Below are 57671 nucleotides of genomic sequence, written 5' to 3' on the forward strand. Positions count from 1 at the left end.
AATTGTAAATGAAGTTCCTGGAATTATTGAGTCAATTTTAATAGATCCATTTAAAACATCAACATTTGAGGTACTTGCATTATTTGAAGAATCAACCGTATAAGCTTTAAGTCCAGTAATTTTAGAGATTTCATCTGCTAAAGATTTATAAGTTGCAACCCTACTAGATAATGCATTATATTCTTCATCAGTTGTAGTACCAGAAGTTGTAATACCAGCAGCATCCATTTCTGCTTTAAATGCAGTAGTTGCAGTTGTACTTACATAATTTTGAGTAACTTTACTTCCATTTATATATGCATAAATTTGATCATTTTCATTAGATAGTGAACTTACGCCAGTATTTGGATAATCAATTATATTACTTTGAGAACTTGATACACTACTGGTTTGATTAGGATTTGCAGCATAACTCTCTAGTGCACTCGTATAATTTCTAATTAATTCTTCAATATCAGAAAGCTTTGCCGATTGATTTTTTATTCCTGAACCGCTTAGTTCTGTGGAATCATTTTTTACACTAGCTGTATAATCAGACATTTTTGCAGCATAAGTTTCAATCTTATTTGAAAATTGAATCACTTGATTTCCAGCTATTTCACTAAAAGCATCTGTAAATGAATTAAGATTTGAATTTGTAGAAGTAACATTTAATGCGCTACTAACAGCCCATCCTTGAACTTCATTTCCTGAAGAATCTTGTAAGGTACCATTTGTACCCATTCTAAAATTTCCAGCTCTTGTATAGTAATTTTCCGATGTTCCTGAAAAATTTTTATTTGCAACAACAAAAAAACCATCACCATCTAATGCAACATCATAAGAAGAACCTGTAAGATTTAAACTCCCTTGTGTATACTGTTTCTCTGCACTTGTTACAGAGGCACCTTTTCCAATACTATCTTGATACATTAAATCTGCAAATGAAACCCTTGAAGCTTTATATCCAACTGTATTAACATTCGCGATATTATTTGATTCATTGTCCAATGCAGTTTGTTGAGCAGCAAGCCCAGCTATACCTGTCCATAATGCACTAATCATTTTAAATCCTTTATGATTAAATAGTGTTTTTCACTATATTAATCATAAAGTTTTAATGTAAATATGTGGTATCACCCAAATAAATACTTCTAATATTTAACAAACCATTAGTAACAGTTAGTAAATTTTGGTAATATTGCCATATGCAATTGTTTTTGCTTCACTTGAATATGCAGTTGCTGAATCTTGTGAATAAGATAAGGCTAATTTATTTTGACTAACAGATGAACCCCCACCACTAACTGAAACAACCATTTGATAATTTCCATTACTATTTTGTGCCATAGAAGCTGCCATTCCTGTAGTTTTAGAAATTTCTGTTGCTAAATCAGCATAGGTTTTATCATAAGTTGAAAAGTTATAAGTTTTTCCATCACTATTTGTAAGAGTAAGAGAACTATCTTCATTTGTAGAATCAACAATAGCAGAATCACTTGAAACTTCATTAAATGAATATACATCATAATAATTACTTATTTCATAAGCAGTTAAAGATATATTCCCATCCTTCATAGCAACCGATGAAACCTTATATTGCTTAGCATTTCCCTCATCATCTGTATCACCATTTTCAACGATATTTCCAATAATTGCTGCAGAATTAGATAATGCTGATTGCTCATAACTTGATTGTAAAGATGCCATAGCATCAACTGTAGCAGTATTTGCCTCAAGTGTCGATAATTGTAATTGAGTATTAAGCATAGAATCAGAATCAACAGTATTTGTTGGATCTTGATACTTTAATTCTGTTAACATTAAAGTTATAAAATCGTCACTTCCTAATGAATCATTACTAACAGCTGTAGTATATGAATTCCCATAAGCATCTGTTGAAGTGCTAGTTGTTACTGAACTTGTTGTTGACATAAGATACTCCTAATTGTATAGAATAATAAATTCTAACAGTTTGGGGTAAATATAGGGTATTAGAAGGTAAATAAATTGTAAATGTTAATTTAACTTAATTACAAAATTATGATAGTTATTTATATATTGGTATTCTAATTTATAGTTATGAATTTTAATAATATTATTTGAGATGTATAATCCAAGACCTAAACCAGAAGTTGAGTCTTCATATTCATGATTAAAAGGTTTATAGTATTCTTCTATATCTTTTTCTAATTTTTCCCCTTTATTAACTATTTTTATATAATCTTTTTCAATAAAAATTTGTGGATGTCCATTTGTATTATAAGTAATTGCATTATCAATTAAATTTTTTAATGCAATTGAGAACAATTCAAAATCAACATTTAAAACTAAATCATAATTATCTTCAATATCTATTTTATTATTATCAAGCAATAAAATATCAAAAGCTTGTTCTAATAAATCTATTACATGATATTTGTTTTTATCTAAAGAAATTTTTCCAGAAGTTAATTCTTCTATTTTTGCAAATTCACTTAATAAATACTCTAATCTTTGAAAAACTCTAATTAATATATGTTTTCTCTCACAATCATCATACATATCAGTAATTAATTTACCTTTAGTAATAGGAGTTTTTAATTCATGCATAATATTTCGTAAAAATAAATTTCTTGATTCTCTTAATTGCCTTAATTGTTTTACAGCATTTGCAAATTCATTTGAAACTTGTGAAATTTCGTCTTTTCCATCTGTTTTCATTGATATTGAGAAATTACCAGTTGATAACTTAATCATATTTTCTTTTAAAATAAGAAGTGGTTTTAACTTTTTCTGCAAAAATATTAAAAACCAAATCAATAGAACATCAATAATAACTAAGATAACTAACCAAAAACTTTTGAATTTATTTTCATCAAAATTATCAATTATAATAATGTTTTCTGGTCTAAAATCTGGGAAAGGACGAGGAGGAGGTCTATTTTCAAATCTAAATATATCAATAGGAGGTTTTTTTGTAAAAAAAGGCCACTCATGCATAGGCTTAAAATGTATATATTTTTTATTTTTATAATAAAAAATTTCTATTGGTTCATCTTCTTTATTAACTCTTTCACTACTTAATTCGATTAATGTACCTAATTTAACATCAGATATTTGAAGGTTAAGTGAAGATAACTTATCATTAATTTTTTCATTAGATAACTCTTCTATTCTTGACTCTTCAATGATTTTTATCGAAGAAAAATATTTTTTCATTTGTAATACATTATTTGAATTATATTCAAGAACAAACTGAATACCTATTATTAAATTTATAATAGTTAATATAATTAAAAAAAATAAATTTATCTGAAAAAAAATAGAATGTTTTTTATTGATTAACCAATTTATAACCAACTCCTCGAATAGATAAAATATGTTTTGGTTTTTTTGTATTTTCTTCAATTTTACTTCGAACTCGACCTATTAAAACATCTATACTTTTATATGAGCTTTCATATTTTATAGACTCAACATTTGTAAGTAACTCTTGTCTTGAAACAACTAAACCATTTTTTTGTATTAAATATTGTAGAATATAATATTCTGCATTGGTTAATTCTAATAATTCATCATCTTTATATATTTCCATTCTAGATTCATCAAATCTAAAAATATCTTTTTTATTTAATTCGACATTATTTTCAATTATTTGATGATTACATCTTTTTAAAATTGATTTAATTCTTAAGATTAATTCTTGAGTATCGTATGGTTTTGCCATAAAATCATCAGCACCAAAAGAAAAACAGGCTATTTTATCACCTAAGTAAGATCTTGCAGATGAGATAATAATGGGAGTATCATGTCTTTGTCTAATCATTTTACAAACCTCAATACCATCAATATTTGGTAATGATAAATCTAAGATTATCAAATCGTATCTTTTTATATTTAAAGCAGAGATTCCAAGTTCTGGTGTCTCAAAATTAGTTATTTTTATATTATATTGGTTCAAATAGTTTGTTAGAATCGATGCTAACTCACTATCATCTTCTATCATTAAAATATCAATCAAAGTTACTCCTTATTTACATTTCAAATTATATTATGTTAATGTAAATAAAAAGTAACATTCATTTAAAGAAGGATTTCTCTATTGCCTTTGGCATTAACTTCAGATAAAACACCAGTTTGTTCTAGCTGCTCTACAATAGTTGCAGCTCTGTTATAACCAATTCTTAATCTTCTTTGAATATATGAAATAGAAGTTTTTTTCTCAGTTATTACAACCTCTTTTGCATCTTCATATAATTCATCAAGTTCAATATTATCAGAGTTGTTTGAGCTACTACTTCCACTGCTTGAACTAGAGGCTCTATCTTTAATGAAATTCATATCATAAGAAACTTCCCTTTGGTCTTTTAAGAATTCTACTACTTTTTCAATTTCAGTTTCTGTTGACCAAGGGGCATGAATTCTTACAAGTCCAGACATTCCAGGAGGTGTAAATAACATATCTCCTCGACCTAAAAGTGACTCAGCGCCCATTGAATCTAAGATAATTTTAGAATCTATTTTTTGCCCTACTTTATAAGATAACCTACTTGGTAAATTAGCTTTAATAAGTCCCGTTACAACGTCAACGGATGGTCTTTGAGTTGCTACAATTAAGTGAATACCAGAAGCTCTTGCCATTTGTGCAAGTCGTGCTATTGAATACTCAACATCTTTTCCACTTGTCATCATTAAGTCAGCTAACTCATCAATAACTACAACTATATAAGGCATAGTATCATAACCCTCTTTTTGGGCTTTTTCATTGTAGTTTTCAATGTTTTTAGTTTTTGTTTTTGACATTAATGTATAACGTCGCTCCATTTCTGAAACCATGTTTGCTAAAGCATTTATAGCATCCGCTGCTTTTGTAATAACTGGAGTTAAAAGATGTGGAATATCATTGTACATTGAAAACTCAAGCATTTTTGGGTCAATCATCACAAGTCTTAAATTATCTGGAGAGTTTTTATAAAGCAATGACAAAATCATTGAATTAATTCCCACAGATTTTCCACTTCCTGTAGTTCCTGCTATTAATAAGTGAGGAAGTTTTTTTAAATCTGTAATAAATGGTTTACCAACTATATCTTTTCCTAAAATCATTGTTAAAGGAGATTTTGAGTTTTGGAAAATTTCACTATCAAGCATCTCTTTTAAATAAATAGTTTGTGTATCTTCATTTGGTACTTCAATTCCCACAACATCTTTTCCAGGAATTGGAGCTTGAATCCTAATAGTTTGAGCTTTTAAAGCCATTGCTAAATCATCTTGAAGACCTAAAATCTTTGATACTTTTACATTTGGAGCTGGCTTAAACTCAAAAGTTGTAACAACAGGACCTGTATAAGTTCGTACAACATCACCATCAATTTTGAACATTGCTAATTTATCAAGTAAATCTGCAATTTTCTGATCAATAAAAGCTTCTGATACTTTTGATTTATTATCTTTTGGTGAATCTTGAAAAAACGAAGTTGGTGGCAATTTGAAATTTTTTGGTTTTTCAGTTTTACCTAATTCAATTTGATCTAATAATTTTTTATTTTCTTCAAGTTCTTCAACAATTATATTATGTGTTTCAAAACTTGCTTCTTCAACTTTTTCAATCGTTTTTTCAACAATTTCTTCTTTAAATAATGAATTTTGAAAGAATTCTTCTTCTTTTATCTCTTCCATTTTTTCTAAAATAATTGGGATATTTTTCTTTGAATTATTTTCAACAATCTTCATTTCTGAGATATTTCTATCTAATTTCTTTTCAATATTATTATAAACTGCTTGATTAATATCTTCAGCTCTTTTTTCTCTTTTTTTATTTTCTATTTTTTTAATATCTAAACTATTTTTTAGTTTTATTTTATTTCTAAGCCTATGTAAATCTTTCATTTCAAATTCAGAATTTTCAAATAAAACTATAACAGAAATTATAAAACCAACTAAAACGAAGAAATATAGTCCAGCAAGTCCAATAATTGGGCTTAAACTATCAACTAAAATATTTCCTATTTCTCCTCTATGATAAGGATTTTCTACAATTAATGCTTGAAAAATCAAAGATACAAAAAGTAATAAAAATATAACTAAAATATTTAAAACTAAATCCTTTTGCTCTATATTTTTAAAATTTACTATATATAAAATGTAGATAAATAAAAATAAACTTACATAAGATAAATACCCAAAATATCTATGTGAATAATCTGAAAAAACATATCCAACATTTCCAACAACATCTTGACCACTTACAAAAGTGGAAAATTGGAAATAAATAATGATAAATAAAAAAATTAGTGATATGATTTTCTTTGCTATAATAAAGCCTTTATTTTAATAAATTTGATATTTTTCCTTGTAATTTAAGCCATTGTCTATGCTCAAATAAAGGAAAACCTGCCCATGATTTTTTAGGTTCTGTAATACTTTTCGTAACTCCACCACGAGCTGCAATTGTTGTAAATGCTGCAATTTCTAAATGTCCAGCTGCTGCACTTTGTCCCCCCATTACAACATAAGCATTTAAAACAGTTGAACCAGATAATCCAACTTGTGCAACTAGAATTGAACCTCTTCCAATTTTACAATTGTGTCCAATATGAACTAAATTATCAATTCTAACACCATTTTCAATAATTGTAGAATTAAATACAGCTCTATCTATTGTTGTGTTTGCACCAATTTCAACATCATTTCCTATTGTTACATTACCATTTTGATATATTTTGATATATTTTCCATCTTTAGTATTAGCAAATCCAAAACCATCACTTCCAATTACTGTTCCTGCATGAATAATACAATCATTTCCAATTGTACAATCTCTATAAACTGTAACATTAGGATAAATAATAGTGTTATTACCTATTTTTACATTATCCCCGATATATGCTCCAGCCATAATAGTGCAATCACTTCCGATAACCGAATCTTTTCCAATATAAACATTTGGCATAACTTTTGTTCCGCCACCAACTAATGGTTTTTCACCATCTATTTCTACAACATTTGGAGCAAAAAGTTTACTTATTTTTGCTAAATTCAAATACGGTTCATCACAAACTAAAGCAATAGCACCAGAGGGAACTTCACTTGCATTCTCCCGTGTAACTAAAACAGCTGCAGCTTTTGTATTTTTTAAATCGCTGATATATTTTTTATTTTCTAAAAAGGTAAGTTGATTTTCATTTGAATCTAGTAAAGTGTTTAAACCTGTAATCTCTTTTTCATCTTGGCAATCTATGCCAATAAATTCTGCAATCTCTTGAAGAGTCATTTTTTATCCTTATATTTAAGAATAAGATAAGAGTTTAAACTCTTATCTTTCCATCGCTACTATTCCACTTCTTACAACTTCAAGTGGATTAAATTTTTGCATAACTTTTATAAAATTCATAATTCTAGCACTTGAATCAGTTGCTGAAACAATGATTGAATCATCAGTTACATTTTGAATACTTCCATGATATGCTCGTGCAATTACATCAATATCTGAAAGATTATTGTCAATTGAGAATTTCATTAAAACTGTATCTTTTTCAATAACATTTTTATGTTCATTTACTCTTAATACTGGAATTAATTTATTTAATTGTTTAACAATTTGATCTATCACTCTTTTATCACCAGTTGTTACAATTGTCATTCTTGAGTATTGACTATCTGTAATTGGTGCTACTGTTAAAGAATCAATATTATAACCTCGTGCTGAAAATAATCCAACAATTCTTGATAAAACATTATGTTCATTTAAGACAATAACTGAAATTACTTGTCTTGTTGTTTCTGAATCGTAATAATGGTTAAAATTGTTCATTATTTTCCTCCTTCAATTAATGTCATTTCATTTAATGCATGGCCGTTTGGAACCATTGGTAATACCTCTTCATTTCTAGCAACTACAACTTCTATCATTGCAGGTCTTTTTTTCTCAAGAGCATCTTTTAAAGCTATATCAAACTCTTCTTTTGTTGTAACTCTATAACCTACTCCTCCAAAAGCTTCAATAAGCATTTTAAAGTTTGGTTGAGCTGATAAATCAGTTTCAGAAAGTCTATTTCCATAAAACATTGTTTGCCATTGTCTTACCATTCCTAAATAATTATTATTTAAAATAATATTAATAACTGGTAATTCATACTCAACACAAGTCATAAGCTCTTGAATATTCATCAAGATTGATCCATCACCTGTGAAGTTAATTGCAACTTTATCAGTTCCTTTTAAAGCTCGTGCAACTCCCATAGCAGCTGGTAATCCAAATCCCATAGTTCCTAATCCACCAGATGTAATCCATTGTCTTGGATATGAAAATGGATAAAATTGTGCTGTCCACATTTGATGTTGTCCAACATCAGTAGAAACAACAGCTCTTGCTCCTAAAAGATGCCCTACTCTTTGAATTGGCCATTGAGGTTTAATAACTTCATTTGAATCAATAAATCTTAGAGGTTCTTTTTCTCTATAATCTCTTAATAATTCAACCCAATTTGTATAATCATTAAATTCATTTTCATCAATTGCTTCAATCATAGCTTTAACTGTGATTTTTAAATCTCCAACAATTGGAAAATCAGGAACAACTAATTTTGCAATTGATGTTGGGTCAATATCAACATGAATAACTTTTGCTTTTGATGCAAATTCATCAAGTCTTCCAGTTACCCTATCATCAAATCTAGCACCTAAAGAGATTAATAAATCTGTTTCATGGGCTGCCATATTTGCTGCAAACTCTCCATGCATTCCTAACATTCCAAAGAATAATGGATTTTCATCACCCATTACACCTCTTGCCATTAATGTTTCAACAGCTGGAATATTTAATTTTTTTGCTAATTCTCTAATTTCAAATGCACAATTTGATAAAACTGCTCCACCACCAACATATAATAGTGGTTTTTTTGCATTTGAAATAGCTTCCATCGCTCTTTTTAACTGTTTTTTATTGTAATTAACAGTTGGTTTGTATGTTGGTAAATTTATCTCACTTGGATAAATAAATTCACCCATTTCTGCTGTAATATCTTTTGGGATATCAACATGCACGGGTCCTGGTCTTCCAGTACTTGCTATATGAAACGCCTCTTTAATAATTCTTGGTAAATCTTCAAGTCTATTAACTAAATAATTATGTTTTGTACAAGGTCTTGAAATTCCAACGGCATCAATTTCTTGAAAACCATCTGAACCAATAATTGTAGTTGGAACTTGTCCTGAAATCACAACCAATGGAATAGAATCCATATAAGCATCTGCTAATCCTGTTACTGCATTTGTAAATCCAGGACCTGAAGTTACTATTGAAACTCCAACTCTTCCTGTTGCTCTTGCATAACCTTCTGCTGCAATTATTGAAGCTTGTTCGTGTCTATTTAGAATGTGTTGAAAATAATTTTGTTTATATATTTCATCATAGACGTTCATAATAGCGCCTCCAGGGTATCCAAATACTACTTCAACCCCTTCTTGATGTAATGATTCTACAACCATTTTTGCGCCAGTCATTCTCATGATAATTCTCCGTTTTTCTAAAAATAAGTATTTATTTTACAAAAACTATAATTAAAATACGGTTTGATGGTTGAATTAATTTTACAATATAATTCTATATTATCTATTTATCCATCTCTTGTGGAATATTAAAGTAATATCCTTGAGAGTAATCAACCTCAAGTAATTTTATCATTTCATAAATTTCTTTACTACTTACATGCTCAGCAATCACTTTAATTCCTGCTTCTTTTGCAAATTCAACAATATTTTTTACTAATAAAAATGATATTTTATCTTCTAAAATTTTACTTATTAAAGAACCATCAACTTTTATGTAATCAATTTTTATTTGTGATAAATATACAAAATTTGAATATCCACTTCCAAAATTATCAATAAATAGTTTATAGCCTAGTTTTTTCAGCATAATTAAATTCTCTTTTGCATTTTCAGAAGTTAATAAATCTTTGCTTTCAACGATTTCTAGACCTAATCTATTTGAAATATTATCTTCCAAAGCAAAATTCTTTAAGATTTGAAGAACTGAATTATCAGTAAGATCTTTTGAGTTTATATTTAAATTTATTTTAATATCTTTATTTTCTTGTAACTTTTTATAACAGATTTTTAAAACAGATTTTGTAATATTTCTTAAAATAAATGTACCTTTGATTACAGGTAAAATTTTTTCTGGAAGAATTACATTCCCATTTTTATCTATAATTCTTAGTAGTGCTTCATAATGTGAAACTTCTTGAGTTTTTGTATCTACAATTTTTTGATAATAACAAATAACTTGATTTTTATCTATTGCATCTTTAATCTCATTTATTGAAATGCTTAAATCATTATTTTTATTTTCTCTTTCATCATAAATTTCAATATTATTTCTACCTTTACTTTTAGCATTGTACAAAGCTAAATCGGCTAGTTTAAAGGCATCTGTAAAATTTCTTGATTTATTTGGTACTAAATTTACTCCAATTGATACAGTTATATTCATAAATTCTTGATTGTTAATTTGGAATTTCTTTTCTTGAATATTTTTAAAAATTCTCTCAATTACATTTAATGCACTTAAATTATCATTTCGATTGATTTTTGCCAAGATTACAAACTCTTCTCCTCCGTATCTAATAACAATATCCTCTTTTAAACGAATGGTTGAAGTTATAGATTGAGCGATTTGAGTTAATATTTTATCTCCTGTATCATGTCCATAAGTATCATTTACTACTTTGAAATAATCAATATCTAAAGTTGCCAAAATATATTCATCTAAATTTATAAAACTTTCTGATTCTTGTAGATAATTTCTATTATAAACTCCCGTTAATTTATCAGTATAAGCTGTTTTTTTAACTGCTGTATATTTAAATGTTTGAACAATTAAAAGAATAAGAAAAATAACTATAATTAAAATAATTATAATAATTGCATATTTCATTAACTTAAGAATTTGATTTATGTCTTCAATTTTTTTAATTGAAAAATCAACAGCTAAAATAAGTTCAACCTTATTGTTTTTTACAATAGGAACTAAATAGGTAATTAATATTTGATGAGAATATCCATGGTCGATTGTAAGAGGTTTTTTTGTTTCAAAAATTTCAAGCCATTTTGGATTATCTATGTCAAACTTTTGATTTAGAAAAGCTTTTTCACTATCTTTTGCTCCATCTGCTAAAAATCTAAATACTCCTCTGTAATCTTTATAAATTAAATAGGCATATTTTATATTTGAAGTTAATAATAGACTTAAATTCTTTTCAATTTGTGCTCGTAAATTTACATTTGTCTCTATCTCTTTTACATAACTGCTAGAAATTGTTTCTAAGGCTTTATCTATAAATAAAGCATTGTTATTTGCTATAGACATAACATCAAAAGTAGATATATCAATCATTTTATGAGTTATGTTTTTTTCTAATTTAATTGTTCCATAAAGTAATAATAAAAAAATACAAGATACAAAAGAAGCCAAAAATATTAAATATATTGGATTTTTGATAAATAAAATTTTCTTCATTAAAAATCCTCCACAAATTTATCATAATCTTTTGATAATTTTATTTTTTCTTTTTCTAATCTAGCTTTTATAAAAGTGATATTAGGTCTACTTTTGTTCCAAAAAAATGCGCCAATATATCTATTATCGTTTAATAATTTTTCATAGTTATTTGTAAAAAATATCTTGTTTTCATAATTTTTACAATAAAAATTTAAATTAACTTCTCTTTTTACAAAAATAAAATTTGCATCAACACAGTTATTTGTTAAAGTAAAATTCTTAGAATATACACCTTTTTCCATATCTGAAATTTCTGGAATAAAAAGTTTAATATCATTTTTGATTGAAGCATTGGCAATATTTAATATGATTTGAGATTCAAGTTCTAGCTCTTTATCATATTTATTAAGTAAAAAAGTGTATTGTTCAGCATTTAAAAATGAAATAAGTGTTATTAAAAATATTATAAATTTCATTAAAACATCCACTTCATTGAAAGTGAAAATACTCTTTCATAATCATCAAGTACAAAATTATTTCCTGAATCTGTAAATATAGATTGTGTTGAACTATCCAAAAGATTCTCACCTTTTAAACTAATTTTTAAATTTTTATTTATATTATATGAAGTTCCCAATGAAATATTATAAGATGCATCCACATTTAAATCTGCATAAGTATAAGCATTTCGATATATTAAAGAAGTGAAATATTCAAATTTATCATACTCTCCCATATACTTAATATTTGCACCCTTATCTGAATTACTTACATTCTCACTTATCTTTGTTGCAAAATAATTTAACGATAATTTGTCAATATCTGAAAGCTGATAGTCATAACTGTAAATAAAACCTTCTGTTTTAATAGTACGGTCACTAATATTCATAAATCCATATTTAGGATGATAATAAAGGAAATCATCTATTTGTACATTATGATGAGTTATTCTAAATTTTTGTTTTTCAGTTGTATAAACGCCCTCAATTGTGAAGTATTTATATTCTTGTACATCTAAATTTCTATTTGTAAAAGCATAATCAATATTATAAAAAGCTGGTGGAAGATAGGTTTTTGTGTAAAAAGTTTTTAAGCCAAAATTTTCATAAGGAGTATAAATAGCACCTACTCGATAAAGAGATTCTGTAATATCATCTAAAAATCCAGTTCTTTTATATTTATCAACTTTTGCATTACCAATTAAAATTAAATTATCAAAAAGTTTGTAATCATCCTCAAGCATGAAAGAAATTATTTGTTCTTCATCAAAATCGGCATATTGATTTAAATTATCCACTTGATTAGAAAATTTGACTATTTTTACATTTTGTTTATCAAATCTTTTCTTTGACGCACTAAGTCCTGTTATAAAATTGTTCTTTCCATATTCATAAGACTTTGTAATATCAGCTTTTAATTTTGTTAATTTTAAATCCGAATCTAGTTCTTTAGAATTACTAAAATATAATAAATCCATTCCTTCTTGATTTACTTCTTCATTTTTCATGTTATTTACATCTAAAGAAAGATTTAATTTGAGCGAATTGTCATTAAGAAAATATTTTCGAACATCTACATAAAAATCTTTTCTGATAATCTCTCCATCATCGGGAACTGAATCATAAGCCAATCCAGTATAATTGTCTTTTGTCAAATCATTATATGCCATATTTATATCTGTTGTTTCATTATTTAAATTTAGAAATAGATATTTTCTTGTTGCGTCATTATTTAATTTATTTTCTTTGTATTTAGTACTTTCATTGTTTTTTTCACTACTAAAAAATACTAAATGTGACCATCCATTTTCATATGCTTTTGAATTTGTTAGACTTTGAGCAGAACTACCTTTTGATGTTCCTTTTAAATTTAGCTCTGTTCCATTTTCTTTCATACCTTTTTTTGTATAAAGTCTTATAAAATAGATTCCGGTCTCAGTTCCATTAGAAAATGAGCTTTCACCATAATATATCTCTATATGATCAATAAAATCTAAAGGCAAATCTCCCCAAGAGGTAGAGGCACTTTGAGTATAAATTGAACTAACTTCATGGTCGTTAATAAAAATTCTTAAAAATCCACTAACTGCTGCTTTTGTAGCAGAAGGAGACACAGTTAAAACTCCAAATCTATTTTTGTTAAAATTTATAAGTGGTAATTCTTTTAAAACATCATTTAACTTATTATATTGCATAAGTTGTATATCTTTTTGAGAATAGATAAAAACATGCCCAAGTTTTTCATCTATTGTTTGTAATGATTTTTCGCTAGTAGTGTTATATTGTTGTAATAAATTATCTATGTCATTAGAAAATAGTAAGCTATGAAATATAAAAAATAATAAAAAATAAATTTTCATAATGCCCTAGTTTTAAGTTTTTTGCGTATTGTAATTAAATTTTGGTTAATTTATAATTACAATAATGATTATCTTAGTCTAAATCAGTTTATATTCAATAGGAATTTGAATCTCTATATTTTTATTTGTTTTTGGGAAGTTTTTTGAAGCTTCTTGAATTGCTTCAATTGTTGCATTCTGTAAGAATTTATGACCTTCAATAATTTCAATACTTTCAACAGTACCATTTTCTAAAATTTTAAACCTAGCAATTACAACACCTTCAATAGAAAGTTTTTTTGCTTTCAAAGGATATTTAACATTTTCATTAATTAGTTTTCTAATAAGAGCTAGATGTTTATCTAAATACTCTTTTTTTTCATCAACAGATTTTGGTAAAATTTCTTTTTCTGTAGAGATAGATTTTTCTACAGTTTTATCTGAAATTTCTTTTTCTAATTTTTCATTAACTTCAATCTTTTTTTCAACAATCTCTTTTTTTATATTTTTTTTCTCAACAACTTTTTTTTCAATCTTTTTTTTGACAATAGGAGTTGGTGTTTCAACAACTTTTTCTACTAATTCTTTTACCACTTCTTTTTGTTCTTTGAGTTCTGGTTCTTCTTTTATTTCTTCTTTTTGTTCACTCTTTATCTCCTGTTTTACTTCTACATGATTTAAAGATATTGTTTTTATTTCATCTACTTTTTCTATGATGATTTTATCGTTTGAAAACGTATAAAAAATTCCTATTGCAAAAAAAACATAAAAACATAAAGCTATAAAAAAAGAGTTAAAATATCTTTTCATTTTTTTGTCACAATTGAGATATTTGAGTATTCGTAGCTTTTTAACATATCTAAGATAGATACAAAAGTCTCAAATTTTGCATTTTTATCACTATTTATATGAATTGGTGTATCTTTTGGGAATTGTAAAATATGTTCTTTTATATTGTCTAAACCCTCTATAAAGTTATTACAATAAAAAGTTCCATCCTCTTTAATTACTATAATTATCTCTTTATCTACTTTTAAATTATTTGCATTTGTTGCAGTTGGCAGGGATATTGGAATTATCCCTTTTGATATAAAAGTTGAAGTCATTAAAACAATAGTTAAAAGTACAAGTAATACGTCAATAAAAGGTATTACATTTATAGAATCATACTTCTTCAGTTTCATATTTACTCTCTAACACTTCTGCATAACGACCTAAAATATTATAAAAAATCTGAGAAGCAATAGCAACCACAAGTCCAGCAGCAGTTGCTTTTAAAGCAAGTGCCAATGAACTCATAATTTTTGCAGCTTCTATATCACCATTTCCCATAGTCATAAAAGTAAGCATAATTGCCAACACAGTTCCAAGCAATCCAATATATGGAGAATTTGAAGCAATTGTTCCAATAATTGTAAGATGTTTTGTCAAAGCAATATCTAGAGCTTTTTTATTTTTATAACTTGATACATCCATGTTTTTATAAAAAATTACCCTTTCAATAAAAAACCAAAAAGAGATAAAACTCATAAATATAAGCAAGGCAATAACACCATAATCAACTAGATTTTTTAAAACTTCTATATTCATTGTAAAATCCTTTTTCTTAAATTACTTCTTAAATACCATCTAACAACACCTGTAATTAAAAGTACAAGTAAAAGTATTGAAGCTATATCATTTATCCAAATCCACCAAGAAGCAAAAAAACTTCCATCATGCAAAGAGTATAAAAGATTATGTAAAGTTACATTGTCAAAAACTGGCAATTTTATATCATGACTATGAGATGAGAAATATTGGATTTTTCCATCTTTAAAAAATATATCTTTGAACATATGTGGAGTATCTTCTAAAACTTTAAAACTGTTATTGTCTAAAACTCTATTTGATGAACCCATTCCACTAACATATAAAACATCGCCTTTTCTAATAAGTTTATAGGCAAACCCTTCTGAAACAAATTCAAAATTAATTAAATCACTACTTTTGAAAATTCCAAATCTATTTCCAATATAAAAATCTTTTCCATCAAAATCCGCTCCAAAAATATCACTTTTTAGAGTTTTATAAACTGGTGGTAAAATCTTGTTTGGAATTGTAATTTCATTCATAAATTTATTTAAATCTTTGCCATGATCAAGAAAAATACCACTTATTACTAAAAGTATTATAGGAATTATTGCAATTATTGAAAAAATGTTTGAATGAAGTTTTACAAAATACTTTATACTATTTTTGTAGGTTTTACTACTTTTTATATTTTTAATAAGCCACCATAAAATAAAACCACTAAAACCCAAAATTATTAAAACAATTGCAGCATAATCATTTATTAATAATGAAATATGCCCATCAAAAAGACCTCTTCCATAGTGTATATCTCGTACTAATCTTGAAAGAGTTATATCATTAGTTAGTAACTTTTCAGGAATTGCAACTTCTTTATCAAATAATATTAGATTAGTATTTAAATCCACAAAAATTACATTTGTTTTATCTTCTACTACTAATAATCTATCTTTGTATATATTTAAAGATTTTATAATCTTTCCATTTAATAGATATTTATTCCAATTTAAACTTTTAAATCCTTTTTTATAAATACCATTTGCTGTTGCTACATATAAAAAATCATCGCTATTTTTTATAGAATAAACAACTTCATCAAGGGTTTGAATAAAATTCTCTCCTGCATCAAAACTCTCATAAATTCCCCTAGCTCCACCTGCAATTATATGTTTTTCATCATTCGGATTTATCAAATAGGCATAAAAACTTCCATTATTTAGTTTATATACACTTGAGGGAACATCTTTTAAAGTAGTAGTATGTAAGAACTTCCAATTATAATGATCTAAAAAAAATCCGGTAATTGAAAGTATTAAAATAACCACTCCAGCTATTAAGCCAGAGATTTTATGTATTTTTCTATTTGTCATGATTTTTACTAAAACTTATAATTTAGACCAGCATAATAAGCTCTTGGATTACCAGGAGTATAACTATCTGACCAACTACTTGATGCACTTGTAGCGTATTTTTTATCTGTAATATTTGTAACTTTTCCAAAAATAGAAAGACTTTTTGAAAGATTATAAGTCCCTTTTACATTTCCAACTTCGTAACCTGAATATTTTTTTGTATTTTCATTATTCATATAATAATCACCAACATATTGGATTTCACCCATTAATGTTAGTTTTTTCATAAAATATGGATTGTAAAATAGTCTAAAATTTCCCGTATGATTTGGGGCTTCAGCCATTTCATTATCTTTATAATTATCATCATCAACAAAGTTATGTTTACTATAACTATATGCAATTTTTGAAGAAATATCTTCTGTTAGATTTGAGAATAAAGTTAATTCCATACCTTTATGTTCTGATTTCCCACCATTTAAATAATAAGTATTTCCATCAGCATCTTTATTTGTTGTAATCGTATCTTCTATATTCATAAAATATAGACTTGATTCAACATAAGCTTTTTCAAACTCTTTTTTAAATCCTACTTCATAAGTATTTGTTGTTTCTGGATCTAATTTTGCTTCTGAATATCCAGCTTTCATAGAATATAATTTTGTTGCAGATGGAATTGTAAAACCATTTGCATATCTTGTATATAAAGTTGTTGTTTCATCTAATTTATAAGTAAATGAAGCTTTTGGACTAAAGTGAGTAAAGCTATCTTCTTTATCATTTGGTCTGTAATAAACTCCAGAAGCATCAGTTCCAGTTGAGAGATTATTTTTATAATCAAATTTATTATAATCAAACCTTGCACCTAAATCAAAATCTAGTTTGTCTGTCATTTCCCATTTATTATTTACATAAGGAGCAATTGCTGTATATGTTACATCATAATCATAAATTGAACCTTTTGGATATGTTTTTCCACTAGCTGTTGTTGCAAAATCTTGATTATAAACTAAAGATGAATCTGTATATTCTGTATCAAAACCAAAAATAACTTCTCCATAATTTGTATCTAAAGTATTTCTTTGAAGTAAACCAAGAGTATATATTTTAGTATCGTTTGATGGAAGATTTTTTTCCCATGTAGCTACATATTTATTTTCATTAAATCTAATATATGGAGTTAAAACTATTTCTAGATTGTCATTAGTATAATTTGCCCAATCAACACTAAGTCTTGCAAAATCGAACTCTCTTCTTATATCTGTATTGTTTAAAGCTGTATAAAAAGAAGCTTTATCACTAGCTTTTTTTGAAGCATCTGTAATATAAGAATAATCACTAAAACTATCGGCTTGTTCGGCATCTGTTTTTGTATAGTTAAATATAGTTTTTAAGATATTTTCATCATTATATTTATAGTCATATCTTAGATTTGCTTCAACTCTATCATAAGAAGTGTGTTCTCTATATCCATCTTCTGTTGAATAACTAACATTTGCTCTATATGCTGATTTTTCATCTATAGTATCACTCATTTCTGCTTTTGCAGAATAAAAACCAAAACTTCCTGCTGTTGTTTTTACTTCTCTCTCAAGCTGTTTAGAAGGCTTTTCCAATGAGTTTACATTAATAGTTGCCGCAACTGCATCAGAACCATATAAGGCACTTCCTGCACCTTTTAAAACTTCAACATTATCTGCATTTTCAAAACTTGTATATGCTAAACCATTGTGATTAAAAAAACCTGAAGATTGAACAGCAATTCCATCTTGCATAAATAAATAATATCCATTTGTACCATTTGGCATACGAATAGCAGTTGTGTGTCCAATTCCTGAACTTGTTTGTTCAATTCGAACACCTGAAAGTGAGTTTAACAACTCTTTTTGAGTAGTAGCTTGGTCTAAATCAATTTCATTCTTATCTTTTTTTGAAATACTATTTGCGATGACAAGATTTTGTTCTTCTTGTTTAGTTTGGGTTACACTTATTTGATTTAATTCTATTATTGAATCATTTGCTAAAAGATAAGTGCAAACACTTAATGATAAGATAAGTTTTTTGCTCATTGTTTTTAATTTCCTAAAATAATTTTTAGAATAGTAAAACAATTGTGTTAATTATCTATTAATTATTTATTTTCCTATCTTTTGATTCATATTAAATCTTGCTATTTTTGCCTTGGATATTTTAAAAGATTTGCATATTTAATATAAAATTATTTTATTTTTAAGATATTTCACATTTTTCTTATTTTAATAAGTCATCATTATAATAATAGTCTAAAAATATTGAAAAATAGGTATATTATAATATTGTATTACTTATTATTAATATTAGCAATACAAATATTTTTTACTATCTTTAAGATTACTAAAGATATTATTCTAGTGAAAAAACATCAGTTCAGGAGAAAAAATGTTCCATAATATGACTATTTCTAAAAAATTATATTCAGGTTTTTTTATCATGATAGCAATAATTATCATTATAACATCAATTGGAATTATGAAAGTAAATTATATAGATACAACTTTACAAGATATTGTAGAAGTTAACTCAGTAAAACAAAGATATGCGATAAATTTCAGAGGAAGTGTTCACGACAGAGCCATAGCAATTAGAGATTTAGTATTATCATCGAATAAAGATGATGATTTATTTAAAAAATCATACGAAAATATAAAAAAATTAGAAGATTATTATGCCAAATCAGCAGAACCTTTAAAAGCAATATTCAAAGAAAGTTTAAATGTAGATGATAAAGAGAAAGAAATTTTAGCAAGAATCAATAACACAGAAGCAAAAACGCTTCCAATGATAACTAAAATCATTGAATTAAAAAGTAATAATCAAGATGAAGAAGCAAAAGATTTATTACTTACACAAGCAAAAGAGAGTCTAAGAACTTGGCTAAATGATATAAATGAATTTATAGATTATGAAGAAAATAAAAATCAAATCGCAACACCAAAAGCCAGAGAAGTTGCAAGTAGTTTTTCATATATTATGATTTCAGTTTTAATTGTATCTTTAATTATTGGAGTTTTAATAGCTTTTTTAATATCAAATCAAATTATATCATCAGTAACAAAAGTTCAAATTGGATTACAAAACTTTTTTGATTTTTTAAATAAAAAAACTAAAAACTCAGCAATGATTGATTTAAATAGTAAAGATGAATTTGGTGATATGGCACAAACAATTAATTCAAATATACACTCTATTGAAATTGGAATAAAACAAGATGAAGAGTTTGTAAATGATATTGCAAGATTTGCAAAGCAGATAGGTTCAGGTAATCTTGTTGCAAAAATAAGTAAAGATACTCAAACAAAATCTTTACTTGAATTAAAAGAGATTTTAACAAATATGCAAAATGAGTTAGAACAATCTATTGCTAAAAATATTCCTACACTTTTAAGTGTTTTAGAGAGTTTCAAAAAACATGATTTTACAGCAAAATTTCCAGATGCACACTCAAAGGTTGCAGTTGCAATAAACCAATTAGGAAATGTAATTTCTACATTATTGAATCAATCATTAAGTGTAGGAAAAACCCTAGAAAGTTCATCTGCATCTTTAATAGAAAATGTAAATGAATTAAATCTTAGTGCAAATGAAGCAGCAGCATCACTAGAAGAAACAGCTGCTGCACTTGAACAAATAACAGGAACAGTAAAAAGTAACTCTAATAATGTAGCTAAAATGTCTGGTTTTGCAAATGAAGTTAATAGTTCTGCAAAAGAAGGTCAAGAATTAGCAAAAAGTACAAGTGCGGCAATGACTGAAATTTCACAACAAGTAAATACAATAAATGACGCCATAAGTATAATTGATCAAATTGCATTCCAAACAAATATTTTAAGTCTAAATGCTGCTGTAGAAGCAGCAACAGCAGGAGAAGCTGGAAAAGGATTTGCTGTAGTTGCAGCAGAAGTAAGAAACTTAGCAAATAGAAGTGCAGAAGCAGCTAGAGAGATAAAAAACATAGTAGAACAGGCAACTTCAAAAGCAACATATGGAAAAACAATAAGTGATAAAATGAGTAAAGGTTATGAAGAGCTAATAATAAATATAGACAAAACAACTGATATTATTCAAGATATTGCAAAAGCTTCAAAAGAGCAAGAAATAGGTATTTATCAAATTAATGATGCAATAAATTTATTGGATAAACAAACGCAAAAAAATGCAAATATAGCATCACAAACAAGAGATATTGCAGTTAAAAATGACTCTATTGCAAAAGAGATGGTTTCTGATTTAAGTAATAAGAAGTTTTAAGAAAGTAGGAGTTAATCCCTACTTCTTGATTTTTAGATAATATCAAATCTTGCTATTTTTTCCTAAAATAAAAAGCATAATTTTTCGCAAAATGAAAAAAAGTTTATAAAGAGAATTTGAAAAAAGATTGTCATAGCGAAAGAAAAAATGAAGTTTTCCCAAAAGAGTAGTTTTATCAACAGCACTATTTAAAAACTCTAAAGCCTTTGCACCTTGAAAACAATCGTTTTTATAAACCACGATAAAACCATCATTTATGTTTAGGTTTCCAGAAATAAGAGATATTTCATCAAGATTTTCCCTTGCGTCTTTTAGAGTTATTTCAAAGTTCTCTTTTAGTTTTAAAAAGTTTGCGTATTTTGAGCAAAATGGACATTGTTTGTCGTAGTAGAGGGTTATATTTTGTTTCAAGTTTTTGATTTCTCTATATTTGCAAGGGCTTCCGATAATTCATCTTTATCGCCATCTTTTAAAACTTGAGCTAAATATTCATCTCTTATTTCTTTATTGTCTAAGTATTCGGAAATATCAAAATTTTTTAACTCATTTATTTTGAATTTTTCATAACCTTTGTCAAAATTTTCTGCAAAATCTTTATTTTGTAATTTTCTTTTTTCTATGTATTTTTGTAAATCATCCATTTTATTTTTCCTTTATAAATTAGCTAATAAGTTCTTTTGCAAACTTATGAATTTCATCATCAAAATATACTAATAAAATAGATATATCATCTTTCATATTAGTATATTCAATTTTATTTATGATTTTTTCATAATGAAAAATCCTATTTCTAAATTTTCTTATTTTATTTAATTCTTTATCCAATATTTGTCTTGTAATAAATTTTTGACTTCTTTTTGGAATATTTGGAAATATATGTTTTATATCTTTTATTCTAATCAAATTTGAATAAGACTTACGAAAAAATGAAGTCCAAAAACCAAAAGATAATTCTGAAATGATTTTGTCATGAGTCAAAATCTCTTTTCTTTGTTCTATTTTATTTTTTGATTCTATAATTCTTTGTTTTGTATCAAAATGTAAAATTTCAGATTCAAGCCAATTTGATGATATTTTTTCTTTAAAATAATTATCAATAGAATTTCTCAAACTTACTTCAAAAATTGATAGTAAAATATAATATTTTTCAGATTGATAAATATTTCGTTTATATTCATCAAAATCTTTAAAATGACTAAGTCGAATATCACTTATAAATTTAGTTTTAACTTCACTTCTCACTTGACTTTCCTAAACTATTTTTATATAATTCTCACATGACACCCAGTAAGCCTTAAACCTTTGAGTTTAAGCTTGGGTTTTTTTATGCCTAATTTTTTATAAATTTACTTTCAATCAAATCGTTTTCCCAATGTCAGCAAAACGATTTATATTTCATATAATAACATTAAAATTTATTTTTATTTAAAAATATGTCAATTTGTAATAATATTTAATCTATTCTATTTAATATAAGTTTTCAATAAATTATTCGTTTGTAACAAACAAATATCATTAGATATAACCTCCATCACTTCATCTAATTTTTCAATAAACCTCTTATCTGTTATAAATAAATACATTGCAACTTCTTTTTTCGCATCATCAAGAATATCAATATTTTTATGTTTTAATATAACATGTAATTCTAAATTATATGTATGATTTAATGAATGAAAAACTGCTTTTAATTCGATTGAAGAATAAAGCATATTTTCTAAATAACAATTTCTTAATCATCTGGAGTATTCATCTGTAAAAATTTATAATCTGTTTCTATAATACTATTTAATTTTAAATATAAATTTTCTAACTGTGCTTTTACTTTTTCTAATTTTTTATTATGGAAATGAATACTAATTGCGACTAAGGATGTAATAGTTATCCCACTAATTTGAATTATTTCTGCTGTCATAAAAGTCCTTATCTAATTATAAACTTTTAACATCATTAAAAAGTTTTTTCAGTTCCGAAATATCCATATCTAAAAGAGGTTCATACATAAATGAATTTATATGAATATTCTCAGGAGTCATAATATTTACACTATCTAAAACTTTTATAACTTCTTTTGTTCCAATTTGACAAAAACCACTAAATAATTCCCTTGTTTGATTACCTTTTGTGCTTATATATTCCAAAAAAAACATTTGATTTCCACTATTATTTTTCCAACAAAAAATATGAGAAGATAACTTAATTTCTTTAATCATAAACTCTTCTGCTTTTAATCTAATCGCTATTGCTAAAATTATTTTATTCTCTAATTTATTATCATCATTTGAAATATGATAATCAGCTATTTCAATAATTAAATCATATACATTATCATTTATAATATTTATTGAGGAATCAAAATTATCTTTACCAATATATTCTTTATATATCATTTTTAATTGCTCAAATTTTATATGTTTTGTATCATTTTTTAAATGTAATAAATGAGTTAATAATAAATAATCTTCATCTATATTTGTAAAAGTATTAACACCTCTGTCAATTCCATATTCGATTAAATTTCTAACAAATGGAATAAGTGCTAATATGTGTTTCTTTACATCAATCGAATTAAAATCAATTTTGTAATGTTTTCCTGCACTCATCACATCTTTCCAAATTTCAAAAGGATTGTTTTGGTAATGTTCTTTTACTATTTTAATTTCATTATTAATTTTTAAAACATGTAGTTTTTTATCCCAACTTATATCCAAACGACTTGAAATACTTCTATAAAAATCAAAATTATGAGATAAAATAATCATATAAAAGTAAGGTTTCCCAAAAATATCTTTCTCTTCTGAAATATCTTTTAAATATTCGATAATCGCATACTTATTTTTGTAATCAAATGAATCAGCAATATCATCAATAATGAATAATGTTTTTTGATTATCTTTTTTTCTTTTTTCAATATCAAAAATAATATTTAATAAATATAAAGCCCTTTTTTCGCCCTGACTTAATGAATCTTTATCCTCTAATTCATTTCTATTTAATTTTATAGTTCTACCATTTTTATCAATAAAAGTAAATATAATTTTAGGAAGAGTTTCACCTATTATTGAACTTGTTAAATTATCTATTTCCATTTTAAATGGTAAAGTAAATCTATTATTAAAAATATCAATAGCCTCTTTCCAAGTTGTATCATCAATGTTCAGTGAACTAATTTGTGTTTTAAGTATCGAATATTTTCCTTTTAAATTTTCAAAATTATCTTCATCTAATTTTAAATATGAAAGCCAAAGTTTTTTTCTAAATTGTTCTAAATTAGATTCTTTTAATTCTTCTAAAATTTCAGGATATGTTTCGATAATATCTTTTAAAGCAATACCTTTTGCATCACTTAATAATTTTTCAATAGCTACAAATTCTTTAGTATCTTTAAGTTTTTTTTCGATTTCTTTAATTTTAGAATTTAATTCTCCAATTGTTGAAATATTCAAATCTCCATTTAACAAGATTTTATTATCTTTAACAAAAAAGTTATTTCCTTTTAGTTCTTTTTCTATGCCTTTTAATTTTGGTAATGTAAAACTACCTTTTTCAAAAAATGCATAATTTTTATATATTTCATCACTTTTTTCTATATATTCTGTTATTTTAGTTTGAAATTCAGTAGATTTAATTTTCTTATTTAATACAGATTCATCAAATATGTCACAATATTTAATGTTTTCAAAATAAGTATTATCTTTTGGCAATATAAATGAATTTAAATTTTGTAAGAAGCTTTTATCAAAAAAGGGAAAATCTTTCATCATCTGAGGTTCTAGTTCAAAAATTATCTTGCCTAAAGATGTTTTTGAAATCTTTAATCCTGATTTTTTTTCTAAATTTTTTAAAATTTCATTTCTTATATTTAAAACTTCTTCTAATTGAATTTTTAAACTATCATTAATTAACAATGAAGAAATACTGCCTGATTCATAAGCTTTTTCAAATGAATTAATTACAAAAATTTCTTCTTTTTGTATATTATTTCCATCAATAAGTATATTTTTTTTAACAGGTGTATTTTTAAAAATCAAATCTCCTATTTTATCCTCTTTTCCTTCTTGAAATTTTTTAAATACTTTTGTAAAAGATGTTTTCATTAATCCATTTTTTGCATAAATTAAATTTACATTATATTCAGGTGTAAAATTAAACTCTTTATCTAATTTTTCTATTCCAAAACAATTTTCGAACTCTATTTTTAATTGATTCATACTCTTTCCCCTTTTTTATAATTTACACTTCCACAACCCGCTCAAACATCTCTTTAATCTCCATTTCATGGCTTATCAGAAATATTTGTCTATACTGTTCTTTGATAGTATGGAAGGCTTCTAAGATTTCCATTCTTCTTGCTTCATCTTGGCTTCCAAACACTTCGTCAAAGGCTAGGAACTCTACACTACTTGCGCCACTTAGTTCGCTGAGTGTTTTTGATATGGCGATTCTTAAAACTAAGTTTGCTAGATCGATTTCACCACCACTGAATCTTTCGATTGGGTATTTTTTGCCTTCATCGTAGATGTAAAAATCAAAGTCGTTCGATACTTCTATGTGTTGGTATTTGCCTTTTGTGATTTGGGCATACATAGTTGAGGCTATGTCTGAAATTCTTGGGGCTACTTTTGAGTTTAGTTTTGTTTTGAACTCGGCTAGGCTTATTTTGATTTTTTCGTAGTCTGTTAAATCATCTTTTTTTGTTTGTACTTTTGATAGCTGTATTTCGTTGTTATTTAGGCTTTCTTGGATTGTTTTGATTTGACCTTGGATTGTGGCTATTTTTACTTTTAGTTCATTTATACCAGCTGTTAGACTATCTTTTTTTGCTTGTACCTCATCGTATTGTTTTATTTTTTCTTGATGTTTTACCTCATCGTAGTTTATGGCTTGGTATTCTAGGTCTTTTTGTAGAAGTTCTAGGTTGTATTTGTCTTGGTTTTGTATTGAAGTTTGTAGTTCTTCTTTTATACTATCTACTCTTTTTAGCATTGTTTCAAGACTTAGTACATATTCGTATTTTGATTTTAGCTCTTTTTGTTTTTCAAGCATTTGTTCGTGTATAGAATTATCGTAAGAGTAGATTTCTAGTTTTGCTAGTTCTGTTTTATTTTTTACACCTTTTTGTGTAACTTTTTCAAAATGCTCTTTTTGGAGTTGTAAGTCTTTGTTTTTACTCTCTATTAGATTTATAGCTTTTGATAGTTCAAAGTGTTCTTTTATATATGCTTTTTGAGACTCTTCTATTTGCTCTTTGTTTTTTTGTATCTCTTCTAGGTTTATAGTGGCTTTATCAATTTTTTCTTTTTGTGTTGTTTTTACTATATGCTCTAATGAGAGTATTACATTATCATATTCATCAAGAAGTGGTCTTGTACAAGTTGGACAGTTTGATTCTCTTCCTAGGTTTGTGATATTTTCTATCTTTTTTGAAATATCAGATATTAGTTTTTGTTCACCTGCTATTTCTTGAAGTAAGGTTTTTTCTTTTGTTTGTATTTGTATAAGGGTTTGTTTTATACTCTCTAGTTTTAGCTCAAGGGCTTTTTCTTTTTCTACTAACTCTTTATGCTCTTTTGTTTCAAACTCTAAAAGGATTATTGTCTCTTTTGCTTTTTTGTACTGATCTCGCAGTTCATTTTGCTCTAGAATTAACCCCTCTTTTCTTATGTGAAACTCTTTTAGTTTCTCTTGTTCTTTTATACTCTCATGTAAGCTTATATACTCTTCTTTAACACTTTGTAATCCTCTAAGTTCAGTTTGTTTACTATTTAGATTATTTAGCTCATGTGAAAGCTTATCTTGATTTACTTGGTGAGATTTAATACTATTTTTTAGAAGTTCACATCTTGCGTGTAGGTTTTGTTTTTGCTCTTTTGTTTTTGTATATAGTTCTAACTCTTGTTTTATAGTTTGTTCTTCTATTTTTGTATTATCTAAAAGTGTTGTTCTTGTGCTTATATCTTTTTGTATCTCTTGGCTTTGTTTTGTATACTCTACTATATACTCTTTTTTAATACCTATATCTTCAGCACTTAATAATACTTCTGCAAATGCCCCTATTTCTCGCTTTAATTCTCGGCTTTTTTCTATTAGCTCTTTTTCTACAAAATCTATCTTTTCAAGACCTAGAAGTTTTCTTATCATCTTCTTTCGCTCTTCTGGTTTACTATTACTTAAACTTGTCAGTTCCTTTTGAGAAGCAAAAAGTGTATGTACAAAAGCATCTTTACTCATCTTTGTTAGATTTATTATGCTTGTAGTTACTTCTTTTGCTCCTGTAGTTATAAGCTCTGCGTTTTTATATAGTTTGGCATTTGCACTTAGTGTTTTTCCTCTAAACTCTCTTATTACTTTATACTCTATAGTGTCAAACTCAAAATCTAGCTCTACTATAACTGCATCTTTAGAAGAGGCATTTGAGTTTCTTACTACTTCTTTATCACCTTTGCTTTTTAGTTCTCCATATAGGGCAAATAATATAGCTTCAAAAATAGTAGATTTTCCAGCGCCATTTTTTCCTATGATTCCTATAAGTCCTGATTCAAAGACTATTTCAAAATGTTTATACTTTTTGAAGTTTTCTAGTTTTAGATTAGTTAGTATCATAACTTAACTCCTCATATTTAGAAAATAGTTCTTGTACCTTTGATTTTAGTCTTTCATACTCTTTGTCTTCACTCTCTTCTTTTATATGCTCTAGGAAATACTCTTCTAGTGATATGGCTTCTAGGTTTTGTATATCTGAGTTTGAATCACTTTTTTTAAACTCTCTTTTTATACTCACACTCATGGCACTTGGAAATATATCTTTGATTTGTTTGTTTTGTATATCTATGGAACTTAGTGGCGTAAGATTTTTTAGTTTTACTTCTACTATAGCATCTAGGCAATCACCAACATCAAGATTTTGTATAGAAGTTTCAAAATCCTCACAATCTATCTCTTTTTGTCTTATAGCTCTTATGTTTATCTCTTTATACTCTATAGTTAAATTCTCTTCTAAAGTTGCGAATATAAAACCCTTTGAGTTTCGTTTATCATTTAGACTTGTTCTCTCACTACTTCCACTATAATACACATTTTCATATTTACCAACAGCGCCAAATCCATGCCAATGCCCAAGTGCTACATAATCCATTTTAGAAAAGATATACTCTTTGTTTGTTGGATATACCCACTCTCCAAACTCTTGCATCAAATACCAAGCACCAACACTACAATGCATCATCATAATATTTTTTTTAGATTCACTTATATTTGCTTCACAAAGTTCTATTTGAGTCAAAGCTTTTGAGTCATCATTTAGATGAGGTAGAGTATGAAAGATTACATCATCAAACTCTATTTTTTTATACTCTTGGTTATATGAAACATAGATATTTTTAAAGTTCTCAAAAATCTTTAGAATTGGTGAGCTGAGGTTAGTTCGAGGAGTTGAGTGATTTCCAGCTATTAAGATAAATGGAATATCCAAAGACTCTATTTCTTTAAACTTTTCAAGGGCAAAGGTAATTGCTCTATTACTTGGACTTGAACGATGAAATAAATCGCCAGTATGGATTATGTAATCTGGTTTGATTGTTTTGATTTGTTCAACAATTTGGGAAAAAGCATCATAAAAATCTGCTTCTCTTTGGTTTATGTTTTCATAGTTTATTATATCTAGGTCATTAAAACCTAGATGTGTATCGCTAAAGTGTAGAATTTTCAAAGTTTAATCTTTTTATTTTATTTTGTTAATAAATATTATAACAGACTAATGACTCACAAATGACTCAATTTTCATCTTTTACTTGTTTTATTGCATATAAAATCTTATAATTCCAACCATGGAAGATTTACTTGAAATCAAATTTTTATCAAGCCTAGAAAATGATGGCTTTGAAATTCTCACTTTAGATAAACTATTAGGAAAATATGATTTAACAAATCACTATATGACTAAACCCCATCGAATCAAGTTTTACAATATTTTATATTTTACAAATGCAGATGATTATCACTATGTTGATTTTAAAGAATATCCAGTAAAAAAAGGCTCGTTGATTTTTTTGAATAAAAATCAAATACATAACTTTAGTAAAACTGCAAATTATCAAGGATATATCATCCTTTTTACTGATAAGTTTTTAAGTAGAAACCTCATAAATATTCAAAAAGTTTTTTATAATATCTTATCAAAACCATATATTTTAGATAATTGTTTTGAAGAGTTTGAAACAATTTTTAAACAACTACTAAGTGAATATGAAGATAAAAACAATCTTTTTAAAGAAAAGATATTTACCCTACTTTTTAATTATCTGATTTTAAAATCTGAAAAACTTTTATCACTCAATTTTGATAATAATCAAAATAAAAAATATCTTACAATATTTGAAGAGTTCACAAAACTGCTACATAAAAACTATCAAATATCGAGAAATGTAAACTTTTATGCACAAAAATTAAATATCTCACCAAAACATTTAAACACTTTATGTAAAAAGTTTTTAAATCTAAGTGCCAAAAATACCATTGATAATTACATCATTTTAGAAGCAAAAAGAGAACTAATCTCTAACTTACCTATCAAAGAGATAGCCTATAAATTAGGTTTTATTGAAACAACAAACTTTGTTAAGTATTTCAAAAAACAGACAAATATCTCACCCTCAAAATTTAAAGAGCAATTAGGCTTTTAGTTTCATATTTACCATTTTTAATACTATTTTAACCTTTAAAAGATTTTTTCTAAAGTGTAAACTTCTTCATATACATTAAAGGATAAAAAATGAAAAAAAGAAATATTTTATTAACAACAATTACTCTAATCTCTCTAGCATACTCATCATTAAATGCTCAAGAGTTAAGTCAAAAAGAGAAAAGCATCTCACTTTTAGAGAAAGCATTTTCAACAAATCAAGATAGAAGTGGTTTAGCTTATATAAATGAGAAAAAATATATTCAGCATAATCTTTATGCCCAAGATGGAATTGCTGGATTAAAAGGATATTTAGATTATTTAAATGGAAAAGAACTTGAAAATAAAGTTTTAATTGCATTTGAAGATAATAACTATGTTGTAACTTTTTCTTTTGCTAAACAAGGAAATGAAATAAATAAAGTTATTGATATTTTCAGATTTGAAAAAGGATTAATAGTTGAGCATTGGGACAATGCTGAACCTCTAAAAAAAGATGAAAACCTAAATGTTGTAAAAACTGTGGATTTAGATAAAACCCAAGCAAATAAAAACTTGGTTAAAGAACTAATAAATAAAAAAGTATTAGATGGAACTTATTTAAAAAATCATTTGATTTTAGCTCAAGGTAATTTTGTTTTAGCACTAAATGAAATAGAAAAAGATAATCAAAAGATTTCATTATATGAACTTTTTGATGTAAAAGATTCAAAAATAGTTAAAAAATGGGATATAGAAGAGAAAATTCCACCTCTTTCTCAATGGCAAAACTCAAATGGGAAATTTTAAAGATGGCTTTTGCCATCTTTATTTGATATTGTAGATCTATTAAATCAACTTATACTGCAATTATTTATAAAATTCATAGTAAAAACCCTTTTAAAAGCTTGAATTATAGAAGTAAATAATGCTACAATTTTATTACGAGAGTATAACTATCTTCAAATTTTTATCGTTTTTATCGTAATGTCAATTTTTTTATATTGAATTCAATAACAACTCTTCTTATTACTTGAAAAAGTAGTTTGACCATTATAATATTTCTGGAAGTCATTGTGCTCTTAAACCATGAAGTTATCACTAATTGGTTCATATTGTAATTACCTATACATAAGTTGTATAGATAAAATAAAATTACAAAAAGAGATTGAATTTTCTGATTATTTTAATTATTAGACAAGGAAGTTTTATGGAATATGTTAGTGAATTAATATGGTTAAGTCTTTAGCCCATTGTTATATCAATAGATATAAACTTTATACAAAAAATGCAACAAAAGGAATAAAATGATTGCAATACCAATAAAAATAAAAAAAGAAACTTGTTCTGTATCCACACTATTTGGAAAAGCTAAATATTTTGCGTTAATAAACAACAACATCATTGAAATTGTTAAAAATGAACAAACAAGTGGAAAAGCTGTAGCTGCTTGGTTAAAAAGCAAAAATGTAAATATACTTATCACTTCTCACATGAGAGAAAAACCTTTTTCAAGCCTTTTAAATGACAATATTCAAGTATATTTAGCAAAAGACAAAGAAGTAGAAATCAATAAAATTTTATTACAATATGCAGATGGTGAATTACCTATTTTAGATAAAGAAAGTTTCAATTTATATTTTAAAAAGTATTCTTTCAAAAGAAACTCAAATTCTAAAATCGCTCATAAAGCCCACTACTAAAAAATTGAAGAATAGAAATTCTAAAATTTCTATTCTTATAAATATTAAGACATAATCTCTTCAATAGTAATATAATCTCCAACTCTTCCTGTCATTTGTTCAACATCAGTATTAACTGGAAGTGTTTTTTTACCAGGAACCCAACCAGCTGGGCAAACTTCACCAGTTTTACTTGCATGTTGCCAAGCTCTTACTTGTCTTAAAAACTCATGTACATTTCTTCCAACCATTGGTGCTTGAACTTCTTGAGCTACAACAGTTCCTTCTGGATTGATTAAAAATCTTCCTCTAAGTGCTAATCCTTCTTCTTCAATCATAACACCAAATGCTCTACTTACAGCACCTGTTGTATCTGCACCAATAGTTAATTTTAATCCTTTTAATAAAGGTTCAGTTTCAACAAATCTTTTATGAGAAAATTTAGTATCTGTTGATACAGCTAAAATCTCAACACCAAGTTCTTGGAACTCATCATATTTTGCATTCATAGCTGCGATTTCTGTTGGACAAACAAATGTAAAATCTGCTGGATAGAAACAAACTACATGCCATTTACCTTTATAATCTTCACTACTTACAGTTACATAATGACCTGTTTTTGAATCATACGCATCCATTTTGAACTCTGGAACTTTTCTTAAAACTAAACTTGAACTCATATTTTTTTCCTTTTTTATTTCATTATTATTTTCATTATCTAAAACTATTTCTTTTTCTTCAATTGGTTTTGCACCTGTATCACAAGCCATAAAAACTCCTTTATTTTACAAAGGATAATATTTTTCCTTTGATAAAAGAATTCTACAAAAACAAAACTAAAATTAAACTTAATTATAAAATATATTTATGATTTTATTATAATAATATATTATAATAGTGTCTAGAAGATTACATAATTAGAAGAGATAAGATAAAAATTTTTTAATTTATTATCTTTAATTTTTTTATAAAACACACTTATTTACAATTTGTTTATATTATAATAAAACTTTATAATACTTTCATAAGTATTTAATATAATATTTACTAATATCATAAAAAATTATTACTAAGGATTTATATATGAATTTAAAAGAAAATTTTTCTCCAATGTGTTTTTTAGCCTCATTAGGAGCAGGAGGTTTAAGTGTTTCATTTTTTATGTATCTAATGTTTTTAGTTCCACATCCAAATACACCAATGGCAACTTATGATTTTATTATGCCAGCTTTATTAAAAGGAGATTGGCTATCATTTATTGTTTCTTTTTCTTTAGTTTTTATTATTGCTTTTGCATTTTTACACTTTAAACTATTAATTTGGAATACTAAACAATTTAATTTATATGAAAAAACTGCTGCTTATAAAGAGTTAATAAATTCAAACTCTCAAATTACACTAATGACTATTCCATTAACTTATGCTATGACTATAAATGTATGTTTTGTTTTAGGTGCTGTATTTATTCCTGGCCTTTGGGGAATTGTTGAATATTTATTTCCATTCGCTTTATTTGGTTTTGTGATTGTTGGTTTTTTTGCATTAAAAATATTCTTTGAATATTTTTCTAGACTTTTAATAAAAGGTGATTTTGATTTTTCAAAAAACAATAATCTATCTCAAATGATTTCTATTTTTGCACTTTCTATGATAGCTGTTGGATTTGCAGCACCAGGAGCGATGAGTCATAATTTAATTATAAACTCTATTGGAATTTTCGCAGCTTTATTTTTTGCATCACTTGCAATATTTTTAATATTCATAAAACTTACAATGGGTTTTAAAAACATGTTTGAAAAAGGTTTAGGATTGGAAGCAGCTCCTTCTATTTGGATTGTTATTCCAATATTAACACTGCTTGGAATTACATTTATTAGAGTATCTTTTGGCCTAGAACACAATTATGCAACGCCTTTAAATAAATCTTCACTTTTTGTATTTACATCAACTATTTTATCATTACAAATTATATTTGGAATTTTAGGATATATGGTTATGAAAAGGATGGGTTATTTTGAAAAATATATTCACTCAAATGATAAATCATCAGTTTCATTTGCTCTTATTTGTCCAGGTGTTGCATTTTTCGTTTTTGGTATGTTTTTTATAAATTTTGGATTAGTACATAATGAAATTATTACAAAATATTCTATTGCATATTTTATTATTATGATTCCATTTATCTATGTTCAAATAAAAACAATAATCTATTTCTTTAAACTTTATAAAAAGTTTTCTTTCTAAAAAAGTAGAAGTTAATACTTCTGCTTTTTATTATTATATAAGTTTATTTTATCTATACTTCATAAGTTTTATTTATAATATTAAAACAATTAAATATAAGGAAATATAATATGAAAAAAGGTTTATTAGTTTTATTATCATCACTATTGTTAACAACAGCATCAATTGCAAATGAAAATTCTGCAAAAGGATTAAATGTGATTATTACATCAGAAGATGCACAAACTCAAATGATGGGAATGGTATTATCAATGATGACATTAAAACAAAACAAAGAAGTAAATATGACTCTTTGTTCAAAAGCAGGTGATTTAGCAGTAAAAGGAATTGAAAGTCCTATTTTAAAACCACAAGACAAATCTCCAAAAATGATGCTTCAAGCTCTGATGAAACAAGGTGCAAAAGTTAAGGTTTGTCCTTTATATTTACCAAATGTTTCAAAAGATGAATCAGTATTACTAGAAGGTATCACTGTTGCAAAACCTGATGAAGTTGCAAGTAGTTTATTAAACAAAGATTATCAAAATCTAAGTTACTAAAAAAAGTAAGAGTTATCTCTTACTTTTTTAATTTATGAATCCAATAAATTTGTCAAATCCTCTTTTTTACTTATTTGTTTTTCAATAGCTTGTATACCTTTTGCAAAAAGCGAATTTTTCAAACCTTCCCCTACTCTTGTAGATAAAAAAATATTAACTTTATGTTGCATCAATATTTGAGGTAAAACAATAGCTGGTTTTAAATTTTTTGAAGCAACTTGATTTTCAAAACTATGTAATAATGTAAGTTCATTATTTTGAACTTTATAAATCAATAAATATTTATCAGTTGCTAAAATCGATTCAAAATTATCTAAGGACGCACTACAAATAGCCACTATATAACCAGAATTATCATCTTGAATTGTAATTTTATTTCCATAAACCAATGCTCTTGTTAATTTTTGTCTTGCATTTTTTAGAATTCTTGTAAAAGTTGGTCTTGAAACTTCCATACTAATAGCTGCTTCTTCTTGATATAAATTTAAAATATCCATCAAATAAATAGCTTCCATCTCTTCATCTAACAACACAGTAACACCAGCAAATGGTTTATTTTCTGGTATAAAATCTTTAAATGCTGGTTTATATATTAAGTTTCTTTTATTTTTATCTCTACCCATTTTTATCCTTGTTTGAAATAATATCAAAATTTTCTTGATTTTTTATTGACATATGTTCATTAAAGTGTTATTATTTTGAACATATGTCAACAAAAGGAGATTTTATGTTGAATATTAAAAATATTTACTCTTTTTATTTAAATGGTTTTAAAAATATGACAATTGGAAAAACATTATGGAAAATCATATTAATAAAATTATTAGTTATATTAGTTTTTCTTAACTATTTTATCCATGATAAATCTATCAAATCTGAATATAAGACATATGAAGAGAAAGTTGATTTTGTATATAAAAATCTAACAAAAGAAAATTAAAAGAAAATTAAAAGGAATTTAAAATGGAAGAGCATTTAGTAGATTGGTCCCGTGCCCAATTTGCACTAACAGCCATGTATCATTGGATTTTTGTTCCATTAACACTTGGGCTTGGGTTTATTGTTGCTATTATGGAAACTATTTATGTAAAAACAAATGATGAATTTTGGAAAAAAACTACAAAATTTTGGATGGGCTTATTTGCTATAAATTTTGCCATTGGAGTAGCAACTGGTCTTATTATGGAGTTTGAATTTGGTACAAACTGGGCAAATTATTCTTGGTTTGTTGGGGATATTTTTGGAGCTCCACTTGCAATTGAGGGTATTTTTGCATTCTTTTTAGAAAGTACTTTTTTTGCTGTTATGTTTTTTGGCTGGAATAAAGTAAGTAAAGGTTTTCATTTATTATCAACTTGGTTGGTTGCAGTTGGTTCAAATCTATCAGCTTTATGGATACTTGTGGCAAATGGTTGGATGCAATACCCAACAGGAATGACTTTTAATCCAAATACTGTAAGAAATGAGATGAATAATTTTTGGGATGTTTTATTCTCACCAGTTGCTATTAGTAAGTTTTTACATACTATTGGAAGTGGTTATGTTTTAGCTTCATTATTTGTAATTGGTATTAGTGCTTGGTATTTATTGAAAGACAGAGATATACTATTTGCCAAAAAATCAATGATTATTGGAGCTAGTTTTGGACTTGTAACTTCATTTTTTCTAATCCTAAGTGGAGATGAATCAGCACATCAAGTTGCACTTAAACAACCTATGAAACTAGCTGCGATTGAGGGTTTATATGAGGGAAAAGAAGATGCAGGAATTGTTGCCTTTGGAATATTAAATCCTAAAAAAACAATTTCAAATAATGAAGAAGCTTTTCTTTTTGAGTTCACAATCCCTTATGCTTTATCTTTATTAAGTTATCACAATATTAATGCTTATGTGCCGGGAATAAAAGATTTAGTTTATGGGAATGAAGAACAAGGAATAATTAGTACAGAAGAAAAAATGCAAAAAGGAAAAATTGCTATAAATTCTTTAGAAAATTACAAAGAAGCAAAAGATTCCAATAATCAACTATTACAAAATGAATCAAAGGTATTACTTGAAGAAAATATGAAATATTTTGGTTACGGACACATTAAAAACAAAGAAGATGTAATTCCACCAATTGCAATTAGTTTTTATTCATTTCATATTATGGTTGCTCTTGGAATGTGGTTTACTTTACTTTTTATAATTGTCTTATTCTTTTTAACAAAAAGAGATATTATGAAATATCCAATTATTCTAAAATCTGCCTTATGGAGTATTCCTCTTGGATATATTGCAAGTGAAGCTGGTTGGATTGTAGCAGAAGTTGGAAGACAGCCTTGGGCTATTCAAGATTTAATGCCAGTAGGCATTGCAGCAACAAAAATAGCTTCTACCAATGTAATGATTAGCTTTTTTGTATTTGCAATACTTTTTACCGTATTACTAATTGCTGAAATAAAAATTATGACAAAACAAATAGGTCTTGGGCCTGAAAGTAAGGAGCACTAAATGGGATTTGGATCACTTGAACTTTTAAGCCTTCAACAATATTGGTGGATTATAATATCTTTACTTGGTGGTCTTTTTGTATTTATTATGTTTGTTCAAGGTGGACAAACTTTAATAGATAAATTAAGTGAAAATGAAACAGAAAAAACAATGTTAATAAATAGTATTGGAAGAAAATGGGAACTTGGGTTTACAACTTTAGTTCTATTTGGTGGTGGATTATTTGCTGCTTTTCCTTTATTCTATGCAACAAGTTTTGGGGGAGCTTATTGGGTTTGGTTAGCAATTCTTTTTTGTTTTATTATCCAAGCTGTAAGTTATGAATTTAGAACAAAACCAAATAATTTTTTAGGTCAAAAAACATTTGAAATGTTTTTAAAAATAAATGGAAATATTGGAACATTTTTATTAGGAGTTGCTATTAGTACCTTTTTTAGTGGAAGTGAATTTATAGTTGATTCTAACAACTTTGTAGATTGGCAAAATCCTCTGAGAGGATTAGAAGCACTTCTTAATCCATATAATTATCTTTTAGGTTTTGCTCTTGTATTTTTGGCAAAAATTAGTGGTGCTTTATATTTTATAAATAATATTGATTATGAAAAAATAAGAATTAAAGCAGTTAATTCAATCAAAATAAATATGATTTTCTTTTTAATATTTTTCTTAGGATTTATGGGCTGGATTCTTATTAAAGATGGATATGCTGTTGAAAAAAGTGGTTTAATCATTATTGAAAGATTTAAATATCTTCAAAATTTTATTGATATGCCTATTGTTTTAGGAATGTTTTTAATTGGAGTTTTAATGGTTATAGTTGCTGTATTTGTAACTATTACATTTAAAAAAACTTGTTGTATAAAAACAGGAGGAGTTGGAATTGTACTTACTGTAATGGCTGTTTTATTAAATGTGGGATTAAATAATACCTCTTATTATCCATCAACAAGTGATTTACAAAGTAGCTTAACTATTATGAATAGTTCAGGAAGCCTCTATACGTTAATGACAATGAGTTATGTTTCACTTATGGTTCCATTTGTATTAGCTTATATAAGTTATGCTTGGTATAGCATGGATAAAGTAAAAATTACAAAAGAAGAGATTGAATCAAAAGATTCTCACAATTATTAAAAGTAGGTATAAATTATGGAATATATTAATGAATTATTATGGTTAAGTCTTTGGCCTGTGGTTATATATATCTTGGATATAAAATCTCAATATTAAATGCAACAAAGGAGATAAAATGATTGCAATACCCGTAAAAACAAATAAATTAAATAGTGCTATTTCTACACTTTTTGGAAAAGCTAAATATTTTGCTTTAATAGAAAATAATTCAATAGAAATATTAAAAAATGAACAAATAGGTGGACGTGCAGTTGCAAATTGGCTAAAAAGTAAAAATGTAGATACACTTATTACTTCACATATGGGAGAAAAACCTTTTTCATCTTTAATAAAAAGTAATATCAAAGTATATTTTGCAGGTAACGAAAGAATAGAAACAAAAGAGGTATTACTAAAATACGCAGATGGAGAATTACCTATTTTAGATAATGAAAATTTTCATACCTTTCTAAAAGAAGATGAACACCATTCAAAAAGCTGTTCAAAAGGAAATAGAAAAATACATAAAATGGAAAATAAACTTCAAAAACCTATGAATAAAAATGTTATAAAAAATATTCATATCTAGAAGTTTAATTCAAAAATAGAAACTTAGAAAAGTTTCTATTTTTTTTCTATTGTGGCATGATTTTTATGTGTTTTTAAAACTATCACTTTTTCACCCTCAACAAACTCTTTTTCATCAATAGTTGAGTCAATATCCCAATAAGTAGCTTTATAAAAAACTTTTGAATTTTTAATTTCCCCTATTCCCTTTTCATCTAAAAAATTATCTGAAATATCTCTTTTTGATTTCAAAAAAGATTCCAACGCTTTTTTTCTGAAAAGTAATAATAAAATCAATGAAAAAATAGATGCCACTGCAATTTGCCAAATACCATCTGAAAAAATATACATATAACTAATCAAAGCAATTAAAACAAACCCTAATCCAAACCAAATAAGAACAAAAGATGCAATAACAGCTTCAAAAGCTATTAATGCAACTCCAATTGCTAAAAGGATATAAGGGTCAATTACACTAAGAATTATTTGAGTTGGCATTGCTTACACCTTTAAAAAATGCATCACCTAAAACAGAAGTTGCTCCAACCATTTGAGCTACATCATAAGGTAAAATCATCTTATCTGTTGAACCACTTTCAGCTAAAGCTCTAAATGCAGCAATTCTATCTTTTGCAAGTAAGAATTCTGCTGCTTTTTCGTTTTCCATCATTGAAATATTTATAAGTCTCATAGCTTCTTGTTGACCAGCTGCCATTTGTTCTTGTTCATATCTTTTTGCATCTGCCATTCTTTCGATTGCTTCTGCTTTTAAAATCTCTTCTTGTTTAAACCCTTCAGCTTTTCTAATAACTGCTTCTTTATCAGCTCGTGCTTTTGTTTCAATTGCTCTTTTTTCTCTTTCTGCTTCCATTTGCATATTCATAGCTCTCTCAATTTCAGCAGGAACTGAGATATCAGAGATTTCAACTCTTGTTACTTTGATTCCCCAGTTAGCAGCTGCACTTCCTAACTCATTTTGAAGTTTTGCATTTAAAGTCTCTCTATTTGATAAAGTATCATCTAAATCCATACCACCAATTTCAGCTCTTAAAGTTGTCATTGCAAGATTTGCAATTGCATTTTTAAAATCAACCACATTATAAGTAGCTTCCATAGCATCATCAACTTTACAAAAAACGATTCCATCAATAGAAATATTTACATTATCTCTAGTAATTACAGATTGTTTTGTAATATCAACCAACTGCTCTCTTGAAGTTAAAATTGCTCGAACCACATCAATAATAGGAATAATAAGGTGAAAACCACCATGAAGTTCTTTATTAAACTTTCCTAATCGCTCAATAACATACACATCAGATTGAGGAACAATCTTTACACCTTTTACAATAATTACTAAAACAAAAAATATTATTGCGACAGCAAATATAATACTTGTTTCCATGGAATTCCTTTTTATTGAATTAAAATTATCTTATTCTATCAAAAACATGTCACAAATTATGTCACAATTCTTATACTTAAAAGATATTAGTTTTTAAACCAACTATTTTGTTCTTGTTTATTAAAAAAAGTCCAAGCCACAATTCTTGTGATTTTTTGTCCTTGTGACATATCTATTGTTTTTATTTCAACTGCTTTTATATCTTCTAAGGTTTTATAAATAAAAGGTAAATTCTCTTTTTTTGAAACTAAAGTTGTAAACCAAAGAGAATTATTTTTGAACTCTAAACTCTCTTTTATCATGTTTTTTATGAAAGTTACTTCTCCACCTTTACACCAAAGTTCATTGTTTTTTCCACCAAAATTTAGAGCACTTTTTGCAGTTTTTTGTTTTGTTAGATTTTGAACTTTTCTTTTATTTCCTTCTGTTGCATCTTTTAAAGATTTATGAAAAGGTGGATTGCATAAGGTAAAATCGTAAATATCTTCTTTGTTTATGATATTAGCAAAAATATTTTCAGGTTTTGATTGTAGTTTACACTCTATTTTTTCTTTTAAAAAGTCATTTGAATTTACGATATTTTCTACAGATTTTATAGCCTCGACTTCAATATCACTTCCCACAAAATACCAATCATAAACACTAGCGCCAATAATTGCATAAATACCATTTGCTCCAATTCCAACATCCAAACCTTTTATGGCTTTTCCTTTTGGAATAATTCCATTATTACAACTTGCAAGTAAATCAGCTATATGATGAATATAATCAGCACGGCCTGGAATTGGTGGACATAAATATCCATTTGGAATAGTGTAATTTTCTATTGCATAAAAGTGAGCTAATAAAGCCTGATTTAAAGCAATAACAGCTTGAGGATTTGCAAAATCTATTGATAAATCCCCATATTTATTTGCTTTTACAAACTCTTGTAATTGCGGTTTTGTTTTTATAAGAGTTGGAAAGTCATATCTATTATTGTGAAGATTTCGTGGATGTAATGTTTTTGTATCATTTATCATTTAATTATATTCTTTAGATTTAAGTTAAATTGATTTCCAGTTTCTGTGGTATCAATATTTATTGCTATTTTGTTTTTATCACAAAACTCTTTTACCATGGCTAGACCTAAACCAAAGCCATCTTTTTTTGAGTCTTCTTGAAAATATTTGTCAAAAACTATAAAAAGATTTTTTGTATCTATTTGCTCACCACTATTATAAATAGAAAAAACATTTTCTTTAAAAGATATTTCTACTATTGGATTTTCTTTTATATTGTATTTTATTGCATTTGAAATTAGGTTATCAATAGTTTTTTCAAAACCATTTAAATCTGTAAAAAGCCTAATATTTGGGATATTTACTAAAATTTTTACATCTTTTTTTATATCATCAAATTTTTCAACACAATTTTTTACTAACTCATCTAGATAAACCTCTTGTTTTTCTATTTTGTCTATCTCTTTTTTGATGTTGTATTCCATGTTTTCATATAGTTTTAAAAGATTATTAGAAGCTTGTTTGATTCTATCTAATCTTTTTAAACTCTTTTCATCGGTGATTGTTTTTTCCAAAAGTTGAGTATTCATTTTAATCGTAGAAACTGGAATATTAAGCTCGTGGATTGTCTCTTTAATACTAAGTTCTAACTTCTCATCACTTTTAAACAAAGGTTTTAAAATAGAGATTGAAAAACTCAAAAATATTCCTAAACCTAAAATTATCAAAGGAATAATAATAAATACAAAATTGTCAGGATTCAATCCAAATCTTGAAATAAAAAAATAGTTTAAATATAAAATAATTATCAATGAAAATACAAAAACTATTGAGATTGAGATTAAAAAATCTCTTTTTTTAGAATTCAATTTTATATCCTACACCTTTAATATTTAAAATAGTATCTTTATCAAAAAGTTTTTTTATTTGATTTATATAAACTCTAATCGAGCCTTCACTATACTCTTGGCTTGTTGCCCAAAGTTTCGCAATAATCATCTCTTTTGTTACAATTTCACCTCTATTTTCAATAAAAAGTTCAAGTAATTCAAGAACTTTTACGGGAAGATTCAAATCAACCTCATTTTCATAAACCCTTTTACTTGTTGGATTAAAAATAAGAGAATCAGAAAGTCTTATTACATCAAATTGTTTTTTATTTCTTTTAAGAAGTGCCTTAATTCGTAAAAGTAACTCATCTAAATCAGCTGGTTTTTTCAAATAATCATCACAACCATTTAAAAAAGCTTGCTGTAAAGTATCTTTATCTTTATAAGAAGTTAAAAAAATAGAAGGAGTATTATCTCCTGAATTTCGCAACTGAACGAGTAAATCCAAACCATTTATTTTTGGCACATTAATATCTAAAAGATACAAGTCATAATTTTTTTTAAAATTTAATTCTAAACACTCTTCACCATCACTTGCAATATCAACTTCAAAACCCTCATCACTCAAAAAATCCTCAACAGTAGAGGCAAAAAGTTCATCATCTTCTAAAACTAAAATTTTGTACAAAACTAATCCTTACACAACAACTATATTCATTATATTTACTTTTTGTTAAATAATTGGTAATTTGGAGCAAATTACCTACCAAAGATATTTCTATTACGATAAAATAACTTAAGAATTTATAAGAAAGAGTTACTATGCTAAATAATATTTCAATAAAAATAAAATTAATCGGTTTATCTGTAATTGTCTCATTATCATTTTTATTAATTTTAATAATTGAACTTGTCTCTATAAATAAGATAGATAATATTTCAATAATAAGTAATAATATTAAAAATATGGAAATACAACTATTAGAATTGAGAAAAAACGAAAAAGATTTTCTTGCAAGAAAAGATTTAAAATACTTAGATAATTTCAAAAAAAATGTACAAAATATTGAAAAAATGAAAAATACATTAGACAATGAATTTATTAAATCAGAAATTGATCAAACAGAGTTAAATAATTATAAAAAAGTTATTGATGAATACTCAAATATTTTTTCAGAAGTTGTAAAACTTCAAGAAAAAATTGGTTTAAATCCAGAAAATGGTTTATATGGTGCATTAAGAGATAGTGTTCATTTAGTTCAGGAATTTGCAAAAAAATCAAATGATAACTATTTACTTGCTACCGTTTATGATTTGAGAAAACAAGAAAAAGATTTTATGTTAAGGTTTGATGAACAATATGTTGAAAAGTTTAATAAAATTGTTACAAAACTAGAAAATGATGAAAAATATAAAGATTTAAATAAAATAATTGTTGACTATAGAACAAATTTTTTAAATCTTGTTTTAGCTGAAAAAGAAAAAGGATTAAATGAAGATTCTGGATTAATGAAAAGTATGAGAGACGTAGTTCATAAATCAAATAAATCTTTAGAAAATTTAACAACTGTAATAAATGATAAAACTGAAAAATTACACCAAAAAATCGAGATTTTTTCGTATATTCTCATTATTACAATTGGTATTTTTATAATCATTGCTCTTTTATATATAAGTAGAATAATAAATAAATCTTTATATTCTTTTCAAAAAGAATTAAGTCAATTTTTTGCCTTTTTAAACAATGAAACGACAAATATAACTCTTTTAGATGATAAAAATAATGATGAGTTTGGAAATATGTCTAAAATCATAAATGCAAATATTATCAAAACTCAAGAAAACATCAAAAAAGATAAAGCCTTAATTGATGATGCTACAAAAGTGGCAAATGATATAAAAGATGGTCATTTAAGTAGTAGAATAAACAAAGATTCTAACTCAAATGAACTAAATGAATTAAAAAATGTAATTAATCAAATGTTAGAAAATTTAAATGTTAATATCAGTAATATTTTAAATGTTCTTAAAAATTTTGCATTACATGACTATACAAAAAGAGTTAATACAAAATCAGTTCAAGGAGATATACTTTCTCTTTGTGAAAATATAAATATTGTTGGTAATACTATTACTAAAATGTTAATTGATAGTAAAGGTATTGGTTTACATTTACAAGACAATGCCCTTATTTTAGTTGATAATGTAAAGAATTTAACACAAAATGCAAATACTACAGCTGCCTCACTTGAAGAAACAGCAGCAGCTGTTGAAGAAATAACAGCAACTATTACAAAAAATAGTCAAAATATTAATGAAATGACTCAGTATGCTCAAAATGTAATAGTTGCTGCAAAAACTGGTGAAGATTTAGCAACTAAAACTACAATAGCAATGGATGAAATAAATGCGCAGGTTATTTCAATAAATGAATCAATTACCTTAATTGACCAAATTGCATTCCAAACAAATATTCTTTCATTAAATGCAGCTGTTGAAGCAGCAACGGCTGGAGAAGTAGGTAAAGGATTTGCAGTAGTTGCAGCAGAAGTGAGAAATCTAGCTTCAAGAAGTGCTGAAGTTGCAAGAGAGATTAAAACTCTTGTTGGAAATGCCACAAGTAAAGCAAATGATGGTAAAGAAATTGCTACAAATATGATAAATGGTTATACATCTTTAAATAAAAATATTCAAAGTACAGTTACTTTAATAAATAGCGTTTCAAGTGCTTCAAAAGAGCAACGAATTGGTATTGAACAAATAAATGATTCAATAACTCAACTGGATCAACAAACTCAACAAATCGCCATGATTTCAGCTACTACACAAGAAATTGCAGAACAAACAAATAATATTGCAATACAAATTGTAGAAAATAGTGATGAAAAAGAGTTTGAAGGTAAACATAGTATTAAAGCTATTCATTCATAAGATAGGAAAGTTAAATAAATAATATCTATAAAGTATAGTTAAACTATGCATATTAATATTAATTTGCTACAATAAAAAATTATAAAATGATTTTTAGGACGTGTTGTGGCAAAAAAAATACTTTTACCTTTTGGCTTTCTTATTCTCGCATATTTTGTAATTTCACAAGAGAACTTCACGGTAATCTTAAGTGGAATTGCAATTTTCTTAATCGGTATGTTTTTTATGCAAGATGGTTTCAAACTACTATCTGGTGGGATTTTAGAAAAACTACTTCAAAAATTTACAAGTAATACTTTCTATGCAATTTTAACTGGATTTTTTTCAACTTCGATTGTTCAAAGTTCATCAATTATCTCCTTAGTTGTTATCTCTTTTTTATCTGTTGAATTATTAACTTTAGTTCAAGGAATTGGAATAATATTTGGTTCAAACCTTGGAAGTACAACAACAGCTTGGATTGTTTCAAGTTTAGGAGTGGATGTAAAAATCTCTATTTATGCGATGCCAATGATTCTTTTTGGTGTACTTTTTAGATTTTTCAAAAGTAATAGTTACAAAGGTGTGGGAAATGTACTTTTAGGATTAGGATTTATTTTCCTTGGTATTTCTTATATGAAAGATGGTTTTGATACTTTAAAAGATTCTATAGATTTAGCTTCATATTCAATGGAAGGTGTTTTAGGAATCATAATTTACATCTTAATTGGAGCAATAGCAACGGTTGTTATTCAATCAAGTGCAGCAACTTTAGCTATTATAATTACAGCTTTAAGTGCTGGAAGTATTATATATATAAATGCAATTGCTCTTGCAATTGGTGCAAATATAGGAACAACATTTACAGCAATCATCGCTTCACTAGCTTCAAATGAAAATGGGAAAAGAGTAGCATTTGCACATTTTACTTTTAATATAATAACTGCAACTATAATAACTATATTTATCTATTCATTTAAAGATTTAGTTGATTTTCTAGCTCCTTATTTAGGAATTAGTGAAGATAATTATGGAATGAAATTGTCGTTATTTCATACAATATTTAGTTTACTTGGTATTCTTTTACTTTCACCATTTATAAATCAAATAGTAAAACTTTCAGAAAAACTAATCAAGAAAAAAGTATCAGCTTTATCAAAACCAAAATATCTTTTGGATTCAAATTTAAGTCTTCCAGATACGGCTATTGTATCAATTAGAAAAGAGACAATTAATCTTTATGAAAATTGTCAAAAAGCAATGCTTCATGCTTTAAATCTACATACAAGTAATCTAAAAACGCTAGACGATTTAAAAGTTCAAATTTCTAAAGAAGTTACAAAAATAGATACAAATATTGATGAAATTTATCATTCAAATTTAAAAATCATATATAGCGAAATCATAAAATACTCTTCATTTGCCCAAGAAAATATGACAAGTTTCCAACAAAGAGAAGTTGCAGATATAAAAAGAAGTGCAAAAATTATAGTTGAAGTATTAAAAGATACAAGAGATATTCAAAAAAATGTTAATTTTTATTTAAAAAGTAAAAATGATTATATAAAAGAAGAGTATAATTTATTAAGAGAAGAGTTAGCTACAATATTAGTTGATTTAAATTTGTTATACAATAATGAAAATGAGTTAGAAAAAATGACTCAATTAGAAGTTATCAAATCGACTCTTTTAGCAAATGATTTATCAAATTCTGGAAAAATAGATGCTTTAATTAGAGAAGATAAAATCAAAGCTACAATGGCAACTTCACTCATAAATGATAGTGCAACTGTTTATTCTATTCAAAAAAAGTTAGTTGAAATGGCAAGTATGTTATTTTTAAATAATACTCTACTAAAAGAGATAGGAGATAGTCAAAATGGATCTAGATAAAATTGTTTCTAAAATCAAAAAATATATAAAAAAAGAGAGTTTAGATGAATCTAAACAAGAAAAAGTAAAAGAGATAATTGAAAAATTATCTCTTAAAAAAGCAAAATTGAAAAAAGAGATAAAAGAGGCTCAAAAAGATAACGAAAAACAAAAACTTCAAAAAGAGCTTGAAGCTGTAATAAAACTTATTGAAAAAAGCAATACTCTTATTTAAAATCTTTAAAGTTTTGTCTTAAAGCTTCGTAAGCTACGATTGAAACTGAGTTTGCAATATTTAAACTTCTTGCTTCATTTGTCATAGGAATTGTAATACATGTTTTTGGACTTTTTTCAAGTAAAGACATAGGAAGTCCAGCATCTTCTCTTCCAAAATAAAAATAATCCCCTACTTCATAACTTGCTTCAAAATAAACTTGCTTTGTTTTAGTAGTTGCTAAAAAATGTCTATCATTAAATGGATTTTTTGCCCAAAAATCTTCGATATTTTCATACTCTCTAACATCTAATTCAAACCAATAATCAAGCCCAGCACGACGAACTTCTTTTTCAGTAATCTCACCAAAACCATAAGGTTTGATTAGATGAAGTGTGCAGTTAAGTGCAAAGGCAAGTCTTCCTATAGTTCCTACATTTCCAGGGATTCGAGGTTCTAATAAAACGATATTAAACATTATAAAATTACCGTTTTATTTCCATGAACAAAAACTCTATCATGTAATAACATTTCAAAAGCATTTGAAAGTACGATTTTTTCTACATTTCTTCCTGCATTTCTCATATCTTCCCAAGAATAACTGTGATCTACTCTTACCACATCTTGGAATATAATTGGACCTTCATCCAAATCACTTGTAACATAATGAGCAGTTGCTCCAATAATTTTAACACCTCTTTCGTGTGCTTGTTTATATGGATTTGCTCCAATGAATGCTGGTAAAAATGAGTGGTGAATATTTAAAACTTTTTTAGGGAAAGCATCTACAAATTTTGGAGTTAAAATTCTCATATATTTTGCAAGAACGATTAATTCAGGCTCATATTCATTGATTTTAGCAATCATTTTATCTTCATGATCTTCTCTGCTCATTCCATCTGCACTAATACAAGTAAAAGGAATATTGAACTTCTCAACTAAATCTTTTAAGTGGTCATGATTTGCAATAACAGCTTTGATATTTGCATTTAATTCCTCTGCAATATATCTAATTAATAAATCACCTAAAACATGAAACTCTTTAGTTGCTAAAATAACAACATCTTTTTTCTCTTTTTTATTTAGTTTAATTGAAGCGCCATTAGGTAGAACTTCTGTTAACTCTTTTAGCAAGATATTTTTAGAGACATTTCCAGAAATAATACTTCTCATAAAAAACTTTTTTGTATCAGGGTCAACATATTCAGCATTTTGCTCGATGTTTAAGTTATTTGCAAAAAGAACTTTTGAGATATTATAAACAAGTCCTTTTGAATCTTCTGTGTCAATTAAAAGTATATACTCTTCCATTTTTATCCTATTTATTATTCAAGCTTAAATTTTTTAAAGCCCGAATAATATCATTTTATAGATTAATAGATAATTTTAGCTTATATCATAGAAGCTAATTTTTCTCTATATTTTTCTAAGTCAAATTCTTTAACTCTTGCAACTCCTGATTCAACTGCACCATTTGCAACTGCTGCTGATACTTCAACCATTAATCTTTTATCAAATGGAATTGGAATAATATATTCTCTTCCATAATTTAACTCACCAAAAGAAGCTCTTAATTCGTCACTTATTGGTTGTTTTGCTAAGTTTGCAATAGCTTGTGCTGCTGCTTTTTTCATATGCATATTTATTGTTCTTGCTTGAACATCAAGAGCACCTCTAAAGATATAAGGGAAACCTAATACATTATTTACTTGATTAGCATAATCTGATCTTCCTGTTCCAACTATAGCCTTTGGTCGTACTGCTTTTACTTCTTCTGGGAAAAGTTCTGGTGTTGGATTTGCTAAAGCAAATACAATTGGCTCTTCACTCATAAGTTTTATATGTTCAACTGTAAAAGTTCCTGGTTTTGATAAACCTAAAACCATATCAGCATCTGTAAATGCTTCTTCCATAGTTGTACAAGAACCTGTAACAAAATTTAATTTATATTTATTTAAATCAGTTCTTCCACTATGAACTACACCTTTTGAATCGCACATAATTAGATTTTTAATACCTAATTCTTTGTACATAATTGAACAAGCAATTGCAGCAGCACCAGCTCCAACAACTACTACTTTTAAATCTTCGATTTTTTTATCCATCATTTCAACAGCATTTAATAAAGCTGCACTCGTAATAATTGCCGTTCCATGTTGATCATCATGCATAACTGGAATTTCAAGCTCTTCTACTAATCTTCTTTCAATTTCAAAACATTCAGGTGCTTTTATATCTTCAAGATTTATTCCACCAAATGTAGGAGAAATAGCTTTTACAATGTCACAAAATTTATTAATATCTGTTTCATCTACTTCTATATCAAATGAATCAACAGCAGCAAATTTTTTGAATAATACAGCTTTACCTTCCATTACAGGTTTTGAAGCAAGTGCTCCAATATTTCCAAGTCCTAAAACTGCTGTTCCATTTGAAATAACAGCTACTAAGTTTCTTTTTGACGTGTATTCAAAAGCAAGAGCAGGATCTTTTGCTATTTCTTCGCAAGGAAATGCAACTCCTGGAGAATATGCTAAAGATAAATCTTTTTGAGTTTCCAATCTTGTTGTAGTTGCAATTGCAACTTTGCCAGGAGTTGGAATTCTGTGATAGTTTAATGCTTCTTCTTTAGTAACTTTTGTACTCATTGTTTCCCTTTTCTATAGTTTGATTTATTATATAATTATGAAATCTAGAAATAGTAACAAAAAGAAACTTAAATAAAATAAATTCAGACTGTTTTTTATTTCTAAGATATTTTTAAGCATATTATGTAAAAATTATGTAAGTCTTAATTTTTTATAAATTTATTATATTAATTTTATATTTTTATATTAATAAAAACATAGTTTAATTAATTCTTTAAATTATTATCCTCATCATTCATTCTTAAATTATTAAATTATTTAGTACAAAAGATAAAAAAACACTTTTATGACATTTATGTATATTAATATTTCGCATAGATATAAAATATAAAGGAAAAATAAAAAGATGCTAACAAGAATAGAACATGATTTAATTGGAGATAAAGAAATTCCAATAGATGCATATTATGGAATTCAAACAGCAAGAGCGAAGGAAAACTTTGATGCCTCAGGTGTTACATTATCAAGTTTTACTACATTTATTACTTCACTTGCAAAAGTAAAAAAAGCTACTGCGTTAGCAAATTTTGAATTAAATCAATTGGATGAAAAGAAAAAAAATGCAATCTGTCAAGCTTGTGATGAGATTATTGATGGTAAACTCCATGAAGAATTTATAGTTGATATGATTCAAGGTGGAGCTGGAACTTCTACTAATATGAATGCAAATGAAGTTATTGCAAATAGAGCTTTAGAAATATTAGGACATAAAAAAGGTGAATATAAACACCTTCATCCAAATAATGATGTAAATTTATCTCAATCTACAAATGATGTTTATCCAACTGCAATAAAAATCACATTATATGAAAAAATATTTGAACTTGTAGATTCTATGAAAATTTTAGAAAACTCAATGGCTAAAAAAGCAATTGAATTCCAAAATGTAATAAAAATGGGAAGAACACAACTTCAAGATGCTGTGCCTATGACTTTAGGACAAGAGTTTAATACTTATGCAATTACAATTGATGATGATATTCAAAGATTAATAGAATGCCAACAATTAATAAGACAGATGAATCTTGGAGCAACTGCAATTGGAACGGGAATTAATTCTCATCCACAATATGTAAAAATTGTAGAGAGAAAACTACAAGAAGTTACAAATAGACCTTTTGTTACTGCAAAAGATTTAGTTGAATCAACACAAGATACAGGAGCATTTGTTCAAATTTCTGGTGTTTTAAAAAGAGTATCAGCAAAATTATCAAAAATATGTAATGACTTAAGACTTTTAAGTTCAGGTCCACGAACTGGATTTAATGAGATTAATCTTCCAGCAATGCAACCTGGAAGTTCAATAATGCCAGGAAAAGTAAACCCAGTAATTCCTGAAATGGTAAATCAAATAGCTTATCAAGTTATTGGAACTGATGTTACTATTACAATGGCTAGTGAAGGTGGACAATTACAATTAAATGTTTTTGAACCAATTATTGCCTATAACTTATTTAATTCAATAAATATGCTGAAAAAAGGTTTTGAAAGTCTAGCTTATAAATGTATTGATGGAATTACAGCAAATGAGTTAAGATGTGAAGAGTTAGTATTAAATAGTATTGGACTTGTTACTGCACTTAACCCATATATTGGATATGAAAATTCAACAATGGTTGCAAAAATAGCTTTAAATAGTAACAAATCTGTTTATGATGTAGTTTTAGAGAAAAACTTATTATCAAAAGAAGAATTAGATAGAATTATACAACCACAAAATATGATAAGACCAATCGCTTATTAAATTAAGTTAAACAAGAAGTTAATCTTCTTGTTTTATTTTTAAACTTAGGACAATTATAATGCCAATAAAAGCTTTTTTATTAATAGTATTGTTCTTTTTTAACTATTCATTTGCAACTACTTCAGATAATAAATCCCATATATTAATTATTAATTCCTATCATAAAGGTTTTCAATGGAGTGATGAACTTATTTTTGGACTTGAAAAAGTTATTAATAATGATAAAACTGTTGAAACAACTATTCTTTACATGGATTCAAAAAGAATATCTTCGAGTGAATACTATGAGGAATTAAAAGACCTTTATAAACTTCAATTAAATAATAGAAAATATGACTTAGTCTTGCTTGTAGACAAATTTGCTTATGAATTTGCACTTAAAAATTATAATGAACTTTTTAAAAACAATGAAAAATTAGTATTTACAGGTATTGAACAATATGAGCCTTTATTAGTTGAAAAGTCTGGCTTAACTGGGAAAATATCTGGAATAATAGAAAAAAGAGCTATTTTTGATATTGTAAATATTATAAATAAAATGATGCCAAAATTAAAAAAACTATATATTATAAATGATTTTAGTAAAAATGGAGACGATTCAGATATTGCTATACGAAATGCTATTAATCTAAATAATAACTTAGAAATTGAATACATTAGATATTCAACTATAGATGAACTTAAAAAGAAGTTCTCAACATATAAAAAAGATGAAGCTATATTTTTTGTACGTTTTTATAATAATACAAATCAAGAATTACATACAAATCAAGAGATTGCATCAATGATTAACTCTTTTGAATTACCTACATTTTCTACTGATTCATTATTTATTGAAAAAGGTTCAGTTGGTGGAAAACTTGTATTAATTGAAAACTTAGGGAAAAGTACTGGAAATTTACTTTTAGAACTCTTAAATGATAAAAATGCAAAACCTATTATAAAAACATATGATAGTTATTCATATATTTTTGATTATGAAAAATTAAAAAAATTTGATTTAAATACAGATTTTTTAAAGAAAAAAGTTACCTTTGTAAATGTACCTTTATCTTTTTTGGATAAAAATAGAAGTTTAGTAAATGCTGTATTTATTATTTCTCCTGTTTTACTCTTTTTTATTCTTCTTTTGTTTTATAATCTACAACTACAAATAAAAAATACAAAACATCAAGAATTTATAATCCAACAATCAAAACTAGCAGAAATTGGAGAAATAATCTCATCAATTGCTCACCAATGGAAAGAACCATTAATTGAAATATCTACTTTAGTTCAAGAACATGTAGCTTCAAGTAAAAAAACAAAAGAAGAAGAGGAAAAATACCTAAAAGATATAATGTTTCAGATTTATTATATGACAGATACTATAAATGATTTTCAAGATTTTATAAAACCATCAACTAAAAAGACACACTTTGATATAAAAGATGCCATTATCAAAATGATGCATATTGTAGAACACAACATAAAATATAGCTATATTGATATAAATATCAATTTTCAAGAAGAAACAAAACTTATTGTCTTGGGTTATAACAATGAATTAATGCAAAGTCTTTTAAATATTGTAAATAATGCAAAAGATTCAATAATCAAACAAAGAGTATCAAACAAAAAATTTAAAGGTCTAATAAATATAGATATTTTCAAAAGAACACAATATGTTCAAATAGAAATAAGTGATAATGGTGGAGGAATAGATAAAAAAGATATGAAAAAGATTTTTGATCCATACTACACAACAAAAGAAAAAGGACATGGAATTGGACTTTATATGACTAAAGTAATTATTGAGGATAAAATGGATGGTTTAATTTATGCTGTAAATAAAAATAATGGTGCAACTTTTATAATAAGACTGAGGTTAGAAAATGAAAATTTTAGTTCTTGAAGATAATGAAAATTTATGCAATTTTATAAAAACATCTTTAGAAAAAGAAGGTTATGTGATTGATACATTTTATGATGGTGAAGATGCTTTAGAAGTTTTGAACAACGGTTATAGTTGTTTTATACTAGATATAAATGTGGCTTCTATTGATGGAATATCTATATTAAAAACTATTCGTATGTATAGTAAAAATATTCCTGTAATCATTATGAGTTCAAATCATGAACTAGAAAAGATACAAGCTTCTTATGAATTGGGTTGTGATGATTATTTAAAAAAACCATTTTTGATGTATGAATTAATTCAAAAAGTAAAAAAGCTTTGTCAAATAAAACAACAAATATTTGATTTTACAAATAATTTTATATATGACTATGATAATAGAAATTTAAAAGGTCCAGATGGCGAAATAAAACTTGCAAAAAAAGAGATACTTTTTTTAGAACTACTTTGCAAAAACCCAACTAGAATATTCTCTTTTGAAGAGATTGAAAACTATGTATGGGAAGGAGAGGAAACAGCTTTAATAAACATAAGAGGTTTAGTAAAACGTCTTCGAAAAAAAATTCCTGAAAATACAATAAATATTGTTAAAGGCATAGGATATAAATTAAATCTTTAAAATAATAAAAATTTCTTTAAAAAAAACCATAAAAAGCACTTTTAGGACATGTTAACTTATTAAAATATTTTTAATATAAATTAAGGAGAGAAAATGTCAAGAGTATGGAAAAATATCCCATTATGGCAAAAAATTCTAGGAGCATTAGTTCTTGGACTTATTACAGGAATCGTTTTTGCTGAAAGTGCGCAAGTATTAAAACCACTTGGAACACTATTTATTAATCTTATTAAGATGCTAATTGTGCCATTAGTTTTTGTTACCTTAGTAACTGGTATTATTGCAATGGAAGATTTAAAAAAGATGAGAAGAGTTGGAATTAAAACATTTCTAATCTATATTGTAACTACTGCTATTGCCATTACTATTGGATTAATAGTAGGTATTGTTTTAGAACCAGGTGCAGGTGTGACATTAGATGCTGCAAAAAATATGACAGTAACTCAAGCGCCAGCTTTAATAGATACCTTATTAAATATTATTACAAAAAATCCTTTTTCAAGTTTTGCAAATGGTGATATATTACAAATTATCTTTTTTGCAATTATTCTGGGTGTTTCTATCAATCTATCAGGTGATAAAGGTGAACCTGCAAAAAAATTCTTTAATTCTATTGCAGAAGCTATGTATAAAATGACTGAAATTGTAATGGGATTTGCACCATTTGGAGTTTTTGCTTTAATGGCTTGGGTTTCTGCTTCTTATGGGATGGATGTATTATTAAGTTTAGGGAAAGTTATATTTGCTGTGTATTTAGCTTCTGTTATTCATCTATTATTTACAATTGGTGGAGCAATATCTATTTTTGCAAAACTAAATCCTATTAGATTCTTTAAAGGTATTGTAGCTGCTCAAACTGTTGCATTTACAACAACAAGTAGTTCAGGAACATTACCAATTACTACACAAAACTGTGTTAAAAACCTAGGTGTTTCAAAACCAGTAGCTAGTTTTGTTTTACCTCTTGGTGCGACTATAAATATGGATGGAACGGCACTTTATCAAGGTGTTTGTGCAATGTTTGTCGCTCAAGCATTTGGAATTCAATTAGGAATGCAAGAGTATATGATGATTATTTTAACAGCAACATTAGCATCAATTGGAACAGCAGGAGTTCCAGGAGCTGGACTTATTATGCTTACATTAGTTTTAACATCTGTTGGATTACCAATTGAAGGTGTTGCAATTATTGCGGGAATCGATAGAATCTTAGATATGGCAAGAACAACTGTTAATGTTACAGGTGACGCTATGACTTCAGTATTAATCGCAAGAAGTGAAAATGAGCTTGATGAAGAGATTTATAATGGGAATAAAGAGCATGAAGAAGAGTTTGTAGAAATGCAAACTGTAAAAGCTTAAATATAAAGAGGAAAAACCTCTTTATATTATCTTACGATAATTCCTGCAAATCTTCCTGTTTTAGTATCTTTTCTATAAGAGAAAAAAGGTTCAGTTGAACATTTCGTACAAACTTCTGATATTCGAATATTTCTAATTCCCACTTCTTCTAAAAGTTTTACATTGATTCCATGTAGATCTATGTTTCTGCCTTTACAAAATTTCTCTCCAAATGATGTTTTAACGATTTTAGCTAACTCCTCACTTACTTCATAACAACAAGTATGAATGCTTGGTCCCATAATTACTTTTATATTATTTGCATTGCAACCTAATTCACTCATCATTTTATTTGCAGTGATTTGTGCAATTTTTAAAAAAGTAGAGTTTCTTCCAGCATGAACAGCTGCAATTACACCTTGTATCTCATCAAAAAACAGAATTGGAATACAGTCAGCAACCATAACCATAAGTGGCAAGCCTTTTGTTTTTGTGATTAATCCATCACAATTTTCTATAAGTTTTGGTGAGTTCTCGTCCACTATTTGAACATTGTTTCCATGAACTTGGTTCATATAAACTAAATCTTCATTTTTATAATTCATCTTTAAAGCAACTGCTTCTCTGTTTGTATCCACATTCTCTTTTATGTCATTTACATGATAAGCTAAATTTCCATCTTCAGTTGTTGTAAAATAGTATTTAATTTGATTCATAATTGCTCTTTTATTTGCTTTTGATATAATTTAGCGAAATATTAATGATTTATTGTTTAAGGATAGATATGAACAGATTTGATGAAGCAGCTAAAACTTGGGATAATAAACAAGCAAGTATTGATAGCTCAAATGCTTGTGTAGAAAATCTACAAAAACACGTAGTTATAAAAGAAAATGCTAACATTTTAGATTATGGTTGTGGAACTGGATTTATAGCTTTTGTTTTAAGCACAGATAAAAACAGTGTTTTAGGAATGGATTATTCAGATGGAATGGTAAATAGATTTAATGAAAAAGCAAATGAACTAAACTTTGACAATATCAAAGCTGTAAAACACAATATGAATGAAGATGAAATATCAAAAAATACTTATGATTTATTTATCTCATCTATGACTATGCACCATATCAAAGATACAAATATGTTTGCACAAAAAGCTTATGACTCTTTAGTAAATGGTGGATATATTTGTATTAATGACCTAGAAAAAGAGGATGGAACTTTTCACGAAAAACATAAAAATGATGGTGTTGAACACTTCGGATATGAAAAAGAAAATGTGAAAAAAATCTTTACTAATGTAGGTTTTAAAATCATCTCTTGTGATACGGTTTATATTCATGAAAGAAATGAAAAAGAGTATCCACTTTTTAATCTAATAGCAAAAAAATAAAAGGAAAAGAATGTCAGAAAAATTTGCAATATTTGGAAATCCAGTTGCTCACTCAAAATCACCACAAATGCAAAATGCAGGATTAAAACATATAAATTTTGATGGGAATTATGAAAAACATCATCTAGAAAATGGAAATGAAATCAAAAAAACTTTTTTAGACTCAAACTACAAAGGTGCAAATATAACAGTTCCACACAAAGAGTTTGCCTATGAAAATGCTGATGAAATCAGAGGTCTAGCAAAAGAGATAAAAGCTGTAAATACGTACATCCTTGAAGATGGAAAAGTAGTAGCTTACAACACAGATGCACCAGGATTTTTAAAAGCAATAGAGAGTTTTGGAACTATTAAAAATGTTTTACTTTTAGGAGCAGGAGGAACTGCAAAAGCAATCGCCCTATCCTTAAAATCAAAAGATATAAATGTAACTGTGTTAAATAGAAGTGAGGGGAAACTAGACTTCTTTAAAGAGCATCAAATTCCATGTTTTTCATGGGGAAATTTTGAACCTACAAAATATGATTTAATCGTAAACTCAACAAGTGCTGGACTAAAAGATGAATATTTACCTTGTGATAAAAAAATCCTAGAAACAGTTTTCAAAGATGCTTCTTTTGCTTTTGATTGTGTTTATGGAAAAATCACACCATTTTTAGCACTTGCAAGTGAAAATGGACTTAAAATAAAAGACGGTGAAGATATGCTTTTATTTCAAGGTGTTTTAGCATTTGAGTATTTCACTAATACAAAAGCCAATAATTCAGTGATTGAAGCTATGAGAAAAGGATTAAAAGAGGAATAAAATTCTTCTTTTATTAAAAATTAAACTATAATTCCAATATAAACTACAAAAATACTAGAAGTTCAAAATGAAAAAAGTAACAAAACTTTGTGGAACTAAAAAAAATTATATTATCCTACCTCAAGATGAAAAACTAACCCTAAATCAAATTTACGTCTGTAACAAATGTAAAAGAATTTCAAAAGAAAAAATCTTTTTATGTTACCCTGAACTTAAAAATGAAAAAGATTTAATTCAATAATTATGGAATGATCCCCATAATTCGTTCATCTTAAAAGTATATTTGTAAAGTGCAAAATACCAAGGAAAAAGTATTACACTAAATGCTAAATAATTTACATTCTTAAGAAAAATATAATTGTATTCAAAGAAAAGATAATTTGTTGCATCTACTAAAATAAGAAAAAAGAAAAATATCCATAATTCTTTGAAAAAATATTTTTTCTTATTAATATATCCCCTAATTCCAAATAGTGATATGATAATAATCATCAAAAATAAAATATCGTACATTTTTGAATATATATTTCCAACTAGAACAGCATCTTCATTTAAAACTGTAAATCCTAATATACATATAAAACAAGTTAACATAACCCAAAAATATAATTCCCAAAAAACAATTGTCTTATTCATATCTCATCCTAACTATTTTTTATAAATAAATACGAAGATACATAAT

56 protein-coding genes (1 of these 56 cut by a window edge) are annotated in these 57671 nt (G+C 26.5%); 20 read left to right on the top strand and 36 right to left on the bottom strand.

Going from position 1 to position 57671, the window contains the following annotated elements; genetic code table 11:
• The 16 genes from AVENP_RS08335 to AVENP_RS08410 all read right to left on the bottom strand — a co-directional run.
• A protein-coding gene (locus AVENP_RS08335; RefSeq protein WP_128360148.1) for a flagellar hook-basal body complex protein crosses the window boundary here: on the bottom strand, window positions 1-1044 show its 5' portion. 918 nt of this gene lie to the left of the window's left edge; the window shows 1044 of its 1962 coding nt (coding positions 1-1044); its start codon is at window positions 1042-1044; the stop codon falls past the left edge of the window.
• A 117-nt stretch (window positions 1045-1161) separates the two neighbouring features.
• Window positions 1162-1914 carry a flagellar hook capping FlgD N-terminal domain-containing protein gene (locus AVENP_RS08340; protein WP_128360149.1) on the bottom strand — a complete coding sequence of 251 codons (753 nt, stop codon included), beginning with the start codon at window positions 1912-1914 and terminating at the stop codon, window positions 1162-1164.
• An 84-nt stretch (window positions 1915-1998) separates the two neighbouring features.
• Window positions 1999-3369 carry an ArsS family sensor histidine kinase gene (locus AVENP_RS08345; protein WP_306461061.1) on the bottom strand — a complete coding sequence of 457 codons (1371 nt, stop codon included), beginning with the start codon at window positions 3367-3369 and terminating at the stop codon, window positions 1999-2001.
• Window positions 3296-3982 (bottom strand): response regulator transcription factor, encoded by a 687-nt coding sequence (locus AVENP_RS08350; protein WP_128360151.1) that lies wholly within the window; start codon window positions 3980-3982, stop codon window positions 3296-3298. Before AVENP_RS08350 ends, AVENP_RS08345 begins: the two co-directional genes overlap by 74 nt.
• Before the next feature lie 62 nt (window positions 3983-4044).
• A complete protein-coding gene (locus tag AVENP_RS08355) occupies window positions 4045-6276 on the bottom strand; it encodes an FtsK/SpoIIIE family DNA translocase (RefSeq protein WP_172664351.1) in 2232 nt (743 codons plus the stop codon).
• A gap of 10 nt (window positions 6277-6286) precedes the next feature.
• The gene (gene lpxD / locus AVENP_RS08360; RefSeq protein ID WP_128360153.1) at window positions 6287-7234 is read right to left on the bottom strand and encodes a UDP-3-O-(3-hydroxymyristoyl)glucosamine N-acyltransferase; all 948 of its coding nucleotides are present in this window, start codon (window positions 7232-7234) and stop codon (window positions 6287-6289) included.
• A gap of 42 nt (window positions 7235-7276) precedes the next feature.
• Window positions 7277-7774 (bottom strand): acetolactate synthase small subunit, encoded by a 498-nt coding sequence (ilvN, locus tag AVENP_RS08365; protein WP_128360154.1) that lies wholly within the window; start codon window positions 7772-7774, stop codon window positions 7277-7279.
• Window positions 7774-9471, bottom strand: a complete 1698-nt coding sequence (locus AVENP_RS08370) for an acetolactate synthase large subunit (RefSeq protein ID WP_128360155.1) — start codon at window positions 9469-9471, stop codon at window positions 7774-7776. Before AVENP_RS08370 ends, ilvN begins: the two co-directional genes overlap by 1 nt.
• Before the next feature lie 103 nt (window positions 9472-9574).
• Window positions 9575-11482 (bottom strand): EAL domain-containing protein, encoded by a 1908-nt coding sequence (locus AVENP_RS08375; RefSeq protein WP_128360156.1) that lies wholly within the window; start codon window positions 11480-11482, stop codon window positions 9575-9577.
• Window positions 11482-11940, bottom strand: a complete 459-nt coding sequence (locus AVENP_RS08380; protein ID WP_128360157.1) for a hypothetical protein — start codon at window positions 11938-11940, stop codon at window positions 11482-11484. Before AVENP_RS08380 ends, AVENP_RS08375 begins: the two co-directional genes overlap by 1 nt.
• Entirely contained in the window at window positions 11940-13823 is a 1884-nt protein-coding gene (locus tag AVENP_RS08385) for a TonB-dependent receptor plug domain-containing protein (RefSeq protein WP_128360158.1), read from the bottom strand. Before AVENP_RS08385 ends, AVENP_RS08380 begins: the two co-directional genes overlap by 1 nt.
• Window positions 13824-13901: 78 nt before the next feature.
• Entirely contained in the window at window positions 13902-14612 is a 711-nt protein-coding gene (locus AVENP_RS08390) for an energy transducer TonB (protein WP_128360159.1), read from the bottom strand.
• On the bottom strand, window positions 14609-14986 hold the full coding sequence (exbD, locus tag AVENP_RS08395; protein ID WP_128360160.1) for a TonB system transport protein ExbD: 378 nt from the start codon (window positions 14984-14986) through the stop codon (window positions 14609-14611). The genes AVENP_RS08390 and exbD overlap by 4 nt, the downstream gene beginning before the upstream one ends.
• Window positions 14967-15392 carry a TonB-system energizer ExbB gene (gene exbB, locus AVENP_RS08400; protein WP_128360161.1) on the bottom strand — a complete coding sequence of 142 codons (426 nt, stop codon included), beginning with the start codon at window positions 15390-15392 and terminating at the stop codon, window positions 14967-14969. The genes exbD and exbB overlap by 20 nt, the downstream gene beginning before the upstream one ends.
• On the bottom strand, window positions 15389-16744 hold the full coding sequence (locus AVENP_RS08405; RefSeq protein WP_128360162.1) for a PepSY domain-containing protein: 1356 nt from the start codon (window positions 16742-16744) through the stop codon (window positions 15389-15391). Before AVENP_RS08405 ends, exbB begins: the two co-directional genes overlap by 4 nt.
• A gap of 8 nt (window positions 16745-16752) precedes the next feature.
• Window positions 16753-18795, bottom strand: a complete 2043-nt coding sequence (locus tag AVENP_RS08410; RefSeq protein WP_128360163.1) for a TonB-dependent receptor — start codon at window positions 18793-18795, stop codon at window positions 16753-16755.
• Window positions 18796-19144: 349 nt separating this feature from the next.
• Here AVENP_RS08410 and AVENP_RS08415 point away from each other — a divergent pair, with 349 nt between their 5' ends.
• Window positions 19145-21013, top strand: a complete 1869-nt coding sequence (locus AVENP_RS08415) for a methyl-accepting chemotaxis protein (protein ID WP_128360164.1) — start codon at window positions 19145-19147, stop codon at window positions 21011-21013.
• A 42-nt stretch (window positions 21014-21055) separates the two neighbouring features.
• On the opposite strand, the gene AVENP_RS08420 is transcribed toward AVENP_RS08415, so the two are convergent.
• From AVENP_RS08420 to AVENP_RS08455, 8 genes are all read right to left on the bottom strand, one after another.
• On the bottom strand, window positions 21056-21424 hold the full coding sequence (locus AVENP_RS08420; RefSeq protein ID WP_128360165.1) for a DCC1-like thiol-disulfide oxidoreductase family protein: 369 nt from the start codon (window positions 21422-21424) through the stop codon (window positions 21056-21058).
• On the bottom strand, window positions 21421-21654 hold the full coding sequence (locus tag AVENP_RS15870; protein WP_204514137.1) for a helix-turn-helix domain-containing transcriptional regulator: 234 nt from the start codon (window positions 21652-21654) through the stop codon (window positions 21421-21423). The genes AVENP_RS08420 and AVENP_RS15870 overlap by 4 nt, the downstream gene beginning before the upstream one ends.
• A 19-nt stretch (window positions 21655-21673) precedes the next feature.
• A complete protein-coding gene (locus AVENP_RS08430; protein WP_128360166.1) occupies window positions 21674-22255 on the bottom strand; it encodes a hypothetical protein in 582 nt (193 codons plus the stop codon).
• Between the two features lie 221 nt (window positions 22256-22476).
• The gene (locus tag AVENP_RS08435) at window positions 22477-22725 is read right to left on the bottom strand and encodes a hypothetical protein (protein ID WP_128360167.1); all 249 of its coding nucleotides are present in this window, start codon (window positions 22723-22725) and stop codon (window positions 22477-22479) included.
• 20 nt (window positions 22726-22745) lie between these two features.
• A complete protein-coding gene (locus tag AVENP_RS08440) occupies window positions 22746-22928 on the bottom strand; it encodes a hypothetical protein (protein WP_128360168.1) in 183 nt (60 codons plus the stop codon).
• A 16-nt stretch (window positions 22929-22944) separates the two neighbouring features.
• Window positions 22945-25224 carry an ATP-binding protein gene (locus tag AVENP_RS08445; RefSeq protein ID WP_128360169.1) on the bottom strand — a complete coding sequence of 760 codons (2280 nt, stop codon included), beginning with the start codon at window positions 25222-25224 and terminating at the stop codon, window positions 22945-22947.
• Window positions 25225-25246: 22 nt separating this feature from the next.
• Window positions 25247-27616, bottom strand: a complete 2370-nt coding sequence (locus AVENP_RS08450; protein ID WP_128360170.1) for an AAA family ATPase — start codon at window positions 27614-27616, stop codon at window positions 25247-25249.
• Entirely contained in the window at window positions 27603-28721 is a 1119-nt protein-coding gene (locus tag AVENP_RS08455; protein ID WP_128360171.1) for a metallophosphoesterase family protein, read from the bottom strand. The genes AVENP_RS08450 and AVENP_RS08455 overlap by 14 nt, the downstream gene beginning before the upstream one ends.
• Before the next feature lie 118 nt (window positions 28722-28839).
• On the opposite strand from AVENP_RS08455, the gene AVENP_RS08460 reads away from it, so the two are divergent.
• From AVENP_RS08460 to AVENP_RS08470, 3 genes are all read left to right on the top strand, one after another.
• Window positions 28840-29694, top strand: coding sequence for an AraC family transcriptional regulator (locus AVENP_RS08460; RefSeq protein WP_128360172.1), 855 nt, complete (start codon window positions 28840-28842; stop codon window positions 29692-29694).
• Between the two features lie 89 nt (window positions 29695-29783).
• The gene (locus tag AVENP_RS08465; protein WP_128360173.1) at window positions 29784-30482 is read left to right on the top strand and encodes a hypothetical protein; all 699 of its coding nucleotides are present in this window, start codon (window positions 29784-29786) and stop codon (window positions 30480-30482) included.
• 497 nt (window positions 30483-30979) lie between these two features.
• Window positions 30980-31375 carry a NifB/NifX family molybdenum-iron cluster-binding protein gene (locus AVENP_RS08470; protein WP_128360174.1) on the top strand — a complete coding sequence of 132 codons (396 nt, stop codon included), beginning with the start codon at window positions 30980-30982 and terminating at the stop codon, window positions 31373-31375.
• Between the two features lie 44 nt (window positions 31376-31419).
• Here the strand turns inward: AVENP_RS08470 and AVENP_RS08475 are convergent, their stop codons facing one another.
• Window positions 31420-32124 carry a peroxiredoxin gene (locus AVENP_RS08475; protein ID WP_118917212.1) on the bottom strand — a complete coding sequence of 235 codons (705 nt, stop codon included), beginning with the start codon at window positions 32122-32124 and terminating at the stop codon, window positions 31420-31422.
• A gap of 313 nt (window positions 32125-32437) precedes the next feature.
• On the opposite strand from AVENP_RS08475, the gene AVENP_RS08480 reads away from it, so the two are divergent.
• Window positions 32438-33598, top strand: coding sequence for a TsoY family (seleno)protein (locus AVENP_RS08480; protein ID WP_128360175.1), 1161 nt, complete (start codon window positions 32438-32440; stop codon window positions 33596-33598).
• Between the two features lie 110 nt (window positions 33599-33708).
• The gene (locus AVENP_RS08485) at window positions 33709-34137 is read left to right on the top strand and encodes a DsrE family protein (protein ID WP_128360176.1); all 429 of its coding nucleotides are present in this window, start codon (window positions 33709-33711) and stop codon (window positions 34135-34137) included.
• A gap of 32 nt (window positions 34138-34169) precedes the next feature.
• Here AVENP_RS08485 and AVENP_RS08490 read toward each other — a convergent pair whose 3' ends face one another.
• Window positions 34170-34760: a DUF134 domain-containing protein gene (locus tag AVENP_RS08490; RefSeq protein WP_128360177.1), complete on the bottom strand. Its 591-nt coding sequence runs from the start codon at window positions 34758-34760 to the stop codon at window positions 34170-34172.
• Window positions 34761-34864: 104 nt separating this feature from the next.
• On the opposite strand from AVENP_RS08490, the gene AVENP_RS08495 reads away from it, so the two are divergent.
• The 4 genes from AVENP_RS08495 to AVENP_RS08510 all read left to right on the top strand — a co-directional run bounded on the left by AVENP_RS08495 (window position 34865) and on the right by AVENP_RS08510 (window position 38332).
• Window positions 34865-35077, top strand: coding sequence for a DUF4492 domain-containing protein (locus tag AVENP_RS08495; protein ID WP_128360178.1), 213 nt, complete (start codon window positions 34865-34867; stop codon window positions 35075-35077).
• A gap of 23 nt (window positions 35078-35100) precedes the next feature.
• Window positions 35101-36630: a cytochrome ubiquinol oxidase subunit I gene (locus AVENP_RS08500; protein ID WP_128360381.1), complete on the top strand. Its 1530-nt coding sequence runs from the start codon at window positions 35101-35103 to the stop codon at window positions 36628-36630.
• Window positions 36631-37764, top strand: a complete 1134-nt coding sequence (gene cydB / locus AVENP_RS08505) for a cytochrome d ubiquinol oxidase subunit II (RefSeq protein WP_128360380.1) — start codon at window positions 36631-36633, stop codon at window positions 37762-37764. It abuts the gene before it with no gap.
• A 115-nt stretch (window positions 37765-37879) separates the two neighbouring features.
• Window positions 37880-38332 (top strand): NifB/NifX family molybdenum-iron cluster-binding protein, encoded by a 453-nt coding sequence (locus AVENP_RS08510; RefSeq protein ID WP_128358186.1) that lies wholly within the window; start codon window positions 37880-37882, stop codon window positions 38330-38332.
• A 35-nt stretch (window positions 38333-38367) separates the two neighbouring features.
• Here AVENP_RS08510 and AVENP_RS08515 read toward each other — a convergent pair whose 3' ends face one another.
• The 5 genes from AVENP_RS08515 to AVENP_RS08535 all read right to left on the bottom strand — a co-directional run bounded on the left by AVENP_RS08515 (window position 38368) and on the right by AVENP_RS08535 (window position 42234).
• Window positions 38368-38808, bottom strand: a complete 441-nt coding sequence (locus AVENP_RS08515) for an NfeD family protein (protein WP_128358185.1) — start codon at window positions 38806-38808, stop codon at window positions 38368-38370.
• A complete protein-coding gene (locus AVENP_RS08520) occupies window positions 38786-39715 on the bottom strand; it encodes an SPFH domain-containing protein (protein ID WP_128358184.1) in 930 nt (309 codons plus the stop codon). The genes AVENP_RS08515 and AVENP_RS08520 overlap by 23 nt, the downstream gene beginning before the upstream one ends.
• Window positions 39716-39801: 86 nt before the next feature.
• Window positions 39802-40737 (bottom strand): 23S rRNA (adenine(1618)-N(6))-methyltransferase RlmF, encoded by a 936-nt coding sequence (gene rlmF, locus AVENP_RS08525; RefSeq protein WP_128358183.1) that lies wholly within the window; start codon window positions 40735-40737, stop codon window positions 39802-39804.
• Window positions 40734-41585 (bottom strand): sensor histidine kinase, encoded by an 852-nt coding sequence (locus AVENP_RS08530; protein WP_128358182.1) that lies wholly within the window; start codon window positions 41583-41585, stop codon window positions 40734-40736. The genes rlmF and AVENP_RS08530 overlap by 4 nt, the downstream gene beginning before the upstream one ends.
• On the bottom strand, window positions 41575-42234 hold the full coding sequence (locus AVENP_RS08535; protein WP_128358181.1) for a response regulator transcription factor: 660 nt from the start codon (window positions 42232-42234) through the stop codon (window positions 41575-41577). The genes AVENP_RS08530 and AVENP_RS08535 overlap by 11 nt, the downstream gene beginning before the upstream one ends.
• Before the next feature lie 134 nt (window positions 42235-42368).
• Here AVENP_RS08535 and AVENP_RS08540 point away from each other — a divergent pair, with 134 nt between their 5' ends.
• From AVENP_RS08540 to AVENP_RS08550, 3 genes are all read left to right on the top strand, one after another.
• On the top strand, window positions 42369-44477 hold the full coding sequence (locus tag AVENP_RS08540) for a methyl-accepting chemotaxis protein (protein WP_128358180.1): 2109 nt from the start codon (window positions 42369-42371) through the stop codon (window positions 44475-44477).
• Window positions 44478-44582: 105 nt separating this feature from the next.
• The gene (locus tag AVENP_RS08545) at window positions 44583-46349 is read left to right on the top strand and encodes a Na/Pi cotransporter family protein (RefSeq protein WP_128358179.1); all 1767 of its coding nucleotides are present in this window, start codon (window positions 44583-44585) and stop codon (window positions 46347-46349) included.
• The gene (locus AVENP_RS08550) at window positions 46336-46563 is read left to right on the top strand and encodes a hypothetical protein (protein WP_128358178.1); all 228 of its coding nucleotides are present in this window, start codon (window positions 46336-46338) and stop codon (window positions 46561-46563) included. Before AVENP_RS08545 ends, AVENP_RS08550 begins: the two co-directional genes overlap by 14 nt.
• Here AVENP_RS08550 and AVENP_RS08555 read toward each other — a convergent pair.
• From AVENP_RS08555 to AVENP_RS08565, 3 genes are all read right to left on the bottom strand, one after another.
• Window positions 46556-47020 (bottom strand): tRNA (cytidine(34)-2'-O)-methyltransferase, encoded by a 465-nt coding sequence (locus tag AVENP_RS08555; protein WP_128358177.1) that lies wholly within the window; start codon window positions 47018-47020, stop codon window positions 46556-46558. The genes AVENP_RS08550 and AVENP_RS08555 overlap by 8 nt on opposite strands.
• On the bottom strand, window positions 47020-47853 hold the full coding sequence (gene purU / locus AVENP_RS08560; RefSeq protein ID WP_128358176.1) for a formyltetrahydrofolate deformylase: 834 nt from the start codon (window positions 47851-47853) through the stop codon (window positions 47020-47022). The genes AVENP_RS08555 and purU overlap by 1 nt, the downstream gene beginning before the upstream one ends.
• An 80-nt stretch (window positions 47854-47933) precedes the next feature.
• Entirely contained in the window at window positions 47934-49190 is a 1257-nt protein-coding gene (locus AVENP_RS08565; RefSeq protein WP_128358175.1) for a malic enzyme-like NAD(P)-binding protein, read from the bottom strand.
• A 346-nt stretch (window positions 49191-49536) separates the two neighbouring features.
• Here AVENP_RS08565 and aspA point away from each other — a divergent pair, with 346 nt between their 5' ends.
• The 4 genes from aspA to AVENP_RS08585 all read left to right on the top strand — a co-directional run bounded on the left by aspA (window position 49537) and on the right by AVENP_RS08585 (window position 54812).
• A complete protein-coding gene (aspA, locus tag AVENP_RS08570) occupies window positions 49537-50934 on the top strand; it encodes an aspartate ammonia-lyase (protein WP_128358174.1) in 1398 nt (465 codons plus the stop codon).
• A 58-nt stretch (window positions 50935-50992) separates the two neighbouring features.
• Window positions 50993-52828, top strand: a complete 1836-nt coding sequence (locus tag AVENP_RS08575; RefSeq protein ID WP_128358173.1) for a sensor histidine kinase — start codon at window positions 50993-50995, stop codon at window positions 52826-52828.
• Window positions 52809-53450 (top strand): response regulator transcription factor, encoded by a 642-nt coding sequence (locus AVENP_RS08580; protein ID WP_128358172.1) that lies wholly within the window; start codon window positions 52809-52811, stop codon window positions 53448-53450. Before AVENP_RS08575 ends, AVENP_RS08580 begins: the two co-directional genes overlap by 20 nt.
• Before the next feature lie 93 nt (window positions 53451-53543).
• Complete coding sequence (locus AVENP_RS08585) at window positions 53544-54812, top strand: dicarboxylate/amino acid:cation symporter (protein WP_128358171.1); 1269 nt, start codon at window positions 53544-53546, stop codon at window positions 54810-54812.
• A 26-nt stretch (window positions 54813-54838) separates the two neighbouring features.
• Here the strand turns inward: AVENP_RS08585 and pgeF are convergent, their stop codons facing one another.
• Window positions 54839-55507 (bottom strand): peptidoglycan editing factor PgeF, encoded by a 669-nt coding sequence (gene pgeF, locus AVENP_RS08590; protein WP_128358170.1) that lies wholly within the window; start codon window positions 55505-55507, stop codon window positions 54839-54841.
• 68 nt (window positions 55508-55575) lie between these two features.
• Between pgeF and AVENP_RS08595 the strand changes: the two genes are divergently transcribed.
• The 3 genes from AVENP_RS08595 to AVENP_RS08605 all read left to right on the top strand — a co-directional run bounded on the left by AVENP_RS08595 (window position 55576) and on the right by AVENP_RS08605 (window position 57230).
• Window positions 55576-56184, top strand: coding sequence for a class I SAM-dependent DNA methyltransferase (locus AVENP_RS08595; protein WP_128358169.1), 609 nt, complete (start codon window positions 55576-55578; stop codon window positions 56182-56184).
• Window positions 56185-56194: 10 nt separating this feature from the next.
• Window positions 56195-56989, top strand: a complete 795-nt coding sequence (locus AVENP_RS08600) for a shikimate dehydrogenase (RefSeq protein ID WP_128358168.1) — start codon at window positions 56195-56197, stop codon at window positions 56987-56989.
• A 67-nt stretch (window positions 56990-57056) separates the two neighbouring features.
• Complete coding sequence (locus AVENP_RS08605) at window positions 57057-57230, top strand: hypothetical protein (protein ID WP_153802231.1); 174 nt, start codon at window positions 57057-57059, stop codon at window positions 57228-57230.
• On the opposite strand, the gene AVENP_RS08610 is transcribed toward AVENP_RS08605, so the two are convergent.
• A complete protein-coding gene (locus tag AVENP_RS08610; RefSeq protein ID WP_128358167.1) occupies window positions 57224-57625 on the bottom strand; it encodes a hypothetical protein in 402 nt (133 codons plus the stop codon). The genes AVENP_RS08605 and AVENP_RS08610 overlap by 7 nt on opposite strands.
• Window positions 57626-57671: the final 46 nt, after the last annotated feature.

It is taken from the genome of Arcobacter venerupis (assembly GCF_013201665.1).
Taxonomy (GTDB): Bacteria; Campylobacterota; Campylobacteria; order Campylobacterales; family Arcobacteraceae; genus Aliarcobacter; species Aliarcobacter venerupis.

Bases quoted from the DNA above. Each gene is read 5' to 3' on its own strand.
- aspA (WP_128358174.1), top strand. From the start codon at position 49,537: ATGCTAACAAGAATAGAACATGATTTAATTGGAGATAAAGAAATTCCA.
- cydB (WP_128360380.1), top strand. From the start codon at position 36,631: ATGGGATTTGGATCACTTGAACTTTTAAGCCTTCAACAATATTGGTGG.
- AVENP_RS08515 (WP_128358185.1), bottom strand. From the start codon at position 38,808: ATGCCAACTCAAATAATTCTTAGTGTAATTGACCCTTATATCCTTTTA.
- AVENP_RS08540 (WP_128358180.1), top strand. From the start codon at position 42,369: ATGCTAAATAATATTTCAATAAAAATAAAATTAATCGGTTTATCTGTA.
- AVENP_RS08500 (WP_128360381.1), top strand. From the start codon at position 35,101: ATGGAAGAGCATTTAGTAGATTGGTCCCGTGCCCAATTTGCACTAACA.
- AVENP_RS08385 (WP_128360158.1), bottom strand. From the start codon at position 13,823: ATGAAAATTTATTTTTTATTATTTTTTATATTTCATAGCTTACTATTT.
- AVENP_RS08555 (WP_128358177.1), bottom strand. From the start codon at position 47,020: ATGTTTAATATCGTTTTATTAGAACCTCGAATCCCTGGAAATGTAGGA.
- AVENP_RS15870 (WP_204514137.1), bottom strand. From the start codon at position 21,654: ATGGATGATTTACAAAAATACATAGAAAAAAGAAAATTACAAAATAAA.
- AVENP_RS08490 (WP_128360177.1), bottom strand. From the start codon at position 34,760: ATGGGTAGAGATAAAAATAAAAGAAACTTAATATATAAACCAGCATTT.
- AVENP_RS08405 (WP_128360162.1), bottom strand. From the start codon at position 16,744: ATGACAAATAGAAAAATACATAAAATCTCTGGCTTAATAGCTGGAGTG.
- AVENP_RS08465 (WP_128360173.1), top strand. From the start codon at position 29,784: ATGAAAAAAAGAAATATTTTATTAACAACAATTACTCTAATCTCTCTA.
- AVENP_RS08610 (WP_128358167.1), bottom strand. From the start codon at position 57,625: ATGAATAAGACAATTGTTTTTTGGGAATTATATTTTTGGGTTATGTTA.
- AVENP_RS08520 (WP_128358184.1), bottom strand. From the start codon at position 39,715: ATGGAAACAAGTATTATATTTGCTGTCGCAATAATATTTTTTGTTTTA.
- AVENP_RS08445 (WP_128360169.1), bottom strand. From the start codon at position 25,224: ATGAATCAATTAAAAATAGAGTTCGAAAATTGTTTTGGAATAGAAAAA.
- AVENP_RS08440 (WP_128360168.1), bottom strand. From the start codon at position 22,928: ATGACAGCAGAAATAATTCAAATTAGTGGGATAACTATTACATCCTTA.
- lpxD (WP_128360153.1), bottom strand. From the start codon at position 7,234: ATGACTCTTCAAGAGATTGCAGAATTTATTGGCATAGATTGCCAAGAT.
- AVENP_RS08390 (WP_128360159.1), bottom strand. From the start codon at position 14,612: ATGAAAAGATATTTTAACTCTTTTTTTATAGCTTTATGTTTTTATGTT.
- AVENP_RS08380 (WP_128360157.1), bottom strand. From the start codon at position 11,940: ATGAAATTTATAATATTTTTAATAACACTTATTTCATTTTTAAATGCT.
- AVENP_RS08475 (WP_118917212.1), bottom strand. From the start codon at position 32,124: ATGGCTTGTGATACAGGTGCAAAACCAATTGAAGAAAAAGAAATAGTT.
- AVENP_RS08510 (WP_128358186.1), top strand. From the start codon at position 37,880: ATGATTGCAATACCCGTAAAAACAAATAAATTAAATAGTGCTATTTCT.
- purU (WP_128358176.1), bottom strand. From the start codon at position 47,853: ATGGAAGAGTATATACTTTTAATTGACACAGAAGATTCAAAAGGACTT.
- pgeF (WP_128358170.1), bottom strand. From the start codon at position 55,507: ATGAATCAAATTAAATACTATTTTACAACAACTGAAGATGGAAATTTA.
- AVENP_RS08410 (WP_128360163.1), bottom strand. From the start codon at position 18,795: ATGAGCAAAAAACTTATCTTATCATTAAGTGTTTGCACTTATCTTTTA.
- AVENP_RS08435 (WP_128360167.1), bottom strand. From the start codon at position 22,725: ATGCTTTATTCTTCAATCGAATTAAAAGCAGTTTTTCATTCATTAAAT.
- AVENP_RS08600 (WP_128358168.1), top strand. From the start codon at position 56,195: ATGTCAGAAAAATTTGCAATATTTGGAAATCCAGTTGCTCACTCAAAA.
- AVENP_RS08595 (WP_128358169.1), top strand. From the start codon at position 55,576: ATGAACAGATTTGATGAAGCAGCTAAAACTTGGGATAATAAACAAGCA.
- AVENP_RS08415 (WP_128360164.1), top strand. From the start codon at position 19,145: ATGTTCCATAATATGACTATTTCTAAAAAATTATATTCAGGTTTTTTT.
- AVENP_RS08485 (WP_128360176.1), top strand. From the start codon at position 33,709: ATGAAAAAAGGTTTATTAGTTTTATTATCATCACTATTGTTAACAACA.
- AVENP_RS08585 (WP_128358171.1), top strand. From the start codon at position 53,544: ATGTCAAGAGTATGGAAAAATATCCCATTATGGCAAAAAATTCTAGGA.
- exbD (WP_128360160.1), bottom strand. From the start codon at position 14,986: ATGAAACTGAAGAAGTATGATTCTATAAATGTAATACCTTTTATTGAC.
- AVENP_RS08370 (WP_128360155.1), bottom strand. From the start codon at position 9,471: ATGAGAATGACTGGCGCAAAAATGGTTGTAGAATCATTACATCAAGAA.
- exbB (WP_128360161.1), bottom strand. From the start codon at position 15,392: ATGAATATAGAAGTTTTAAAAAATCTAGTTGATTATGGTGTTATTGCC.
- AVENP_RS08495 (WP_128360178.1), top strand. From the start codon at position 34,865: ATGTTGAATATTAAAAATATTTACTCTTTTTATTTAAATGGTTTTAAA.
- AVENP_RS08565 (WP_128358175.1), bottom strand. From the start codon at position 49,190: ATGAGTACAAAAGTTACTAAAGAAGAAGCATTAAACTATCACAGAATT.
- AVENP_RS08550 (WP_128358178.1), top strand. From the start codon at position 46,336: ATGGATCTAGATAAAATTGTTTCTAAAATCAAAAAATATATAAAAAAA.
- AVENP_RS08575 (WP_128358173.1), top strand. From the start codon at position 50,993: ATGCCAATAAAAGCTTTTTTATTAATAGTATTGTTCTTTTTTAACTAT.
- AVENP_RS08460 (WP_128360172.1), top strand. From the start codon at position 28,840: ATGGAAGATTTACTTGAAATCAAATTTTTATCAAGCCTAGAAAATGAT.
- AVENP_RS08480 (WP_128360175.1), top strand. From the start codon at position 32,438: ATGAATTTAAAAGAAAATTTTTCTCCAATGTGTTTTTTAGCCTCATTA.
- AVENP_RS08605 (WP_153802231.1), top strand. From the start codon at position 57,057: ATGAAAAAAGTAACAAAACTTTGTGGAACTAAAAAAAATTATATTATC.
- AVENP_RS08470 (WP_128360174.1), top strand. From the start codon at position 30,980: ATGATTGCAATACCAATAAAAATAAAAAAAGAAACTTGTTCTGTATCC.
- AVENP_RS08450 (WP_128360170.1), bottom strand. From the start codon at position 27,616: ATGATACTAACTAATCTAAAACTAGAAAACTTCAAAAAGTATAAACAT.
- rlmF (WP_128358183.1), bottom strand. From the start codon at position 40,737: ATGATAAATGATACAAAAACATTACATCCACGAAATCTTCACAATAAT.
- AVENP_RS08340 (WP_128360149.1), bottom strand. From the start codon at position 1,914: ATGTCAACAACAAGTTCAGTAACAACTAGCACTTCAACAGATGCTTAT.
- AVENP_RS08375 (WP_128360156.1), bottom strand. From the start codon at position 11,482: ATGAAGAAAATTTTATTTATCAAAAATCCAATATATTTAATATTTTTG.
- AVENP_RS08580 (WP_128358172.1), top strand. From the start codon at position 52,809: ATGAAAATTTTAGTTCTTGAAGATAATGAAAATTTATGCAATTTTATA.
- ilvN (WP_128360154.1), bottom strand. From the start codon at position 7,774: ATGAACAATTTTAACCATTATTACGATTCAGAAACAACAAGACAAGTA.